Raw genomic sequence first — 57671 nt, 5'->3', positions numbered from 1 at the left:
GCCATACTCAGACGTGCATCTCAACAAAATACACCTCAGATAAAACAAATTTTAGAGTTTGGCGGACTCAGGTTAGATCTTGAACAACATATTGCGAGTTTTGAAAATCAGACGGTTGAGTTTTCAAACCGTGAGTGGGCTTTATTAATTCCACTCTTAACTTATCCAAATAAGATTTTTTCGAAGTCTAATCTTGAAGAAAAACTGTATGATATTGAAAATGAAATCAGCAGTAATACCATTGAAGTCTATATTCATCGCATACGCTCAAAATTAGGTAAAAACTTTATTCGTAATGTGCGAGGATTAGGTTATCGGCTAGGTCAGCCTACACCATAAAACAAGAATTGATACATGACGCAACCCTACTCTTTACAAAAGCAACTTGTTGTATTTACCTCAATTTTTAGTGTGGTGATGGGATGTATATTGGTTTTTTCAGCCTATAGAACAGCTTTAGAGGAAACAAATGAAATACTTGATGCTCAGCTGAAAAATCTGGCAGAGCGCGTTGCAAAATTTAATCCAGATCCTGTAAAGAGCAAATTTTCACATTTCAAACAGTACCATGAAGAAGATTTATTTGTAGATGTTTGGGCCTATGACCAACAATCACATTTACATGAAAAGTTTAAACAGTTGGTTGAGCCAGTCGCTAAGTCAGGTTTTTATCATCACACTAATCATTATGGTAAATGGCACACCTATGTGATTCCATTGAAAACTGTTCAAGTTCAAGTGAGCCAACAAGACTCTGTTCGACAAGCTTTAGCCATAGAGCTCGCAATCAACATGTTTTTACCTTATTTAATCATTATGCCCTTCGCGATTTATGGCTTAGGTTTTATAATTAGAAGAAATTTTGCTCCATTTGAGCAATTTAAATCCGAATTAAGTACACGTAAACCAAATGAGCTGACCGTAATCGACCCTCAACAGTACCCTATTGAGCTAGTACCCAGCATTCAAGCGATCAATCAATTATTTCAAAGGATCTCTGATGCCCAACAAGAACAAAAACAATTTATTGCAGACGCCGCTCACGAATTAAGAACACCAATTACAGCATTAAATCTTCAAACTAAAATTTTACTCAAAGAGCTCCCCCATCACGAATCGTTAATCAAAATGAATAATGGTTTACACCGAACTCAGCATTTGGTCGGTCAGCTTTTAAATCTCGCTCAACAAGATTCATTAAATGCCAGTAACGAGAAAAAAGTGAGTATTCGGTTAGATGAACGCGCTTATCAATCTATTGAACAATTGATTCATTTAGCTTTAGCCAAAGAAATCGATTTAGGTATGGAACGTTATGAATACGTTCAAATTATAAATTACTCATCTGCTATAGATTCAATATTAACCAATTTAATAGAGAATGCGATTAAATACACACCCCCCAATGGCATCATTAACGTTTCTACATTTCAAGAGAATGATATAGCTATCATTCAAGTCGAGGACAGTGGCCCAGGAATTTCAGCAGATCTGTATGAACGTATTAAAAAAAGATTTTATCGAGTCGAGCAACATCAAGAAATTGGTAGTGGCTTAGGTTTATCAATTGTTGAAAAAGCGGTAGAACGTATGGGGGGTAATCTTATCTTTGATCGCAGCCCTCAATTAGGTGGTTTATTGGTGAGAGTGGAAATTAAACTACATTAATTGCTTAGGCTAATTTAACCTTATCTTTTAGACTAAATATTACAACATTGAACATCCAAATCAACCAACCTGTCCAAAGATTATGACTAAAAAAATGTGCACCTCTAAGCATTTGCGTCCATCCCATAAGCATTCCCAAGAGAATTGAACTCAATAAGTAAAATTGAGCTAATTTTGTTTTTTTGTTCCTGAACACAAAATACCCACTCAATAATGCAAAACCTGCAGAAGCATGACCTCCAGGAAAACAATGCCCAACTTTACTACTGAGACTCCAGACAATTGTCATTCCCTGAGGTTGAGCTGCATCCCATGGACACATCAAGTTCGACTGTGATTTGAACAACGCTATTAAAATAATTGAAATCAAAGCAATTGCAAAAATTGTGATGTAATTTTTAGAGGTTTCCAAACTTTGATTTCTCGATTTGGGATGAGCAACCATGACTGCATATATCAGCATACTGCAGTACATCGCGATTAGCACATATTTAACCCATTCATGCCCGACTACACTTGGCCAAAATGCATCTTTTAAATAGAACACTCCTTTTGAATTTAAGCCTAATTGAATCAATTTCATGTCGACTGCACCATGTACTGGAAATAGATTGACCAAAATGAAATAGCTCAAGATTAAGGCGATACATTGCTTGCGATAGAAAAAACTCATACGAATACATCGAATAAAAATGTATTTAAATCAATCAGGCTTAAAATTTTCTGAACGATTTGACATCAAATAGACTTTTATACTGCATAACGATATGCTTAAACCAACCTGAGTTGGGTTTTAAAAATAAAAAAGTGTTAAGGATAACCACGATGCAAACTCAAGAATTACTTATTCCGAATGGCAACTATCAAATCCAAGCGGATTTTTATATGCCAGTGCCGATCACAAAAGATTCTAGTATCATCATTATGGCTCATGGCTTGGGTGGAGAAAAAAGCTGTGGCTTAAACTCTTTCGCTGAAGCTTATGCAGAATTGGGATATAACGTATGCATATTTGATCATTCTGGTTTTGGATTAAGCAGTGGTCCTGTTCAGCATCTTGTTGATAAAAATAGTCAACTTCAGGATTGGAAAGTCGTTATCGACTATATTCAAACCCGATTCTACATCTCGAAAAAAAATATCATTTTATGGGGGTATTCGTTCAGTGGTGCGCATGTTCTAACATTAGCAAGTGAACACACCTTTAAAGCAGTGATCTCTAATTTTCCACACGTTGATGGTTTAGCGAGCTTGACACTGTATCCGAAAAAATATTTATTGCCTGCAACCATGATTGCATTACAAGATTTAGCCCTAGCAAAAATAGGTAGAGTCAAAACCATGCCTGTAGTTGCAAAAGATCGGTTTGCCATTTTGGCGGGTGAAGATTGCTACGATGCATATTATCGACTGATTCCAGACGGGATGCATTGGAAAAATGCTGTACCAGCTCGAATCGTTGCAACCATTGGTTTATACCGACCAACAATGATCGTTCATAAAATTCAATGCCCTGTTTTTGTGTCAGGTGCGGAACTAGATTCACTTATTCCTGTCAAAGCAACACGTAAACTCGCACAAAAACTAAAACAAGGTGAATATCGTGAGTTCGTCTGCGGTCACTTCGATCTATTTCATTCGCCCGTTTTTGATCAACTCATCGCAGCGCATCAACATTTTTTGGAAAAACTAAAAATAAACTTTTAAAGTTGGTAGTTATATCCCTTACTGCTTAAGTAAAATTCACTGATGAAATGGCATTCTTTTAGAATGTCATCAGTGACTTGTTGATGCTGATAGTAGCTGTGTTTCATTAATGCAAAAACCATTTCAACCAGATACACCGCTTCCTCTTTTCTATTCAATTTCAGCGGATGTACTTTCTGCTCAAATACCGCTTGTAAATCATGAGCAATCTTCTCAATCACGATTTCCTGTAAATTAAAACCATCAACATGTACTGGCCCACCCAGAATCAAAATACTTGCAGCAGGATTTGAATTGTAGAACTCTGCCACCTTAGAAATTAGATCAAAACAAATATCACGTGTTGACCAAGTTTGATAGCACTCATTTTTAAACAAAACATAGGCCTGAAGTTCATCTAAATAACGTTTCACCAATATGCTGAACAAATGATTAACTGTTGGAAAGTATTGATAAATCGTAATCTTAGGAAGATCGGACTGTGCTGCAATTTCGGGAATAGTACAGTGATTGATGCCTTGTTTTTCTAATATTTTCTTTGTTGTTTCTAGTACAAGTTCTAACCTTGCTTTACTTCTTTTTTGTACAGGAAGCTTAATTTCATCAAAAAGCATTTAAACAAATCCCCTGTCTTGCTGTTTAAAAATAAATCGATTATAGTCATAAAACCAACTATAGTTGGTTATGAATAAAAAGAACATCATTCAAGGATATGAATATGAACACAGTCTGTATCATTGGTGCAGGTCCGTCAGGAATTACGGCTGCTAAAAATTGTCAACAAAATGGTATTGCATACGATATCTTCGAGAAGAATGACAAAGTCGGTGGGAATTGGGTGTTTAATTCTAAAACTGGTCATTCTTCAGTCTATGAGAATACACACATTATTAGCTCGCGTACAATGTCTGAATATGAAGATTATCCAATGCCAGACAGTTACCCTGATTATCCACGACATGATCATTTGCAGCAGTATTTTGAAAATTATGCCAAACATTTTGGTGTATATGACAAGATTAAATTTCATCACACTATTAACCATATTCATAAAAATGAAAATAAAAAATGGGTGGTGGATTACACCGATGATCAAGGTAAAGAACAACAGAAAATATATGACTATTTAATGGTTGCAAATGGTCATCACTGGAAACCGAAATACCCTGAGTATGAAGGTGAATTTACTGGCAAGTGGATGCATTCACATGATTTTAAAGGTGTAAATGACGACTGGCGTGGAAAGAAAATTTTAGTCATTGGTGCAGGTAATTCAGGCTGTGATGTCGCCGTAGAATCAGCACGTGTCTCAAAAGATGTGTATATATCGATGCGCAGTCCACAATGGTTTGTTCCAAAATTTATGTTTGGACATCCCGCAGACATACTCGTCAAGTCAATGGAAAAACTTCCGCCCAAAATGCGCCAAAAAATTCTGACCAAATTGGTAAAAGCATTCAGCGGAAATTACGCAGATTTTGGCTTGCCTGTAAATGACAAACCGATGCTGACACAACATCCAACGGCGAACTCTGACTTCATTGACTATGTGCGTCACGGTAAAATCAAACCAAAACCAGCGATCAAGCGTCTCAATGGTAAAATTGTAGAATTCGTCGATGGTACTCAACAAGAGTTTGATATTATTTGTTGTTGTACTGGTTTCTGGACCGTCTTCCCTTTCTTCGATAAAGATTTCATAGATTTCCAACATGCTGAAAAATTACCGCTTTACCGTAAAATGATGCATGCAGAACATGACAATCTTTATTTCATTGGTTTATTCCAGCCACTAGGTTGTATTTGGCCAATTTCAGATCATCAAGCCAATTTGGCATGTCAGGAAATCTTAGGAAAATATAAACGTCCTGCTGATATGAAAAAAGCGATTCAGCATGAGTTAGATCATCCACATTACAACTTTGAAGGCGGTCAACGTCATGCAGCAGAGGTTGACTATAATGACTTCCGCGCTGAACTCGTGTCAGACCTTAAAACTGCTGGTGTCATCATTCCAGAGCGTAAACCTTTGGTTTCAATCCGTAAATTAGTTGGTTCTTTACTGACTGCATAATTTAGTGTATTTCTAGATCATCAGTGAGTGTTACGTTAATCGTGAGCACTCACCTTACATAAATATAATCAACTCAAAATAAAAACTTAAATGATCAATAGCAGGAGCTTTGCATGCACGGACGTATGATGTTTCAACCTTTATTAATCAGCAGTTTACTAGAACATGCTGCTGAATTTCATAAAGACACCCTGATCGTTTCAAAAAACACCGATGGCTCACTTTACGAAACCAATTGGGGCGATGTATCAGATAATGCTAAACGTGGTGCAAAGGCATTAAATGAACTTAAACTCATTCACGGCGATTGTATTGCAACATTAGCTTGGAACAATCATCGTCATTTAGAGGCTTGGTATGCTATTTCTGGTAGTGGCTTAATCTGTCACACCATTAACCCAAGATTATTTCCAGAACAACTGATTTTCATTATTAATGATGCACAAGATAAAGCGATTATTTTTGATAAAACATTCCTACCTTTGATTACAGGAATAAAAGCACATATTCCACTGGTGCAACATTTCATCTGCTTAGATGCACCTGATGAAAAGATTCGTCAAGCCTTACCCGAAGTCTTGTTCTACGATGATTTAATTGCGGGTCAAACTGCAGAATATACATGGCCTGAATTTGATGAAACCACTGCTAGTTCACTATGTTATACCTCTGGAACAACAGGCAATCCTAAAGGTGCTCTCTATTCTCATCGCTCAACTGTTCTTCACAGTTTAGCGGCCAGCTTACCTGACTCACTCAATCTGTCAGCCAAAGACATTATTTTACCTGTAGTTCCGATGTTTCACGTTCATGCATGGGGAACACCTTATGCCGCAGCGATGGTAGGTGCTTCAATTATATTACCAGGGCCGGGTCTTGATGGTGAGAGTCTAGTTAAACTCATTGATCAATATGAAGTGACTGTTGCACTTGGTGTTCCTACCATTTGGCAAAGCTTGTTGGTCGCTGCAAAAGCAATGAACAGTTCACTGACCTCTTTAAAACGTAATGTGATTGGTGGCTCGGCTTGCCCACCTAGCATGTTAGCCACATTCCGTGATGTATATGATTGTGAAACCATTCATGCATGGGGGATGACTGAAGCTAGTCCACTTGGCACTGCCAATCAATTCAAAGCTAAACATAAACAACTTTCTCAGGATCAACAAGCAAAACTACGTCTTTCCCAAGGTCGCCCGCCGTTTGGAGTCAGGATTCGTTTAGTGTCTGAAGAAAGAGGAACCGATCTTGTTCCACATGATGGTGAGACTATTGGTAATTTACAAATCAAAGGACATTGGATTGTTGACAAATACTTTGGTCAGTCCGACTCACCATTGACCAGTGATGGATGGTTTGATACTGGAGATATTGCGTCTATAGATGCTGATGGCTATCTGCATATTAGTGATCGTGCCAAAGACTTGATTAAATCTGGTGGAGAATGGATCTCTTCTGTAGAGCTTGAAAATATCGCAATGGGTCACCCAGAAATTGCGATGGCTGCGGTCATCGCAGCACAACATCCAAAGTGGGATGAAAGACCTGTCTTAATCGCCGTTAAACATCCTAATAGCCAAATCACTGAACAACAACTCATTGATTACTATGCTGATAAAATTGCTAAATGGCAAACTCCAGATAAAGTGATTTATGTCGATGCCATACCGCTTAGCGGCACTGGAAAAATGCTAAAAAGAAAACTTCGCGAAGAATATGGACATGTATTAATATGAGTTCAGGTTAATTTCTCAACTCACTCATACTAACTAAATAAAGCTGTAACTCTACATCAGTTACAGCTTTATATTTGAGCCATTACGAATAATTAAATTAGCAGTATCACGACCTGACAGATATGCACCATGCACAGTGCCTGCATAATCGGTATGACAATGTTCACCTGCAAAATATACTTGCGCTGGATGCTCTTTTTTAAAGATCTCTACATCATCTTTAGTATGTTCAACTTTTGGAAAACTAAATGAACCTAAACTAAACGGATCACTCCCCCAGCGGGTAATTATGATGTTCTGAATTTCATTGGAGTGCATGCAAATCTTCAATATTTTCTTGATATATTCATGCACCTGTTGATCCGTTGCTTGATCAACCCATTCTGACTTTGTACCTCCCACGAGAAGGAGATAAGTCGGTTTATTATATAAACGACTAAAATCTAAAATACTATACAGCTCACGCTCATCCCAAAAAAATGCCGTATTGTGTTTAAGTGCATTCCCATTAAATTCTAGAGCTTTTGAAAATTGTATAAATATTTTATTGAAAGATCCAAAACCCAGCTTTTGAATCGATCGGACTAATCCACTAGGCAAAGGCGGCTCAAACTTAATTTTATCTTGCTTTAAAATACCGAGTGGAACTGTCACCACAACTTGAGAACCTATGTAAAGCTGTCCACATGCTGTTTTTATCTGCACTTGATGAGAGTCATGATCGATTTCAACAATATCTGCATTCGTATGAATCTCTAAATCAGTAGCCAGAACTTTAACAATCTGTTCATAACCTTTTGAAAATATCACTTCATCGCCTGAGAAGTAGCCTTCAAAATCCATAAAATTATGGGCTAATTGCTCTAAATCAGTCGCAAAAGGATCATTGGCAAGCCTTGAGTAATACTGCTTAATTTTTTGTGTGATGACGTCTCGATCAAAATAATGAAGTTGAAAATGTATCGTTCCTAAAACATTCTCAAGTTGCTCAAAAGCGGAGATATCCTGCTCTTTTGATTTATTTTGAAAAACCTTCTGAACATCACGAAGGCATTTTTCAAATTCTAAGCTCTCTTGTTCGGTAAATGGCTGACCATTGGCATGAAAATAATCCACTTGATCATAATAAAAAACTTGAGTATTGATCCGATTGGACTCTGCAATTTTCCATATCGGATTATTATCAATACCATGTATCCATGATGCACCAAGGTCAAAACAATGACCATCAATGTTTTGTGTATGTATTCTCCCACCTATACGATCACGTGCTTCTAAAACAACAACATTAAATCCTGCTGATTTTAAATGCTGAGCACAACTTAATCCTGCAACACCAGCGCCGATAATATAAATAGGATGATTAAAGTCGTTCATTCATTTTTTTATTAGAAAAAATTCGCTTAAAGATATCGCGTTCAAAACTGTGAAAATAGTCGTGTGATGTAATAAATTTAAAATGATTGGTAACTTAAGAAGAGTTTAAAATTGTTTGAATCGAATAAATCACAAAAAAACGGCCATGAAGACCGTTTTTTTAGAATGCTTTGACTTTCTCATTAATCTGCTGATATATCTTCGAATAAAACTGAAGATAAATAGCGCTCTCCAGCATCAGGTAAAATCACCACTATGGTTTTACCTGCATTTTCAGGTCGTTGAGCAAGTTCATGAGCGGCCGCTAATGCTGCACCACTTGAAATACCCACAAAAATCCCTTCTTTGATTGCAGATTGACGAGCAAAATCAATTGCTGTTTGATTTTCAACCGCGATAACTTCATCCACCAAATCTAAATCTAGGTTTTTAGGAATAAAGTTTGCACCAATGCCTTGGATTTTATGTGGTCCCGGAGTGAGTGTTTCGCCACGCTTCGCTTGTCCAATAATTGGTGAGTCTGCTGGTTCAACTGCAACTGAGTAAAGGGCTTGATTTTTAACTTTCTCAAAATAACGCGAAATACCAGAGATCGTACCTCCCGTACCTACACCAGCCACTAAAATATCAACCTTACCACCCGTTGCTTCAAAAATTTCAGGTCCAGTTGTAGTTTCATGAATGGCAGGATTTGCTGGGTTTTCAAATTGCTGAGGTAAATAATAAAGCTCTGGGTTCTCAGCAACTAAACGTTCTGCTTCTTGAACAGCACCATTCATCCCTTTAGCTGGATCGGTTAATACTAAATGAGCACCCAATGCTTTGAGTACTTTACGGCGCTCGATACTCATACTTGCAGGCATAGTCAGTGTGATGTCATAACCTTTAGCAGCAGCAACAAAAGCTAGCGCAATCCCTGTATTACCACTCGTCGGTTCAACAATATGCATGCCTGCTTTAAGCACACCACGTTGTTCTGCATCTGCAATCAAAGCAGCACCAACACGGCATTTTACTGAAAATGCTGGGTTACGTGCTTCGACTTTGGCAAGAACTGTAGCCCCACCCTGTATTACACGATTAATGCGAATGAGCGGTGTATTACCAATCGCTTCAGCGTTATTACTGTATACCGCGATTCCACGATTAGAAGTTTGTGGAAATTGAGTCTCTGTGGTCATGAACAATCCTTATATTCATAAAACAATACTTTTATCATAATCCTTTTTCATTTTAGATATATAACCATTTGTACGATTTTCATATAAGATAAAATGAATAGGTTATTCTAAATATGAAATTATCACTTTACTGCTTTTAATCCATAAAAATTAGACATTTGACAGAAAGTTCTTAAATTTTGATAACCAGCCTGAAGGTATAGATTCTTCATCTCTTTCACTGTCATTAAATTAAAGTCATCATGTATTCTTTCCAACATGACCTGACTTTGTTTTTCACTTAATCCTATTTTTGTCACCAAATTTTTTAATACTAACTGATCATTTGGTTCTTCGAATTGCATCAGATCGAAACTCAGAACCACGCCATCTTGTTTCAAAGCATGGTAAATATCACCTAAAAAACTCTTTTTGTATGCATGTGAAACAAAATGAAAAACCAAAATACTCAATACTGCATCAAAATTTTCAGGATATTTCTGGAGCACCGTCGTGTCACCTTGCAGAATTATGACTCGGTGCATTTGCTGCTTAAACTGAACGATCTGTTTTGTTTTTTCAAGCATCGCTGACGATGGATCAAACACAACAAACTCCGCCTTAGGAAAATGATCTAATAAATAATTCAGTTCAAACCCTGTTCCGCACCCGACAATGGCAATTTTAGCTTCTTCTTTGAGATGAGTTTCAAGTAGCGCCAGTATATGTAGATGCATCAGTTCATATCCTGGTATCAGCTGTCTGATATGCACATCGTAGTTTTCTACGATTTTTGGGTGATCAAAATTCTTTGCCATCTCACTCTTCGACTATTTTTAAAATTAAGCCGAACTTAGTGAACTAAGTTCGGCTTTGTTATTTTCTGCTTAAAGTTAAAAATATCACTCAATGACGATTAAGCACTCTCATCAAAAATATTGAGTTGCTCACGCATATATTCTTGGAGTTTAAACTTCTGAGCCTTACCAGAAGCAGTCATTGGGAACTCTTTAAGAAAATGTACATATCGTGGCACTTTATTATGTGAGATATTGGCTTTGCAGTAATCTTTGATCACTTGTTCAGAACATTCATGTCCTTCATGCAAAATAATACAAGCACATAACTCTTCGCCATATTTCGGGTCAGGAAGCCCAATGACTTGAACATCGCTAACAGCCGGATGTTTATATAAGAAGTCTTCAATCTCTTTAGGGAATAAATTCTCACCTCCCCGAATCACAACATCTTTAATGCGACCTTTGATTTTGATAAAGCCTTCATCATCCATTTCAGCGATATCACCGGTATGCATCCATTTTGCGACATCTACGACTTCTCGTGTTTTTTCTTCTTCATCCCAATAGCCCAGCATGACTGAGTATCCTCGTACACACAACTCTCCGAGTTTGCCACGAGGCACTACTTTACCGTGTTCATCGACTATTTTAATTTCGATATGTGGATGAACTCGACCAACAGTGCTCACTCGTTGTTCTAGCGAATCTTTGATCGAACTTTGTGCACTTACTGGCGCTGTTTCAGTCATGCCATAACAAATCGTGATATCTCGCATATGCATACGCTCAATGACGCGCTTCATGATTTCTTTTGGACATGGACTGCCAGCCATAATGCCAGTACGCAATGTAGTCAAATCAAATTCGTCGAATTGCTCATGATCAAGCATGGCAATAAACATGGTAGGCACACCATATGCCGCGGTACATTTCTCTTGTTCAATCGCTTTAAGACTATCAAGAGGATTAAATACAGCTGATGGATAGATCATGGTTGATCCATGTGTAATACAGGCGAGATTACCCATCACCATACCAAAGCAATGAAATAACGGTACAGAAATACAAACTCGATCTTGAGAAGTCAGTTTGATTGCCTCTCCCACAAAATACCCGTTATTCAGAATATTATTGTGTGTCAGCATGGTCCCTTTGGGGCTACCTGTCGTTCCGGAGGTAAACTGGATATTGATGGTTTCATCGAATTGAAGACCAGATGCTATCTCATTAAGTTGATCTAACTGCTCTGAAGTCGGTTCAGCCAATAAATCACTAAAGCGATAAAACCCAGTATGTTGTTGATCATCTATTTTGATCAAATACTTTAAATGCGGCAATTTTTCAGCATTTAAAACGCCATTGGTCGTATGCAAAATTTCTGGTGCAATTTGCGTCAAAATTTCTTGATAATTGGTCGTCTTAAAGGTCGATGCAATGATCAATCCTTTGCAAGATACTCGATTGAGTACGTATTCTAGCTCGTAGCTTTTATACGCAGGATTTAAGTTGACCAAAATAATTCCAGCCTTGAAGGCTGCAAATTGTGCGATCGTCCATTCCACACAATTAGGGGACCAAATCGCTAGACGATCTCCCTTTTCTAAACCGATTTTTAATAAACTACATGCAAAAGCATTTACTTTCTCTTGTAACTGCTGATAGGTCAAACGTACATTTTGATGCACACTGACCACAGCATCCTGATCGGCATATTCTAGGCATGCTTGATCAAATTTATGGCCTATGGTCATACCCAATAAGGGTTGCTCACTGGTGCCATAGGCATAACTGAGTCGTAATTGCGTCATTGAATCATACTCCTTGATTCTATTTTCTTATATCAATCCAATATTTCGTTATTAATTACGCGATTACTCGTTTAAACATGACATCCTTTTGTGTGAATTAAATTAATTTTCCTCCTTTGCCTTAACTGCATTGACACAAAAGTCTGCAATTTGCTTAACGAAATAACCTTTATAACCGTCATCAAACATCACATTACGCGATGGATTTAAAGGTTCAATCACAACGAATGTCATCGCACCAACCACGCATAATGCAGCTGTATTTAAATCTTCAAATTCGAACTCACCATTGACCTTTCCTTCGGCAAGAATCTCCTTAATGGATTGTTTTATCAGTTGCTTACTTCTAAAACGTTCATGCTCAATCGTTGGGTCTACGGGCTCAAACATGAGTGAATATGCAAGTTGAGGGCTATTCAGAGCACGTTTTACGAAAGCAGTGACGGCCTTTGTCAACTTCTCAGTCGAAGTCCAATCATTTTTTGCAATCTGATTCAGAATATCGACCTCACCTTTGATGGCCTGTGAAAGCACTTCAATCAAAATCTGATTTTTGTTCTCAAAATAGCGATAGACCAAACCACTCGAGACACCAGATTTATCTGCAATCGCTTGCACTTGTGCATCTTTAAAACCACCACCCGCAATCAGTTCGCGCGCGGATTGCAGTATCGATTGACGATTTTGCTCCATACGCTCTTGCATCAAAGTGGATCTTTTATAACTCATAATTGTTCACCCAATCAACTAAAATGAATTATAAATCATTTTCTGAATCTATATTCACTTTTTTAAAAAATAACTGTATTGTATTTCTCAAGCAAGGACAAAATGCTTCACTGGAAATAAAAATTAAATTTTAGGATGAATGAAAATGAATTTACAGAGTATCGACTTTGGACTAGACGAAACACTAATCGCTTTACGTGATTCTGTAGCTGCATTCTGTGCAAAGGAAATCGCACCTATTGCTCAACAAGTTGATCAAGACAACTTATTTCCAGCTCACTTATGGAAAAAATTTGGTGATATGGGGTTACTTGGACTTACCGTGAGTGAAGAATACGGTGGTGTCAATCTGGGTTATTTGGCTCATATCATTGTCATGCAGGAAATTTCACGAGCATCTGCTTCCATTGGACTTTCATACGGGGCACATTCAAATCTTTGTGTGAATCAAATTAACCGTAATGGTAGCGAAGAACAAAAACAAAAATATCTTCCTAAATTAATTTCTGGCGAATATGTCGGTGCTTTGGCAATGTCTGAACCAAATGCGGGTTCAGATGTCGTGAGTATGAAATTACGTGCTGAAGAGCATGGTGATCACTTTGTACTTAATGGCTCAAAAATGTGGATTACCAATGGTGGAGATGCTGACGTGCTGGTGGTTTACGCCAAAACTGACATCAATGCTGGTGCCAAAGGCATGACTGCTTTCATTATTGAAAAAGGCATGGAAGGCTTTAGTCATGGGAGTCACTTAGACAAACTCGGAATGCGTGGTTCAAATACTTATCCCCTGTTCTTTGACAATGTCAAAGTGCCTAAAGAAAACGTCATGGGTGGTGTGGGTAACGGTACAAAAGTGCTCATGAGTGGATTGGATTACGAGCGTGCAGTTCTCAGTGGTGGACCACTAGGCATTATGGATGCATGTTTAGATGTGGTCATCCCATACATTCATGAACGTAAGCAATTCGGTCAATGTTTAGGTGAATTCCAACTCATGCAAGGCAAAATTGCGGATATGTATTCTACATGGTTGGCGAGCAAGGCTTTGGTTTATGCCGTGGGTGCAGCATGTGATAAAGCTGATCATGATCGTGGTTTACGTAAAGATGCAGCAAGTGCCATTCTCTACTCAGCTGAAAAAGCAACCTGGATGGCTGGTGAAGCTATTCAAACCCTTGGGGGCAATGGTTATATCAATGATTACAGCACAGGTCGATTGTGGCGTGATGCCAAACTCTATGAAATCGGTGCAGGAACTTCTGAAATTCGACGCATGTTAATTGGTCGTGAGTTATTCAACGAAACCAAATAATTCAAGTTAATACAAGGAAGTCATTGATGAACGAAATTAAAAGTAAAATCAATCCACGTAGTGAAGAGTTTAAAATCAATCAAGCTGCAATGCTTGAATTGGTCGCAGACTTAAAAAAACAAGCTCAAACCATTGCCTTAGGTGGTGGAGAAAAAGCACGTCAGAAGCATTTAGCACGTGGAAAACTATTACCGCGTGAGCGCATTGATCAACTCATTGATGCAGGAACTGCCTTTCTTGAAATTGGTCAACTCGCTGCTTATCAAGTTTATGCTGACGATGTACCAGCCGCAGGTGTGGTTGCAGGTATTGGTCAAGTGCATGGTGTGACATGCATGATCGTTGCCAATGATGCAACAGTTAAAGGAGGTACATATTATCCTTTAACTGTAAAAAAACATTTACGTGCGCAAGAAATTGCTGAACAAAATCATCTTCCTTGTATTTATATGGTCGACTCAGGCGGTGCATTTCTGCCAATGCAGGATGAAGTATTCCCTGATCGCGATCATTTTGGACGAATTTTTTACAACCAAGCACGCATGTCGAGTAATGGTATTGCACAAATAGCCGTGGTTATGGGGAGTTGTACTGCGGGTGGCGCATATGTCCCTGCCATGTCCGATGAAACGATTATTGTCCGCAATCAAGGCACGATTTTCCTCGGTGGTCCACCTTTGGTAAAAGCTGCAACAGGTGAAGTGGTGACTGCTGAAGACCTTGGTGGTGGCGATGTTCATACCCGTTTATCTGGTGTCGCAGATCATCTTGCAGAAAGTGATGAACATGCGATTCAAATTGCACGCAATATTGTTCAAAACCTAAATATCGAACCGAAAGCATTTAAGACCGAAATTGAAGAACCACTTTATAGTGCTGAAGAACTCTATGGTGTCATTCCGAGTGACTCACGCAAACCCTTTGACATCCGTGAAGTGATTGCACGTATCGTAGATGGTTCAAGACTTGATGAATTTAAGGCTCGTTTTGGTACAACCTTAATTACAGGTTTTGCATCTATCTACGGCATGAAGGTCGGAATCATTGCCAATAACGGAATTTTATTTTCAGAGTCTGCTCAGAAAGGTGCGCATTTCATTGAACTGTGTACGCAACGCAATATTCCATTGCTCTTTATCCAAAATATCACCGGTTTCATGGTCGGTCGCCAATATGAAAATGAAGGTATTGCCAAAAATGGAGCCAAATTGGTCATGGCAGTAGCGACCGCAAATGTTCCTAAAATCACCTTGGTGGTCGGTGGTTCTTTTGGTGCAGGCAACTATGGAATGTGCGGTCGAGCATATTCTCCTCGCTTCTTATGGACTTGGCCGAATTCACGTATTTCCGTGATGGGCGGTGAACAAGCTGCTAGTGTTCTCTCCACGATTAAGCGTGATCAAATTGAGCAACGTGGTGAAACTTGGTCAGCTGAAGAAGAAGATCAATTCAAACAACCTTATCGTGATCAATTTGAAAAGCAAGGACACCCTTATTATGCATCTGCACGGTTGTGGGATGACGGTGTGATTGATCCAGCAGAATCACGTCATGTCTTAGGTCTGAGTTTGGCTGCTGCATTGAATGCACCAATTGAACCAACTCAGTTCGGCGTGTTCCGCATGTAAGGAGATAATGACATGAGTTATGAATTTTTACAGCTTGAAATTGAACGCCAAGTTGCGACCGTTTGGATTAATCGTGCTGAATTACACAATGTATTCAATACACAAGTGATAGAAGAGCTGAATCACTGTTTCACAACTTTAAATGCTAATGATGACGTTCGTGTTGTCGTTTTGGCAGGTCGTGGTAAAAGCTTTTCTGCAGGTGCGGACCTTAATTGGATGAAGCAAGCAGGTCAAGCATCAAAAGTGGAAAATGAAGAGGATGCTTTGAAACTTGCCAAAATGTTACAAAGTTTAGCCTCGCTGAAACAACCGACTATTGCACGTGTCCATGGTATTGCATTTGGCGGCGGCATGGGGCTTGCTTCAGCATGCGATATTTGTGTGGCTTCCGCTGATGCTAAGTTTGCCACTTCAGAAGTGAGATTAGGTTTAGCACCTTCAACGATTAGTCCATATGTGATCCGTGCCATCGGTGCTCGTCAAGCATCTCGATATTTTCTCACTGCTGAACGTATTTCTGCAGAAGAAGCAAAGCATATTGGTCTCGTCCATGAAGTTTGTCAGCCAGAACAGTTGGATGCCACCGTATCGGAAATCATTGATGCAATTTTGCTTGGTGGCCCTGAAGCTCAAGCTGCATCAAAGTCTTTGATTCGTTTAGTTGATCATCAAGAAGTCACAGAAGATTTACTGATTCAAACCGCTCAACACATTGCGCACGTACGTCAAGGTGATGAAGCCAAAAATGGCTTAACTGCTTTTTTAAATAAACAAAGCCCAGCATGGATTCAAGCAACGGCAGAACAATAAAAAGGAATTCAATATGTTTAAAAAAATTCTCATTGCAAACCGTGGCGAAATTGCATGTCGTGTGATTCGTAGTGCACAAAAATTAGGTATCGCAACCGTTGCAGTCTACTCAGATGCAGATGCCCAAGCGCAGCATGTCAAATTAGCGGATGAAGCTATTTATATTGGTGAATCCCCTGCTGCACAAAGTTATTTACAAGCAGATCGTATTATTCAAGCTGCACTAAAAACTGGAGCGGAAGCCATCCATCCAGGTTATGGTTTCCTATCTGAAAATGATCAATTTGCTGAAGCCTGTGAAAAAAACAACATTACTTTTATAGGGCCTCCAGTGGCTGCCATCTTAGCCATGGGTTTAAAGGCAACGTCTAAAGCATTGATGGAAAAAGCAGGTGTACCACTCACACCTGGGTATCATGGCAGCAATCAAGATGCAGATTTTCTTAAACAACAAGCTGATCAGATTGGCTATCCTGTACTGATTAAAGCCAGTGCAGGTGGTGGTGGTAAAGGCATGCGCTTAGTTGAGCGTGCTGAAGATTTTCTTCCTGCACTCAACTCATGCAAAAGTGAAGCGAAATCAAGCTTTGGCAATGATGACGTTCTAATTGAACGTTATGTTGTCAATCCTCGTCATATTGAAGTGCAAGTTTTTGGTGACAAACATGGCAATTATGTTCACCTCTTTGAACGTGATTGCTCTGTGCAGCGCCGTCACCAAAAAGTCCTAGAGGAAGCCCCAGCCCCTAAAATGGCCGAAGTTAAACTCGAAGCGATGCGTGAAGCTGCGATTAATGCTGCCCGAGCAGTAGACTATGTCGGTGCTGGAACGGTTGAGTTCATTGTTGAGCAAGATGGTACAGCTTACTTCATGGAAATGAACACTCGCCTTCAAGTTGAACACCCTGTGACGGAAATGATCACAGGACAAGATTTGGTTGAATGGCAATTACGTGTTGCTTATGGTGAACCTTTGCCAAAACAACAGTCTGAATTAAAAATTCATGGCCATGCACTTGAAGCTCGTGTTTATGCAGAAGAGCCAGATAAAGGATTTCTCCCAGCAATTGGAAAAATTAATTATCTTCATTATCCGACTCAAAATGAATGTGTCCGTGTTGATAGTGGCATTGTGCAAGGTGATGAGATCACAACGTTCTATGATCCAATGATTGCTAAACTCATCGTATGGGGAGAAAATCGTGAAGCAGCACTCGTCCAGATGCATCATGCTTTGAGCCACTTTCATGTCGAAGGCTTAGGCAACAATATTGCATTTTTAGATCGCTTAGTGGCATGTGACTCTTTCAAAAATGCCAATCTTGATACTAATTTAATTCAGCGCGAAGATGAGTTCCTATTTAAAACCACTACTCCTTCTTCGTCTGAAACAATTGTCACAGCAGCATTTATTGAACTGCATTCTCAGTTAAATGAATCCAAGCGTACAAGCCATCCAGTTTGGAAAGCAAAACCCCTGTGGAGAAGTAATGTTGATGCGCGTACACCGATAAAACTTGAACATCTCGGACAAACGTATCAAGTTGAATTTATCTCAACTTCACAAGGGTTCGAAGCACAGCTTGATGGCGAAAGCTACGCTATCTCAGGTCAGTTGCTCAATGAAAATCTCATGGCGATCTATACCTCTTTCGGTCAAGAGAAAATCAGTTTTAAAAAAACCAATGATGCGGTCACCCTATTTAAAAATGGGCAGACTTTTAAATTTGAACTCATCAAACCTAATTTTAATACAAATGATCAATCTTCATCTGACTCAAATCTAAAAGCACCAATGCCGGGTGCAGTGACACAAGTATTTGTTTCAGCAAATCAACGTGTAAAAAAAGATGAAGTGTTATTAACGTTAGAGGCAATGAAAATGGAATACGCTATACGTGCACCATTTGATGGTGTCGTTGTCGCAGCTTATTTCCAACAAGGTGATCAAGTGAAAGCTGGTGATGAGCTGGTTGAGTTTCAAGCTGCTGAGGAGAATGCGGCATGATGAAAACAACCAATCAAACCACACCAAATCACGATAATTTTGTGAAAATCGTTGAAGTTGGACCTCGTGACGGTCTTCAGAATGAAAAAACACCCTTAACATTCGAAGACAGACGCAATCTTATTCTTGATTTGATGAAAACTGGTTTGAAGAATATCGAAGTCGGTTCTTGTGTATCTGCAAAGTGGGTACCTCAAATGGCAGAAAGTGATCAACTCTATGCTAGCCTACCACATGATGAAGATATCCAGTTCAGCTTACTGACACCAAACCTTAAGGGATTCGAGTCAGCTTTAGCTGTAGGCTGTAAAGAAGTTGCGGTTTTCACCGCTGCTTCTGAAAGCTTCACTCAAAAGAATATAAATTGTTCAATTGAGGAAAGTTTTGAGAAGTTTGCTGATGTATTACAGTTTGCTCAACAACATGATATTAAAGTACGCGGATACGTTTCATGTATCGTCGACTGCCCCTATGAAGGTCCAATTGATCCATCTAAGGTTGCTGAAGTCAGTGCAAAGTTAATTGATCTAGGTTGCTACGAAGTATCCTTGGGTGAAACCATCGGCACAGCTACACCTGATCGTGTTTCCAAAGTTTGGAATGCATGTTTGGAACGAATTGAACCACAACTTTTAGCTGGTCATTTTCACAATACCTACGGCATGGCAATTGCCAATATCTATCAATCACTGACACAAGGCATCCGCATATTTGACTCATCGATTGCAGGACTTGGCGGTTGTCCTTATGCCAAAGGTGCTTCGGGTAATGTATCCACTGAAGACTTATTTTATCTCTTGTCCAATATGGGCTATGAAACTGGCATTAACCTAGATGCCCTGATGCTTGCGAGTCGTAACATTAGTCAAGTTTTGCAACGAAACAATCCATCTAACTATGCCAATGCGTATTGGCAAAAAAATGTGCTTAGTACGTATCAGCATTATGAAATGATGAAGATCGGAAGCTGATTCAGGATGAACAAAATAAAAATACAATGAGGTGTTCAATGACGAACAAAGTGTATGAAAGTGCTGAAAGTGCACTGAACGATATCATTCAAGATGGTCAAACCTTAGCTGTTGGTGGTTTTGGCTTATGTGGTATTCCTGAGGCTTTGATTGCTGCCCTGAAACAAACAGGAGCTAAAGAGCTGACTTGTATTTCAAACAATGCAGGTGTAGATGGTTTTGGTTTGGGATTACTACTCGAAACAAAACAAATTAAAAAAATGATCTCGTCCTATGTCGGAGAAAATAAAGAATTTGAGCGACAATACTTAAATGGTGAACTTGAAGTCGAGCTAACCCCTCAAGGCACTTTGGCTGAAAAACTCCGTGCTGGTGGAGCTGGGATTCCTGCATTTTTTACCCAAACAGGCGTAGGTACGTTGATTGCAGAAGGTAAAGAAGTACGTGAGTTCAATGGTAAAGAATATATTTTAGAACCCTCTTTAACTGCAGATGTCGCTTTGGTCAAAGCGTATAAAGCAGATAAGGCAGGTAACCTAATCTTTAGGAAAACAGCTCAAAATTTTAATCCCGTTTGTGCGATGGCTGGGAAAATCACAGTCGCTGAAGTTGAGGAAATTGTAGAGATCGGTGAGCTCGATCCCGATTCGATACATTTGCCCGGCATTTATGTAAATCGTATCGTTCTTAACACTACACCAGAAAAAAGAATCGAACAAATGACCTTAAAGGCGGAGGCATAAGTTATGGCATGGACGCGTAATGAAATGGCACAACGAGCTGCCTTGGAACTCGAAGATGGATTTTATGTCAATTTAGGGATTGGATTGCCTACATTGGTTGCGAACTATATTCCTGAAAATATCAATGTTTGGCTCCAATCTGAAAATGGTTTGCTGGGAATTGGCGAATTTCCAACAAAAGAAACCGTAGATGCTGACCTGATTAATGCGGGTAAGCAAACTGTTACGGCGCGAGCAGGCGCTGCATTTTTTTCCAGTGCTGATTCATTTGCCATGATCCGTGGTGGGCACGTGAATATAGCTATACTTGGCGCTATGGAAGTCTCTGAGCAAGGTGATCTTGCGAATTGGATGATTCCAGGGAAAAAAGTCAAAGGTATGGGTGGAGCAATGGATTTGGTGGCTGGCGTACAAAAAGTCGTCGTGCTAATGGAACATTGTGCCAAAGATGGCACCCCAAAAATTGTTCCGCAATGTTCACTGCCCCTTACAGGTAAAGCAGTCGTTCATCGCGTGATTACAGATCTAGGGGTTTTGGATATCACGCCTCAAGGGGTAAAACTGATAGAACTGGCTCATGACGTCAACTTTGATGAGATACAGAAAGTGACTGGAGTTCCCCTAATTCAATCGCAATAAGATCGCTAAAAAAACCACGCCTAAGCGTGGTTTTTTTATTTAGAAAGCATTCATTAAAGAAACGCCAATACCCGCATAGGTAGCACGATGATTATAATCAATCAAACTCTCACCATACCCATCGAATAATTGAAAATGACCTCTAAGTTTGCCACTGATTGGAAATGCCCAATCAAATTGAACAGCTCCTCGAGAATCATCCCCACCCTTAAGTGAATGTCTTAACATCAAACTAAAATCATGATCATTCCAACGGTAAAAAGTCGTTAAATCACCACGACCAATATAGTTTTTAATGTCAGGATTGTTATCATCATTGAAATCTTCTTCGATTCGATACCAAGGTCGAATCATCATAGCGAAATTATCACGCTCAAATCCTAAGTTCAGCATCACACGGTTCCAACTACGTGATAAAGGATCCGAACGTCCATTTGATTGATGATTCAGCGTTAAACCGAGTAAGCGACCATTTAAACCTAAAAATTCATAGTTGGTTCTAAACACAATACTTGCTTCAGGTTCATAATTCGTTTCACGAAATGGTCGTGATTCTTCAGAGTTGTAAACCTGCCAACGAGAGGACTGGGTATAACCCAACCAAATATCGCCATTATTCCCGATTAAGTTTTCAACAGCTTTAGTTTTGAGTGAAATTTGAAACTTGGACTCTAAAGACTTTAAATTTTGATCATCTTCTACGGTATTTTGAGGATTTGGGCTCGATGGAAATTCGTTCTTATCAGACGTCCAAAATGCAGGAAGTAAATATACAGGTTGATGTGCGCGTATATTCCATGTACCTAATTTACTGTCTTCAGCCAATTCCCATCGTTTATCAAGCAACGATGAATTCGGTGTAATTACAGGACCTTCCACCGAAAACAAGTTTTCAACTTTTTGTTCGATTTTAGACTTTAAATCCTGTGGTTCAACCTGCGGTGCTGGTATTTCACGCGCAGCCTGACGCTCAGAAACATAAGCAGGTTGCTCAAGTTCAGGGGCTTTGAACAATGCATCATAACAGGCTAAACGCTCTGCATTTGAATCAAGTGCAACGCACGCTTGTGGTGACGCTGGATTCGCTGGTACCACATCTGTTGCCCAAACTGTCTGTATAGGCAAACACATAAACGACGACACACCCAACCATATTGGTGAACGTTTTATTCTATTTCGCATTGGCTAAGCCCCATTTTTAATTTTAATTCACTTGTTTTATTGAAAACCCAAGTTCTGCAAGTTGCTCTTTTTTAGCCATTGGTGCTACAACAGCCTTCGTTGGTTTTTGATTCACTAAATACGTTTCTGCTACACGCTTTAGATCATCTAACGTTACATTGAGCAAACGCTCTCGTAAAGTTTTTCTGAATTGAGGCGTGCGTCCATGCAATAATGCATAACATGCAGTAATTGCTTCACCTGCTGGAGAACCTGGCTTATCCATGCTCGATACAAGACCCAGAATCGCCTCTTCAAGTTGGTGTGGTTTTTGTTCAGTATTCAATAACCAATCAATACTTGCTTCAAAATCTTGGAAAGTTTCTGCTAAACGTGGATCACGATAACTATAGAATCTAAATGCACAAGCATTGCCATCATAGCTTGCACCACCACCATAAGCGCCTCCTTTTTCACGGATTGCACTGTGTAGGAAACCATTCCGTAGATAAGCCGCAAGCACCATTAACGGTGCTGCATCCGGATGAGAAACTTCAACTGCTGGATAAGCAGAAGCACAGAATTGGACATTGGATTGAATCAGCCATGCTTCATCATTTTGTGTTTGTTCAAAATTAACTTCAGCAAGACGCACTGGTTCACGATTCACTTCAAGTTTATCCCAAACATTTTGAATTTCTTCAATTAAACGTTCAGACTGCTGCTCTTCACAGACCAGTAGAAACTGTTTAGGCGCGAGTAACAACAAACGGTGAATATTTTGCAACTCTTGAATGAGGTGCGCATAAGCTTGCTCATCTGTTTCGATGCTTTGAACAAGCTCGCTCAACCAATTAAGCGCACCTAAGCCAGTATTATTATAATCACGTAATGCCAATGCACTCAGATTACGAGAAGCGATCTGCATGGCATAGCTATGTCCAGAACCAGACAAACGGGATGCCCAACGCGTCTTACGTTGTTGTAAGAGTTCAATAATACGATCCTTTTCATCAAAACGTAGTTTTTCAAATGCCAATTTTAACAATTGAATCGTATCTAGTTTGTGGGCAAGCGATTTGGTTGTCAGCGTTAAAAATGCGCTAATTTTACCTTTATCATCAACTTTACTACGTAGAGATGCCCCCATACCAAGGCCACCACTTACCGCTGTTTGTAATTGCTGTAATTCTAAATAATTATATTGACCTGCACCGACCTCGCCCATGAGCACGGAGAGTAAGTTAAAATATGGTGATTTCACGACTTGATCAGGAATTTGAATAATCACTTGTTGGTAATAAATTCCATTAGTACCAGCATGGTATAAGTTCAAAGGTGTATCTAAGTTATTAGAAATGATTTCTCGCAATTGACCTTGAACGACTGGAAGCTCAGCGGGTATATCTTCTAGACCAACTTTCGGCAATAAATCTAAGTTGTCAGGAGTCGCCTGTCTTTCATTTAATGCCTCAGTTTGGCGTACAATTTCCGCTTTTTCGGCATCTGTTAAGCGTGCGCCTATATCAGCTAAACGCTGTTTTTCTGCTTCAGCCTCTAATTTCGACTTATTCGCATCTGGTACAAGCGTCATCTGTACACGATGCGGATTATCAATCAAATGGGTCTTAATCAGATTAGGCAACCACATCGGGTCTTTCAACTGCTCTTTCACTTGCTCAATGGTCGAATCTACGTCCCAAACATGTATTGGATCATTATGATGAATTGCACTGCTTAAACCATTGAGGATGAGGCTTAGACCATAAGGCGTGCCATCTCCACCAATTTCTCGTTGGTGTAATTCAATTTGATGCAAAATCGCATCAACCAATGACTGATCTACAGGCTTCGAGGCAACCTCGTTCAGCACATTCAACACACCGTTTTTGAATGTTTCTGCATGTTCAGGATTTGAACCTTGAATACCGCAGTAGAAAGTCATTTCATAGTTAGAATCATCAAGACCTAAAATTGGTCCTGTAGATTGAGCATAACCACACGTTTCTAAATAGTGACGTAATGGTGAAGCAGAATCTTCCAATAAGATCCCTTCAGCCAAACGTAAGCCTAAACGAAGTTGAATATCACTAGATTCAGGAAGTAACCATGCCAGTACATGGTAGGTTTTATCTTTCAAATCTTCAGCATCTACCGCGTAAGTCTCTGTCACCTCAATAGGTGCTTCTAGACGCTGTTCTGGTGTCGAATATAAGGTTTGACCTTTCTTAAACTTAGATAACGCTAAAGTTTCAAACTGCTCTTGTAACTCATAGGCAGATTGATTACCAAAAGTCATGAAAATAGCATTACTTGGATGGTAATGTGACTTATAGAAACTGACTAACTCTTCGTAAGTTAAATCAGGAATATCCTTCGGATCACCTCCTGAATTATAGTGGTAAGTCGTTTTAGGGAATAAATGATGAGCAAGTTGGTGATATAACTGATCTGAAGGTGAACTCATTGCACCTTTCATTTCATTAAAAACCACACCCTTGTAAACAGGCTCACCATTCTCCAACTCAATTCGGATACCTTCTTGAGCGAAATCCAAAGGGTTTAAATTGGCTGCAAATGCTGCATCCAAATAGACGGAAAGTAAGTTTTGGAAATCTTTTTTATTCTGTGTCGCAAATGGATAAGCTGTCCAATCGGCAGCTGTAAATGCGTTCATAAACGTATTTAGAGAACGACGGATCATTAAAAAGAATGGATCACGTACAGGAAATTTTTCAGAACCACATAATGCAGTATGCTCAAGAATGTGTGCTTCGCCTTTTGAATCCATCGGTTGTGTACGGAAAGCAACTAAAAAAACATTTTCATCATGTTCAGTTGCTAGATGAAAATGCACAGCGTCAGTTTCTTTATGACGGTATTCTGAAACTAATATATCGAGTGCGGCTACATGATGTTGACGTACCAACTGAAACGCGGGATGAACGGTGTTTTGAATGGTTTCAGTAACATCTACGGTCATGTGTGCTCCTTAATTTACATAAATTTTAACAAAGATCATTATACTGATAGTTCAATACAATTCATCATTTATACAACAAACTCTAACTATTTTCCGAGTAAAATAGTCAGATTAAAACTAAATCAATAGAACTATATCGGAATTAAATAATTCATTTCGATTAAATGCGGGTTAAAGCTTGAAAATCAAGCAATACGCTACTGAATTCAATCGCATTGGTGTAAAATCGTTTTCTTTTTTCGTGATGTGAATTTAGACATGGCTAAAGTTGACCTTTTTGCGATTGGCAATGCCCTCATTGACCAAGAATTCAAAGTATCTGATGAATTTCTTTTAGAGCAAAATTTGCAAAAAGGTACTATGCAGCTTACAGATGGGGAAACTCAAGCCCGTCTATTTCAAAACTTAAAAAATTCTCAAGAATATAAAGGTCAAGCCTCTGGGGGATCTGCAGCTAACTCAACAGTGGCTTTTAGTGCCTTAGGTGGTCAAGCGTTTTATGGATGCCGTGTCGGCAATGATGATCTTGGAGCGTTGTACTTAAAAGGTCTAAATGATGCAGGAATACAAACCTCTGAACGTTCGATCAGTGAAGGCGTAACTGGGACTTGCATGGTTTTGGTCAGTCCTGATTCAGAACGTACCATGCATACTTTCTTAGGTATTACAGCTGAACTCAGTAATGAACAAATTGATTTTGAAACGCTAAAAACCGCTAAATGGTTATATATAGAGGGTTACCTTTCTACGAGTGATACGGCACGAGCTGCCGTGAAGCAAGCGCGTGCAATTGCGAAAGCAAATAATGTTAAAATTGCGTTAACGCTCTCTGATCCTGCTATGGTGCAGTATGCGCGTACAGGCTTGGACGAATTATTAGATGATGGTGTAGATGTTCTATTCTGTAATGAACAAGAAGCATTGATGTATACACAAACTGATGACTTACAAAATGCTCTTGCTGCACTTAAAAAATTAAGCTCTACCGTCATTATTACGCTTGGAGCAGACGGCGCTCTTGTAGCAACGGAATCAACTGAACTTCAAGTGAAAGGACGTAAAGTTGTTGCTTTAGACACGAACGGTGCTGGTGATGCTTTCTCTGGTGCATTTTTATATGCATTAAATGCTGGTAAAGATTTACAAACAGCGACTGAATTGGCTATTTTAATCTCAAGCCAAGTGGTTGCTCAATTTGGTCCACGTTTAGACGTAGCTGATTACGCTAAACTTCTTAAAGAATTTCAAATAGAAGTCGCATAACATGAATAAAATTTGCATGACTGAAGACATTCCTGAAAGAGAATCTCGATCTTTTGAAACTGAAAATGGTGACAACATTTTCATTACGCAACGAGATGGTTGCTTCTATGCGTATCAAAATGTATGCCCACATTTGCAAGTTGAGCTCGAGTTTCTTGAAAATCAATTCTTAGATCGTGATCAAGAGTTCATTGAATGCTCTACTCATGGTGCTTTATTTGATGTAGAAACTGGTGTGTGCATTTCAGGCCCATGCCAAGGTGAATCTTTAGAAAAAGTCGAGATTAAAGTTCATTCTGATGGTGGAATTTACTTAGAATCTTAAGTCATGAGGTGAATGACATGCTGGCATTTTTAATGGAAATTGATTTAATGCCATTTCATATGTGCGTGTTTGCATTGCTAATGCTCAGCATGGCTGAAACCTTAGGCTATTTTGTTGGCTTAAGACCTAGTCAATTTATAAAAAAATTAACACCTTATTGGCTTATTCGCCTTCCTTTGCTTCAAGTTAAATTTTCCAAAGTTCTCATTCTTGTTTTTTTTCTGATCAATTTTAGTTTTGCTGGATATTTTCTTCAGCTCATTGTATTTGCAAGCCAGAAAACCTTTCTAGCTTGGTACTATGTTTTATTACCCGCTTTAATTATCGCAATCTTCTTTACGGTATTTATGATTCATTGTTTGGATCAAGTAATCAAACCCAAATACAAATCAGAGCACTCAAATTTGCTTGGTCGACTAGCAACTGTTTCTAGTGGTAATGCACGACCTGGTTTCTCTGCTCAAGCACGCGTTCGCGATGAATTCGGTCAATTACATTATGTACAAGTTGAACCAGAGTTTGGGGAACTTGAATTTCAATCTCAAATCCTCCTGATCCGTGCAAAAAGATCTCATTTTATTGCTAAAAAAATTGCAAAAACAAATCAACTTTTCAATGTTGATCAGCATTAATTAGCTATTACCCCCACTTCAATTATATGCATTTGATTTGAAAATAGTTCATTCAAGGTATTTTTGACGCCTATTAAATTTAAATCCAACCAACTCACCGATTATATAAAATTAATAAAATCTTTATAACCAACTATTTTAATTAGATTTAAAACCAACCAATTTAATAAGCTTTAAAACAACAATCCTATTATTTTAGTTGGAATTAAAATATTAATACCAAGTAATTTAGTCTATTTTATTTTTAAATATAACCATTTTAGTCGGATTTAATATCATTAAAAATTAAAACCACAAGCTATTGTTTTTATTATATTTTTTATATTAAAAATATTTATGACTACAAAGTATTTATTTTAAATAAAAAAAAGATAATAATAATTAAAATAGATTCAAATAATGCATTTAAATATGATGATTAAACCTTCAAGTTTAAATAAAAATTTAATCAAAGAGATTACTTTGATTCTTATTATCAAAGTAATCATTCTTATCGTGATTAAAAATATCTGGTTTGATGCACCTACCATTCCCAAAAACTTTGACCATCAAGTCGCTGAACGAATTACGGGCAGCGAACTTAAAATGAAGGAGACACGTTGATGATTTCTGAAAGCGTGGTCGATCTATCGCGGTTTCAATTTGCAATGACCGCAATGTATCACTTTATATTTGTACCCCTCACTCTAGGTTTGGCATTTATCCTTGCCATCATGGAAACCACCTATGTCATTACAGGCAAAGAGATTTACCGAGACATGACCAAGTTTTGGGGTAAGTTATTCGGGATCAACTTTGCTTTAGGGGTAACCACTGGACTAACGATGGAATTCCAGTTTGGTACAAACTGGGCTTACTACTCACATTATGTAGGTGACATTTTCGGAGCGCCATTAGCAATCGAAGGATTAATGGCCTTCTTTTTAGAATCTACTTTTATTGGTTTATTCTTTTTCGGCTGGGAACGTCTTTCTAAAGTCCAACATTTATGTGTGACATGGTTAGTGGCTTTAGGCTCTAATATGTCAGCACTTTGGATCTTGGTTGCAAATGGTTGGATGCAAAACCCTGTCGGGGCCGCATTTAACTATGAAACCATGCGAATGGAGCTGGTAGATTTTGCCGCACTAATCTTTAACCCAGTGGCACAAGTTAAATTTGTCCATACTGTTTCTGCCGGTTATGTGACTGGTGCAATTTTTGTATTGGCAATTTCAAGTTATTACCTACTTAAAAAACGTGATTTGGCCTTTGCCCGTCGTTCATTTGCCATTGCTGCTATTTTCGGTCTTGCTTCGACATTATCCGTAATTTTACTGGGTGATGAATCAGGATATGAATTAGGTGATGTTCAAAAAACTAAACTCGCTGCAATTGAAGCAGAATGGGATACACATCCAGCTCCAGCTGCATTCACATTATTTGGTATCCCCAATCCCGAGACGCAAACAACAGACTATGCTGTGAAAATTCCATATGTGATGGGTTTAATTGCGACTCGCTCTACAACTGAACAAGTCACAGGGATCAAAGATTTAATCGCACAACATGAGCAACGTATCCGTAATGGTATGGTCGCTTATGCACAGCTTGAACAACTTCGCGCTGGAGATCAATCACCAGAACTCAAAGCCGCATTTGACGAGACTCAAAAAGATTTGGGTTATGGTCTATTGTTGAAGAAATACACACCAACTGTGGTTGATGCTACTGAACAACAAATTAAGTCTGCAGCTTTAGATACTATCCCTCATGTTCCAAGTTTATTTTGGGCATTTAGAGCGATGGTGGCGTCAGGTTTCTTAATGCTCTTGTTGTTCATTCTTGCAACGTATGCCGTCATGAAACGTAATGCTGAAAATAAAACTTGGTTGCTCAAGTTTGCACTGATCGCCCTTCCACTTCCATGGATTGCAGCTCAAACAGGTTGGTACGTTGCTGAAGTTGGTCGTCAACCATGGACTATTGGTGAAGTTTTACCAACACACCTATCTGCATCAAGTATTAGTTCAGCGGATGTATGGGGTTCAATTTTAGCACTCGCTGCTTTCTATACAGTGCTGCTCATCATAGAAATGTATTTAATGATCAAGTTCTCAAGACTAGGACCAAGCTCTTTACATACTGGAAAGTATCATTTCGAAAAACTAGCAGCAGCCAATAAGTCAACTGAGGAGATTTAACATGATTGAATATGAACTTCTCAAAATCATTTGGTGGGTATTGGTCGGCGTCCTCCTTATTGGGTTTGCTTTGACTGATGGATTTGATATGGGCTCTATGGCACTGATGCCGTTCGTCGGTAAAGACGATGAAGAGCGTCGTGCTGCTATCAACACCATTGCACCACATTGGGATGGAAACCAAGTTTGGTTTATTACTGCGGGTGGTGCACTTTTCGCAGCTTGGCCAATGGTATATGCAACAGCTTTCTCGGGTATGTACTGGGCGCTGTTACTCGTATTATTTGCTTTATTCCTTAGACCTGTTGGTTTTGACTATCGCTCTAAGCTCGAAAATACTAAATGGCGTAATGCTTGGGATTGGGGCTTATGTATTGGCGGCGCAGTACCAGCACTCGTTTTTGGTGTTGCTTTTGGCAATATGTTCCTTGGCGTCCCCTTTACACTTGATGAAACTGTTCGTTCAACTTACACAGGAAGCTTCTTTGCACTTTTAAATCCATTTGCCTTGGTCTGTGGATTGGTGAGTTTGACCATGCTTGCTGCGCATGGTGGTGCATGGTTAATGCTACGCACTGAAGGTGCATTAAGAACACGCTCTGCTCAAGCTACACGATATATGGGTATTCTTTTTCTCATCTGTTTTATCGGTGCTGGTGCTTGGTTATATTTCGGCAATATCGAAGGCTACACACTTGTAACCCCTTATGATACGAATGGTGTAGCTAATCCACTCGCTAAAGAAGTACTTACTGATGCCAATCATGGTTGGATGAACAATTATTCTATTTATCCAATCACAATATTGGCACCGGTGATGGCAATTATCGGAGGAATAATTGTGGTTTTAGCATCGTCTAAAAATAAAGCGGGACTTAGCTTTGTGGGTACATCGTTCGCTGTGATTGGCTCAATTCTCACTGCTGGTTTTGCCCTATTCCCATTCCTGATGCCATCTAGTATTCATCCAAACATTAGCTTGACGATGTGGGATGCAGTATCTAGCCAAATGACGCTTTCAGTAATGACTGTTGCTGCATGTATTTTTGTTCCACTGATCTTGGCATACACCACTTGGTGTTACTACAAAATGTGGGGTGTGATTACCAAGAAACATATTCAAGACCACACGCATAGTCTGTATTAAAACCGAATCACTGTTAGGAGAAAATTATGTGGTACTTCGCATGGATACTAGGTGTGTTAATGGCATGTTTCGCGAGTGTACTTGCAGCCATTTACATGGAACAACATCAAGACTTAGATGGTGAATGAAATGAGTGAGCTTGCGATGTCAAATTCTGAAAAACGTAAATACTCATTTGCAATGATCATTTCATTTCTGATGGCATTGCCTCTCGCAACCATATTACTCATCCACCCAAGTCTAATGTTGGATGCAAGTGGTCATTACAGTCACCGTGCCATGATGCTGATTATGATTGGAATATCTGGAGGTTTTATCCATGGCATAGGGTTTATACCACGTTATTGGATATGGAAGTATTTATTTAGCCCATTTGTAGCATGGCCATTAATGATTTATGGTTACTATACTTGGCTGTTCACTTAATTTATAAAAAGCCCTCTATGAGGGCTTTTTTATATCTGTTTATGAAATATTAAATGTTTTATTGCGTTGCAAGCCAAGTCATAAATTTTTGACGTTCCTGCTTTGAAGAATTTTTCCATGCTTCAATCAACGTCTGACCATCATGAGTATTTGAATTTGTATTTTTAATGTCAGCTTGTTCCACTGTTTGAGTATTTATTGATGGTGAACTTGACTTGGTCATTAGGCTAACTTGTGGATCATTATGCAATATCTGATTGATCGTACCGCCTAGCAAACTTTGCGAGGTCATTTGAACAATCAGATTATTTGAAATGAGTTGATTATTTTGATTATAAATTGCCAATTGAGGATTTTTGGCGAATGTTTTTGCTTGGTCCAAATCTCGTGGTGGATGAATTAAATCCAATTTGTATGACCTATTATCCTCTAGGGTTGGCAATTTCAAAGTAAGAATATCAGACTTTACGATCTCATGATTATTTAAAGGTAGTTCAAAGTATTGATTATATCGAACATTCACCAAAGGTTGATTCGCATCAATTTGGTATTGTTTTTTTGATTTAAATAGTCCTGATTTAACCTCTTGATTATTCACTGAAATTACGACCAGTTCCTCTGGAACCTCCAAGGTCGCCGCTGCAAAAATTTGACTGCTTAAACCCGTAAATATCAATGCAGACGCAATTTTTAATTTCATAAATAACTCAATATTAGATTGTTAGATATGACTACTATGCTACCAAGCGATGACAATTTAATGACAGAACTCGTCATAAAAAAAAGGCACTGAAGTGCCTTTATATGATTTGGATTAATTAAAAGTTTTAAAACGAATTTCGTCATCAACAAACGTTTTATCTCCTGCAGGCGCTTCGATTGAACCGAGCACAAGCTGAGCACGAAGTTTCCAAGAAGATGGAATTTCAAATGTTGAAGCCACTTCTTCATCCACAATTGGATTGTAATGTTGTAATGATGCTCCAATATTTTTTTCTGACAATGCAGTCCAAACCGCAAATTGAGCAATAGCTGTTGAATGTTCAGACCAGATTGGAAAGTTCTCAGCATAAAGTGGGAATTGCTCTTGTAAACCTTTCACCGTATCTTGATCTTCATAAAACAATACAGTTGCATGACCCGCTTTAAAGCTATTGATCTTATTTTGAGTCCCCTCAAATGCTTCTGCAGGAACAATTTTACGTAACGTTTCTAAAACGATATTCCAGAATTTGTCATGTGACTCACCAAAAAGTGTTACAACACGTGATGTCTGTGAGTTAAATGACGATGGACTTTGACGTACCGCTTCTTTAATGGTTTCTTCAATCTGAGTATTGTCTAAAGAAACATTCTTACCAATTGCATAGATGGTACGGCGATTTTTAATTTGATTTAGAAAAGACATAACTTATTCCTTATTTTTAACATTCATTGTGTGCTAACGATGATGCTATCTTATTCATATTACGAAACCTTTTCAGCCTTATCTTTATAACAAAGTGTTCTATTTTTGGAACAAATTGCGTATTTAATGTATTGAGTCAAAAGATTCGGCTTTCTCATATTTGATTAACTTTATGAATTTTAAGTATTTATAAAAAAAGCTCCGTATAAGGAGCTTTTTAAATTAACCCAAGAATAATTATTTTTCGTTATCGAATAATGCAGCGACAAATGATTTTGCTGAGAACGGTCTCAAATCATCAATCTTTTCACCTACACCAATAAATCGGATTGGCACATGTGTACGGCTCGCAATGTTAAATAGCACACCGCCCTTTGCAGTACCATCCAATTTGGTAATAGTAAGACCCGTTAAACCTACAGCTTCATCAAACATTTCAACTTGGTTAATCGCGTTCTGCCCTGTGCCAGCATCCACAACAAGCATCACTTCGTGCGGTGCAGTCGCATCAATTTTCTGCATAACACGTTTTACTTTTTTGAGCTCTTCCATCAAGTGACCTTTGTTATGCAAACGCCCTGCGGTATCTGCAATCAATACATCGATCCCTTTCGCTCGTGCACTTTCAAAAGCATCAAAAATTACAGAAGCACTGTCTGCACCATGACCTTGTGCAACGACATGAATATCGTTACGTTCACCCCAAATTTGTAGCTGTTCAGTCGCCGCAGCACGGAAAGTATCGCCTGCCGCGAGCATGACTTTTTTACCTTCACCTTGCAATCGTTTTGCGAGTTTACCAATCGTGGTTGTCTTACCTACACCATTTACACCCACAACCAAAATCACATAGGGATTTTTATTCGGATCGATATGTAACGGTTTGACACGTGGTGCTAATAAAGCAACTAATTCTTCTTGAAGAGCTTTATAGAGAGAATGAGAGTAGATCAAATCGCCACGCGCAGTTCTTTCAGTCAAATTGGCAATAATTGTTTTCGTCGCCTCTACCCCAATATCTGCGACCAATAATTGCTCTTCAACTTCTTCGAGCAGCTCATCATCAATCTCTTTACCACCGACTAGAATATTCATCATTCCATCAGCTAAATTTTTACGAGATTTTGATAAGCCTTCTTTCATACGACTGAAGAAACCACCTTTCGGTTTTGTTTCTTCAACGGCCGGCACCGTTTCCAGCTTTTCTACTTCATTGTTTTCGATAATAGGCACATTAACGGCCGGGAGGCTCGGTAAGGTGACATCGTCATCACCAATATCCGCATCAATCAAGAATTTATTTTGCTGTTCTTGCATGCCGATTCCTTGAAAAGCATTGCGATTAAAAGAATGGAGTTTAGCATAGATTGCTTTAAATTCACGATCTGCAATTACTTTTAAAACGATCAACCAAATTGCAACAGTTCAATCTTGAATAAATATACGACATCATCAAGAATAATTTTAAAGTCATTATTCGGATTAATTGTGTCTCTCAGCCGGCTCAAATTCTCTCTGCAACTCATTTTCAAACAGACAATCATCATTGCTGCGATTACATCAGCACCGATGATGGCATTTGCAAATCAGCAAACTACTCAACTCTCTCGAAACACCGTCGAAACAACACTGGATAATGGTTTAAGAGTCATTATTAGAGAAGATCACCGCGCACCTGTAGTAATTAGCCAAATTTGGTATGCCGTCGGCAGTAGTGACGAGTCAGGGAATTTACTCGGCATTTCACACGTACTAGAACATATGATGTTCAAAGGCACTAAAAAAGTACCGAATGATGAATTTACACGCCTTAGTCGAATTTATGGTGGTAGTGTCAATGCATTCACATCCACAAATTACACCAATTACTATCAATTCTATCCTAAAAAATATCTTCCACTGGCATTAGAGTTAGAAGCAGATCGAATGCAAAATTTAGTTCTGCGCCAAGAAGATTTCGAACCCGAAATTAAAGTTGTAATGGCTGAACGACGGCAACGAACAGAGGACAATCCTCGAAACCTTGCTTATGAAAGATTTAAATGGATAGCATACCCGACCAGTCACTATCGCCAACCAGTGATTGGCTTAATGAAAAATCTGAATAACATTCAATTGAATGATTTAAAGCAATGGTACGAAACTTGGTACGCGCCGAATAATGCAACATTGGTCATTATTGGGGATGTTGATCCTGAACAAACCATTCGAGATGTAAAAAAATATTTTAATAAGATTCCCAAAAAATCAGTTCCTGAACGAAATGATGTGCTTGAATTTTCAAGAATTGGATATCGCTTTATGGAGCAATATCAGGCTGTACACGTACCCAACTTATTTATGTCTTGGAATGTCAATTCCATTAAAACAGCAAAAAATCCACAAGACGCCTACGCTTTAACCATTATTCAAAATCTATTGGACGGCGGAATTTCAGCACGTCTACAAGAGAGACTGATCCGAGATAAGCGAATTCTAACCTCAATTAATGTGAGTTATGATCCATATAATCGTGGGGATAGCCTATTTTTAATCTCTGCCATACCTGCTGAGGGTATCAGTCTTGAGCAAGCGCAAAAACGCATACAGCGGGAACTAGATTTATTCAAATCAGAATTGGTCAATGAAAAAGAACTCAATCGGGTCAAGGCGAATTTCATTTCAAATTTAGTGTTCAGCCAAGATGATATTATTGGGCAAGCTCGACTCATTGGTTTGCTCAGCATCAATGATCTAGACTATCGCATGATTGATCAACTCCCTGATTACTTTGATAAAGTCACACCGCACGATTTACAACGCATTGCCAATATTTATTTTAATCGTGACAATTTGAGCGTTTTACATCTTTATCCTGAACACAAAAACAATAACTAGGCGTTTTATGAATTATTTATCTTCTCTATTTTTAACGAGTGTATTGTGTGGTGCCATTTTGAGTTCAATGTCGCATGCGGAGGAACTTATAGAAGCTGAACCAATTGAACAAATCATCGAAGAAGATCCCAGTGGTCTAAACTCAATCAAAAACTTGTTAAGCTTAAAAGAGATCAAAAAAAATTCGTACAATTATCAAGCGCCTTTTGTTCAAGAACTTAAAAACTCTTTAAATGTACGAGCCTTATTTGTCGAAACGAATGATCTGCCAATGGTCGACATTCAAATTACATTTAATGCTGGATCTGCACGAGATGAAGTCATTGGTCAAGGACTTTACGGTATATCTAATATGGCAGCTCGCCTTATGCTTGAAGGAACAGATCAGCTCAGTGCCAAACAGATTACCACCACATTTGAGAGATTAGGCGCCAAATATTCTTTCAATGCCTATCGCGATATGTTTGTTGTCCGACTAAGAGTGTTAAATGATCCTGAAAAATTTGACGCTGCATTGAACTTACTACTGCATTTAATCAAACATGCCACCTTCAAACAATCAGGCATTAATCTCGCGCTCAGTAATACTCAAATTGGGCAAAAACAACTTCAAGAGAATCCATCCAGACTAATGTCAATACAACTGTACCGTATGCTGTATGGGGATCATCCATATGCTCAACCAACAGCTGGGACAGTAGGTAGTTTAAAAAAAATTACGCCCGAATTACTCAAAGAATTTAGAGATCGATTGCTTGTCGCTCAAAATTCCAATATAGCAATTACAGGACAACTCACTCAAGATCAAGCTCAACAGATCTCGGAACTGATCAGTATCAATTTACCGCAAGGGCAAAGACAACCTGACCTTCCAACTCCCGTTAGTGAATCAGGTTTTAAAATTTCAATACTAAAACGCGAAAGCCTACAAGCACATGCATTATTGGGTCATTTATCTTTAGAACGAGCACATCCAGATCGTGCCGCTTTGGAAGTTGCCAACAGAATGTTTGGTGGTGGGAGTTTTAATTCAATCTTATCAAAAGAGTTACGAGTTAAACGAGGACTCACCTATAGCGCATCGAGTACGCTGACTACACCACAGGTACCTGGCGTTTTTAGTTTTGGATATGCGACACAACAAGACCAATTGCTCGAAAGCTTAAAGCTCGCACATCAAGTATTCATTGACTTCAAAAAACAGCCTATTACTGACTCTTTGCTTAAAGAAAATAAAGAAAGTATTCTTCGGTATTTTCCAATGACCTTAAATAGTAATGCAAATATTAATGCCCAAATCGCATCAATTGGTTTTTACGGACTTAATTCCAATTATCTGAATGAGTATCAGGAGCAGATTCGAAAATTAACTCGCCAAGATATTCAAAATGCAATACAAAAACATTTACACCCCGATCAAATGACTGTTATTGCTGTCTCTGACCGTGTCACTGCCAAGGAGATCGAAGAAATACTGAATCAAAATCTTGGGCTCAATCTGAATAAGATTGAAAACTAATCCAACTTTTCAATCGGTGGATAAATTTTTATATGAGCATTCTCGATATGATAAGCATTCAGCAAACGATAAAATTCAATATTTTTAATCTTAGGTTTTGCAAGTAACAAATTTGCCATTTCATGCGTTCGCTCTAAACGATTTTGAGCCGCGAGCGCTTGAACTTGTTCAAAGTGGGCTGAATTAATTGGACGATTCAGTGCAATACTAGAGACAATAAGAATAAAAAGTACAATGCCTATGATGAAAGCATTTTGAATCTGCTCAATATTTAATTGTGAGAAAAGATCAGACGAAATTTTTTTTAAATGGAGCATGTACAACCTCGGATTAGCTTAAGTGTAATCCGAGATGCTTTAAAAATATAGTGTTAACGTTGATTTAAAGAAGAACCATTATGCAAAAAATGGCGCTTATTCACCTTTAAGAGACTACATTCTGCACAACACCAAAATATAAGATAGCAGCGATCACCGCGAGTACAATAAAAATAGTGAAAACACTCAAACCACCTTCAGCATCATCAGGGTGTTCTTCGTCAATGACGGCGATACGTTTTAATTCGCCGTCATAGTAGCGATAAAATTCAGCTTTCGCTGCAGGATCAAGCGTCTGCGTGTAATCATGCACACGTTTACGCTGCTCTAAACAGTAGTGACCTAAATGGATTTCTTGATGAAAAATTGCTTCATCAAGTTGTTTTTTATGATGATGTGCAAGCGCAATAATATCGGATGGCTCTGGTGGATTGCCAAATGTGAAACCATCAATGGTATTAGTCATAAGTCATTCTCCTTTATAGTTATTTACAGTTTTATCATAAACCCAATATAAAATGATTAAAGTTTAATCATGTAAGTATTTTTTAAAAGATTTATCTTGAAAATTTATTTGACAATTAACGCAAATTGTAATATTAGTTTAATATTACTTTGTTATATTCCATTTTGACCTAATTTAGGTCTTTATAACTGTAGTACTAATCATAATTAGAATAAGGAGTTTTATATGATTAAACAATTCTCTCAACAAGACCTCGAACATATGTATTCAAATGCTGTAAATACCATTCAATTTGAAATGAATTTTACAGACGCAGTTTCAGAACTTGAGAATGCAGCACGTGCGGGTCATGGTAAAGCAGCGATGTTTCTAGCTGAACTCTATCTTCAAGGTTTCCGTGTAGAACGTGATTCTTTGAAAGCACAGTATTGGCAAAACATGGCCACAATGCAAGCATAAATAAACGTCACATTAGTGGCGTTTTTTTAGCTCTTTTATTTACATATTTGCTTACCAAACTTTAAATTAATGCAACTAAACTTTAAGAAAAAATCATTAGACTGAACTTATCATCATTGGTAATGAATCATCGAACGATCATGAACACCTTTGTACAGTTGCAACCAAATTCAAAGCATTTTTTACTCAAAGTTAATATCCTTAAAACCATGATGTATTGTGGAGTACTGTGGGGACTGTACAATCCAGAACATCAAGGTTGGGCCATTCGATCAATCAATCAAGAATACATATTCCCCTTCTGGCTCAACTCAGTCCAGGCTTTACATTATGCAAAAATTCACTGGCCGCACTATCAGCCTCGAAAAATAACGTCTGATGATTTTAAAAATTCACTACTCCCAACCCTAACGCGACTAAAAGTCACACCTGCCCTGTGCAATCATCGAGATCGCCACTTTAAGCTCACTATTCCACACATGCAGATGCTATTTTTTCAAAATCATTTGAGCCCATCTATTTAGCAGAAAATTCCACTAAAACAATTGTAAAGATTTAAGATTTCAGTTATTAACTTATACATGGACGAATAACCAACAAGAGGAACCTTTATGACAACAGTAGCTCAAGTCCTACAAAATAAAAACAATTCAGAAATCTCTACCATCACACCTGATGCTACGGTTTTAGAAGCAATCACATTAATGGCAACAAAAGGTATTGGTGCCGTTGTTGTCGTACAAGATGAAAGACTTGTTGGAATTTTATCTGAACGGGATTACACGCGTAAAATTGCACTTATGCAACGTACATCCGACTTAACTACAGTCTCAGAAATTATGACTGGTACGGTTTTATCTGTAAGCAAAAGCAACACCGTAGATGAGTGTTTAGATTTAATGACAGAACGTCATATTCGCCATCTGCCAGTATTAGAAGACGATAGACTCGTCGGAATTGTATCTATTGGTGACTTAGTTAAAGCCGCGATGGAAGACCAAAAAGTGTTGATTGAACAACTTCAACAGTATATTTCAGGATAAAGCTAAGCTCCCATCTCGGGGGCTTTTTTGATAATTCAATCATGATCTCAATTTTGAACAATAGATTGAAATTGGTCATCTTTTACAATGATTTTCTTTTATTGAGTCATTGAACTATTTAAACAGCATTAGTAAAGTCATCACATTATGGAATTTTTTTGCCTAAGGACTAATGATGTATAAAAAGTTATTTTGTTACACCGCTTTATTTGTAACTGCTTCCACTTATGCATCTGAACTTGAACCAACGATAAAGAATCAAATAGAGCTGCTAAAAAAAGCAAAAACATATCAAAAAAAGACGCTCATCACGCCTGCATGTAATACCTATGAAAAAGCCTACAAAATGGGATATTTAGGGGCTGATCAAGATATGAAAAATCCAAGAAAAAACAAAGAATTTGTTGAAGCCGCCCTGCAAACTTCTGCCTGTTATACAAATTTGAATTATACAGAACAACCCCAAAAATGGCTCGAAGGCACTGTAACGCTATTTAAGTTAAAAAATTATTTTGCAGTCCCAAACTTAGATGGCCGACTCAAAGAAATTCAAGATGAAATGATGTCGATCGCAGAAGTGCTATATTTCAAAAAAAATGCTGACTATCGCAATCCTTCTTCTGAAGTAACCAATGCCTGTGCTGCATCTGAAATTGGCTTCAAAATTGGTTATTTAGGTGATCCTGATAAAGCTAAAGATCCTGCATTCAATGCAACATACGTACAACATGGTTTATTTCATGCCGCTTGCGTTTCTCTACTTCCATCCAAGGTTAAATCTGAGAATCCAGCATTTACGAGTTATTTGTCTTACGCAATTTTAAAAGAACTTGCCACCAAATATGACAGCAAAAAAGCACACGAACTAAGTGCACCAGCTGATGAAATTATGAAAACCATGGTTCAAGCTCAACAAGCTCAACAAGCTCAACAAGCTCAACAAGCTCAACAAGCTCAACAAGCGACTGAAACACTTGCTCAAGATCTTTCAATTGAAACTCCGCTCATTCCAATTGAAATTTCCTCCTTTGAAAATATTCTTACGCCTTTGAATGAAGAACCACCAGAAATGTAATTAAAAAAACCAGCCTAAGCTGGTTTTTTTATGTGTTAATTTAAACCTAATTTTTCTGCCACATAGTCCGAGTCTTTATCACCTCGACCTGATAAATTCACCACAACAATGGTATCTTTGGACAATTGTGGAGCTTCGCGTATCGCCCAAGCAACAGCATGTGAACTTTCTAATGCAGGCACAATCCCTTCAACTCGAGATAGAGTCATGAATGCATTCAGACATTCTTCATCAGTTGCTGTTGAGTACTCAACACGACCAATATCTTTTAAGAAACTGTGTTGAGGCCCCACACCAGGATAATCTAATCCAGAAGCAATTGAATGCACAGGTAATGGCTCGCCATTTTCATCTTCCAGTACATAACACGCCATACCATGAAGTTGACTTGGTTTACCTAAAGTTAGTGTTGCCGAATGTTGATCAGTATCTAAACCATGTCCTGCTGGTTCAACACCAATCAATTTCACACTACCATCATTAAGGAATGCACTGAATGCTCCCATTGCATTTGAGCCACCGCCAACACAAGCAACAATATAATCAGGATATTTATTAAATCTGTCTTGTGATTGAACTTTAATTTCATCACCGATTATTGCTTGGAAATCACGCACTATTTTAGGAAATGGATGTGGACCAACGACTGATCCGATGGCATAAATAAAGCTATCAGGGTCTTTCAAATACTCTTCGAAAGCACTATCAACAGCATCTTTTAATGTTGCTGTTCCACGAGTGACTGAAATTAGATTCGCACCCAAAATTTTCATTTTAACGACATTTGGATGTTCTTTTTCAATATCAACTTGACCCATATGAATTTCACATGGGATACCAACCAAGGCACAAGCGGTGGCTAATGCGACACCATGTTGACCTGCCCCAGTTTCAGCAATGACTTTTTTCTTGCCCATGTATTTAGCAAGTAAAGCTTCACCCAAACAATGGTTAATTTTATGTGCACCTGTATGGTTCAAATCTTCACGCTTCAGATAAATTTGAGCACCGCCCAATTGTTCTGAAAGTCGTTTGGCATGAAATAGAGGACTTGGACGACCTACATAATGCGCAAACAGCTCTGAAAGCTCATTTTGAAATTCAGGTGTTTTACGAATTTCTTCATAAGCAACATTGATTTCATCCATTGCTGCTTTTAAATGAGGTGGAATGAATTGACCACCATATTCACCAAAAAAACCTTCTTCATTTGGCAATGCCACACCATTGATTTGATAGCTCATATCAAGATCCTTTAGATGAATATAATTTAAAAAAGTTAGCGCGAGAGGAATTTAGTCATATCTTCAATGCCTTTTAAAGTCATTGGATACATATGATCTTCAAATATTTCTTTGATCAATCCTATCGTTTGAGTGTAATGCCAGTAATTCTCAGTTTCAGGATTCAACCAAGCCGTCTTTTCATAATGCTGGCGCAAACGACGCAACCAAATTTCACCCGACTCTTCATTCATGTATTCGACAGAACCACCAGCAGATTTTAATTCGTATGGCGCCATACTTGCATCACCAACAACAATCACTCGATAATCTTTACCATAGGTATTAAATAAATCTAAGGTATTCATTTTTGTCGAAGTACGGCGATGATTGTCTTTCCAAACGTAATCATAAAGACAGTTATGGAAATAGAAATATTCTAAAGTCTTAAATTCTGTTTTGGCTGCACTAAACAGTTTTTCACATTGTGCAATATAGGCATCCATAGAACCGCCTACATCGAACAACATCAAAACTTTAATTCGATTACGACGCTCTGGCACCATCTGTACATCAAGAATTCCCTGCTTAGCCGTTTCGCGAATCGTTTGATCTATATCAAGCTCTTCTTCAGCACCTTGACGCGCAAATTTTCTCAGACGACGCAACGCCATTTGCATATGACGTGTTCCCAGAATTTGATCATCATCAAGATTTTGGTATTTACGTTGTTCCCACACTTTCACCGCAGATTTTTTACGTCCCGGCCCTCCAATTCTCACCCCCTCTGGGTGATCACCAAAAGCTCCAAACGGTGAAGTGCCACCAGTGCCAATCATACGATTACCACCTTGGTGTTTTTTATGTTGCTCACGCAAACGCTCTTCCAGCATTTTCATGAGCTCTTCTAAAGAACCTGCTCTTTGTAGTGCTTCACGTTGCTCTGGCGTTAAGTGTTTTTCAAGGAGTTCTAAATCAAACCATTCTTTAGGAAGTTGATTAACTTTACTGAGTAAATCATCTACATCAAAGGTTTGAATGCCCTGAAAATAATCCTTCATAGCACGATCATACTTATCGAAGTAACGCTCATCCTTGACCATGACTGTCTTCACAAGCTGATAAAAATCATCTTGATCTGCAAAAACCAAACCTAGACTAATTGCTTGATTTAAATCAATCAGCTCGCGCGTCGTTACGGGGATTCCGTATTTTCGCAAGGTGTAAAACAGTCTTACGAACATAGTATCACCTATCGACGAGTCATAAATGCGAGGCGCTCAAGTAGCTGCACATCTTGCTCATTTTTGATGAGCGCACCATACAGCGGTGGAATTGCTTTTGACTTATCATGGTTTCTTAAAATATCTTCAGGCATATCATCAGCCATCAATAAGCTTAACCAATCAATTAATTCAGAAGTTGAAGGTGGCTTCTTAAGACCAGGTATTTGGCGAAGCTTAAAGAAGACCTGAAGTGCCTCACTGACCAATGTCGTTGAAATTCTTGGAAAATGAACTGCAATAATTTCACGCATGGTCTGTTCATCTGGGAATTCAATATAATGAAAGAAACAACGCCGTAAAAAAGCATCAGGAAGTTCTTTTTCATTATTTGAAGTGATGATCACAATTGGACGCTGTGTTGCAGTAATTGTTTCACCAGTTTCATAAACAAAGAATGACATTTTGTCTAGTTCATGAAGCAAATCATTTGGGAACTCGATATCTGCTTTATCAATCTCATCAATTAATAAAACGCAACGTTCTTCAGAGGTAAATGCTTCCCACAATTTACCTGGTTTAATATAGTTTTTAATATCATAAACACGCTCATCACCCAATTGACTATCGCGTAATCTTGAAACGGCATCGTATTCATAAAGACCTTGTTGAGCCTTCGTCGTTGATTTGATATGCCAAGTAATCAGTTTTAAACCCAGGCTATCAGCAACTTGTTCAGCCAATAATGTTTTACCTGTACCTGGCTCACCCTTCACTAAAAGAGGCTTTTGCAACGCTCGAGCGGCCTTCACAGCAAGCTTGAGACTATCTGTGGCGATATATTGATCTGTACCCGTAAATTGATGTGCATCAACAGACATAATGAAACCTTATTTTTTTATTTGGATAATTAAAGTGGCGGTGTCTTCACTGACGATGTGTGTCTCGGATTCTTTTGTTTAGAAGCGTACTTAGTCCAGAAATAACCTGCCAATAACCCTAAAGCAATAACAAAGGCAATCAATGAGAAATTAGACCAGATCAAAGGTGAATCTTTTGTTAATACCCCAAAGATCAAACCAAAAGTTGCAGGTGCTAAGGCGGAATTAGGACCTTCAGAAATCGTTGGTGTTGCCAAAATAGCAAACACAAAAATCCAAGTCACTCCACCTAAAGGTGAAGGTAGGCGTTTCGCTATGCCGTACCAACACCACAGAATAATCAAAGTTCCGAGAATATAGACGGTAATTGCAATGTTATATTCTGGAATTGAATCCAACATTGAAACAAACTGATCCCATCCTCCAACTTGATTATCACGCACCGCGTAGTCCCTCTGGCTCTACCGCATTAGGATTGATCAATCCTTCAGGCGGCAATTGTAAAAAGAATCCTTTCGTCTGAATTGAATCCATCACATGTAAAACATTTGCACGCGCTAATTTGCGTTCGGCATGTAATTCCAGTGACATCACAAATGTCGCTCGGCCAAATGCATTTTTCATTGCATCAGATAATACTGATAACGGATCAACAGCTTCTTGGTTTTCCGCTTGTTCAGGACGCGCAACGTAAATATACATTTCGTCTTTCTTACTAGATTTGTAGATTTCACACCACATGATTCAAACAACACCTTTTAAACTCAAAGCAAAGCATACATCAAAAAAAACGGCGAAACATTAGCGTTTGTTAACGCATCAGTCTAGTTTAGGATGACTGGTAATTCTTTAATCAAATTTTGAGAGAAGTCATTCATTGACTTTCATTTGCATACTCAAATATTGTGCATCTTTATGAAGCAACTCAATTAATGGCTTCGTCAGTAAATCATAACGCCAACCGAGTAAATATTGAGGTAAGTCTTGTTCATCGCCATGAAAAACCACATGCTGATATAAAGCCCCGAGCCATTTTTTTCGCATTAACACTTCTTTGGGGATCACTAACTCTTCTGCAAGATTACCAATCATGTTATCAACATCATGTGTAATATCTTTAGATGAATGTTTAATTGGTCGAGCAATTCGTAATGGCCATTCTTCCATTGGGGGCAGCAACGCAATAATATCCAAAATCGTTTTACCGTGCTCACGAACCACATTCGGACGAATATTTTTAACTTGGGATAATTGAAATGTATTTTTTGGATTTTTTTCCACCAAATCAATCATAGTGGCATTTTTCAGAATAAAACTTCGAGGCTGATTTAAAGCCTTCACCATTTCTTCACGCCAAACACTGAGCAATTGTAGCTGCATTAACTGCTTTCGAGAGTGTCTATAATTTCCGACATCTTCGTATAGTTTCTCTTTCGGCGTTTCTGTCGCAATCTCAAGCGTGAGGCTCTTACAGTCCTCTAGTACATACTGATAATGCCCTTTTTTCTTTAACTCATTCTTTAGCTCATCGGCTAAATTCATAATATATAAGACATCATTTGCTGCGTATGCTTTTTGCTCTTCAGTTAAAGGACGTGCAAGCCAATCTGAACGTGTTTGATCTTTATCAATTTCTATATTTAAAATTTCTTTAAGCGCATTTTGATAACTGACCTGTAATCCGTGTCCGAGAAAAGACAAAGCCACCTGAGTATCAAATACATTATTAAGATGATTGCCTTTTGAATAATGGTAAATCAGATCAATATCTTCACCACAAGCATGGAAAATATTTTGCTTTGCAGCAAAAACTTTAGGCCAGAAACTCGAAAAATCTAGACGTGTACCGTCTAATAAAAACACCTGATCTGCGACATTGATTTGCAAGACACCCAATTTTGGCCATAGTGTATCAACTTTGATAAATTCAGTATCTAAACCATAAACATCTTGTTGACTCATTAGTGTCAAAACATGCTCGAGTTCTTTTTGCTCTTGGATAAATTGAAACATCATAAAAAACAATGTGCTAGATTGATATCGAGATGTATTTTAGCTTAAATTATCAATTTTAAATATAAATTTTCAATTAAAGCGTCAAGCAAATCTATGTATACACTGTAAATAGTTATAAAACATGAAAAATTTAATATTTTTTTTGACTAAAAAACAATTCAGAAAAGTAATATTACTCTAATCAAAAAAATAAGCACAATTTGTGCTTATTTCATTTGCATACGATTATGAACTGCTTGGCTTAAGGTGTGACTATCGACATACTCAAGCTCACCCCCTTGTGGTACACCTTGAGCAATACGTGTCATTTTGATATTCAAATGACGTGTAGCTTCTACCAAATAATGTGCCGTAGCCTGTCCTTCAACCGTTGCATTGGTAGCGAGAATAACCTCTGCTACCTGACCTTCAGCTAAGCGTTGAACTAATGCAGGTATGCCAACCTCTTCAGGCCCTATACCATCTAAAGGAGATAAATGCCCCCCCAATACATGATATTTGCCTCTGAAACTTCCACTTTGCTCAATTGCCATCACGTCTGCAGGAGATTCAACCACACAGAGCAAGGTATCATCTCGGTCTTGCGACAGACAAATGTCACACACCTCATTCTCAGTCAATGAGTGGCAAATTGAACATTCATGGATATGATCAGCGGCATCGCTAAGTGCTTCAGATAATGCCAAAGCACCTTGCTTATTCTTCATGATCAAATGCAACGCCATGCGCTGAGCCGACTTAGGCCCAACGCTTGGTAAAATTCGCAGTGCTTGGACGAGTTGGTCAAACCGTTCGCTGAACACTCGGCAATATCCTTAAAATAAACCTGACAAGCCAGGAGGTAATCCCATACCACTATTTGCAGACTTCATTGTTTCTTCTGAAATCGCTTCGGCTTGGCGTGCAGCATCATTCATAGCAGCTGCAATCAAATCCTCAATCATATCTGGATCGTCTTGAAGTAATTCTGGATTGATTTCAATGCGTTTTACCACATTACGGCAAGTCATTGTCACTTTTACCAAACCACCACCAGCTTCAGCATGCACTTCTTTCTGTGCAAGCTCTTCTTTCGCTTTCTTGATATTGGACTCTACTTCCTTTTGCATGCGCTGTGCTTGTTGCATAAGCATGTTAATGTTCATTTGTATACTCCGAACAAATTTAAATTAGACTAAATCAAGACCACGTTGAATGTCTGCAATAATATCATCAACGTCTTCCAAACCTACTGAAAGACGAATTAAACCTTCTGCAATGCCAGCTGCAGCCTTCGCTTCATCAGACAATTTACCATGAGTAGTCGTTGCAGGATGAGTAATCGTTGATTTTGCATCCCCAAGATTCCCAGTAATAGAAATAAATTGAGTGTGATCAATCACTTTCCAAGCAGCTTCTCGCCCACCTTTTACCACGAATGAAACGATACCACCAAAACCTTTTTGTTGCTGTTTAGCCAAATCATGACCTACATGATCCGTTAAGCCAGCAAAGAATACTTTCTCGATTTTATCGTGCTGATGAAGCCACTCAGCAATCTTTTGTGCACTTTCAGAATGAGCCTTCATACGTAGACGAAGCGTTTCCAAACCTTTTAGGAAAACCCAAGCATTGAACGGACTCATAGAAGGCCCAGTTGTACGAACGTAGCCAAAAACTTCTTCAAGTAATTGATGATTACCTACGACAGCACCACCCAACGCACGACCTTGACCATCTAGATATTTTGTCGCTGAATAGACAACTAGATCCGCGCCCAATTTTAATGGTTGTTGTAGCACTGGCGTACAGAAACTATTATCAATTGCGAGTAAAGCATCATTTTCATGCGCGATATCTGCTAATGCGCGAATATCAGCAATTTCCGATAATGGATTTGACGGAGATTCTACAAATAGTAGTTTAGTTTCTGGTTTGATCGCAGCTTTCCAAGCATCTAAATCTGTTAAATCAACAAAATTGACAGTCACACCAAACTTAGAAATGTATTTTTCAAATAAGGCCACGGTTGAACCAAAGACTGCGCGAGAACATACAATATGATCACCAGCCTTTAAGAATGACATCGCCACCGCCATGATCGCAGCCATACCCGTACTTGTTGCCACTGCACGTTCAGCACCTTCCATTGCAGCCAATCTTTTTTCAAACATTGCGACTGTTGGGTTTGTAAAGCGAGAATAAATATTACCGGGCTCTTTCCCAGAGAATTTAGCTGCTGCTTCTGCTGCATTTGCATATACAAATGAAGAAGTTAGAAACATCGGTTCAGCATGCTCACCTTCAAAACTGCGCGTATGACCTGTACGAAGTGCTAATGTATCAAGTTGGTATTCAATGTCGTCTTGCTGGCTCATTGCTCTAAATCAGTCCTAAAAACTGCCTTTGTGAATAATTGCCAACATTTTGAGCGCCCAAAGCATTTAAGGTCAAGGTAAAATATATAAATATCGCTTAGACTTCGTTCAAATCACATGCTTATGAGATCTTCAACCTTCATGGAACATTTAAAAACTAACTGGCGTTCTAAACAAAGCAAGTTAAAAAATTTAGGGACACGCATTTTTTACGGTAAATCTTTGGTTTTATCTCAAGCAACGCCGTATGAAGTGATAGGTACTCATAAATCGAGTAAAATTCGATATTACGCATCTGAAAATAAAAAATATGTTGAGCCATTGGTCTTTGTCGCGCCTTTAGCGATCAAGATGGATATTTATGATCTTTATCCATACCGTTCTCTTATCAAATATTATACAGAGCAAGGTTTTGACGTGTATTTGTTGGATTGGGGACACTTTAGCTATAAAGATCGCGATCTCAACTTTTTAGGTTTTATTGATGATGCAATCCCGAATTGTATCGATCAAATTCGTACACACGCTAAATGTGATCAAATTTCTTTACATGGCTGGAGTATGGCGGGAATATTTGTTCTGTTGTACACAGCGCTCAGACAGCCGAACCATGTAAAAAATCTAATCGTTTTAGGTAGTCCAATTGATAGCTTTGCTTCAGGCAATATCGGAAAGCTATATGCTAAGATGAATCGCTATCTTGAAAGAACTCGTCTACTCAAACATAAAGTTTATAACGGTCGTATTCCTAAGCGCCTCATTCACTCCCCAGGTATTTTAAATGCAATTGGATTTAAAATTTTAGATCCAAAAGGTTGGTATGAAGGTCACAAACAATTATTACTGAATCTTGATGATAAAAAACTTTTGCATGAACATGCCACTTTAGGTTATTTCCTCAATCATATGATTGATTATCCTGCTGGGGTAAACCAAGATATGTTATTCAATGTCTGGTTAAGAAATCCGCTAAAAAATGGTTATATCGAACTTCAAGATAAGAAAATCGAATTAAAAAATATAGACTGCTCTCTTATGATTGGCGCGGGTTCAAGCGATCAAATGGTCACAGCTGATGCTGTTAGACCATTGACTGAATTGACAAATAGTCGTGATGTCACGTTTACTCTTATTCCTGGTGGGCATTTAGGTTTAATGTCGAGTCAAAAAAGTGCCGATCAATTTTGGCCTGAACTTGCTCACTGGTTAGCAGAGCGTTCAACACAAATAGAGTAAAGAAAATGACGACAGTTGCATTTATTGGATTAGGCGCAATGGGTTACCGTATGGCAGCTCATTTACCCAAACACTATGAATCAGTTTTGGTATGGAATCGAAATTTCGAGAAAGCCAAACAACATGCAACTGAATATCAAACACAAGCTGTATCACTTCAAGAAGCTGCCCAAGCTGATATCATTTTTAGTTGCTTACCAACGAGTCAGCAAGTCAATGAGATCATTCATCAAGTCGACATTAAATCTGGATCAATTTGGGTAGACTGTACCAGTGGCGTGCCTGATGCAGCAAAAGCACAACAAGCTTTTTTAAAATCAAAAGGTGTATTTTTTCTAGATGCGCCGGTTAGCGGACAAACTATTGGTGCTGAAAATGCGACTTTAACCTTCATGGTTGGTGGTGAAAAAGCGGCTTTTGAAGCTGCATTACCAGCAATGCAAGCCATGGGTAAACTGATTAAGCATGTAGGAGACTCAGGATCTGGTTTTGCTGTGAAAGCAGTGAACAACATGCTCTTGGCTGTTCACTTATGTGCCGCTGCTGAAGGTTTTACTGCACTTAAAGCACATGGTGTGGATTTAAATGAAGCATTAGAGTGCATCAATGCTTCAAGTGGTAAAAGTGGTGTGACTGAAAATGTATTGCCTCAACGGGTATTAAATCGAAGTTTTCCAAATACTTTTGCCTTACCGTTACTGAGCAAAGACACTGGTATCGCAGTAGACCTCATTCATCAAGCAAAATTATCCGCACCTGTCATTACGCTTACTCAAAGTCTAATTAGTGCTGCTAATGCAATAGCTGAACCTAATAGTGATTTTTCGACAGCAGTTAAAATGTACGAATCATGGAGCAAAATTACCTTAGAATAAATTTTCGCCATTGAATTCACATATAAAGCCCATATAATTGAAATGTGACAATATCAAATGTCCATTTCTAAATGAGGATACTCATGAATAAGTTTTTATTAGGTTTAATTACTGCTGTATCTGTTTCAGCTGGGGTTAATGCTTTTGCCGATACTACAAAAGAGTGTGAAAAACTTAAAGATGATTACAACATCATCTATGCATCAAAAGGCTTCTGTTTTAAAGATCCAGATACTAAGGCAAAGTTCGGCAATGAAAATTGCAATACAACTAAACCTAAGTTCTCAGAAAAAGAGCAACAAAAGCTTGACTCCATTAAGCAACGTCAGAAAGAATTGAACTGTAAATAATTCAATCTAATTACATTCTGGGAATAGTTATGGCTTACGATGATCAAAATATTTTTGCAAGAATTCTACGTGGTGAACTTCCTGCAATTAAAGTGTATGAGGATGAGCAAGTTCTTGCATTTATGGACATTATGCCTCAGGCAGATGGTCATACTTTAGTCATCCCTAAATCACCTGCCGTAACTTTACTCGACTTAGATCCAAACACTGCAGCGTACACGATTCAAATTGTTCAAAAAATTGCAAAAGCGATTGAAACAGCACTAGATGCAAAAGGTATAGTGTTGATGCAGTTATCTGGTGCTGCAGCTGGGCAAACCGTGCCTCACGTTCACTTCCATCTTATTCCAAGTTCAATTCATGAACTGGGTAAACACGCAGCACAAATGGGTGATCAAGAGCGTATCAAGGCTTTGGCTGAGAAGATTAAAGCTGCTTTATAACAGATCCTCATAAAAAAAGGAGCTTTGGCTCCTTTTTTTTGTTTTATGCCTTTTGATTACTATAAATTGTTTCTATCCATTTTCATGATAATGAAATAAATTCTTAATATTACTGACTTATTTGTAATGAATACTTAGCACCAATAGAGAACAGTAGTTACAAAAAAACTACTGATCATGATTATTAGGACAATAAATCAGTCTTTACTGGAGCTAGAAATGAAAAAAACACTTTGTGCATTAGCAGTTGGGGCAACACTAATTACACCATCAATCGCAATGGCAGCCGACGTTAAAATTTATGGTCGTGCGCATGTTTCATTAGATTACCTTGATGATGGTAAAGATTATAATGAAGTGGGTTTATCATCTAATTCATCTCGTCTAGGCTTTAAAGTTGAACAGAAACTAGAAAATGATATGACTGTTTTTGGTCAAATTGAACAAGAAATCAACTTTGCTAGCGGTGGACAAAATTCAGGTGTTGATTTTGCAACACGTGATACATTTGTTGGTTTAAAAGGTAATTTCGGTCAAACTCGTGTCGGTCGTTTTGATAGCCCTTTTAAAATAGCACGTGGTCCAGTTAACTATTTCGGCGATCAAGTAGGTGATTTACGTAATGTAACACGTGCTGGTGACTTACGTTTTGATGAGCGTAATGAAAATACCATCGAATATAAATCACCAAAATTCGGAAATGGGTTCAATGTATTAGCAGCACTTTCATTGCACGAAAGCAATTCTCCAGGCTTCACGGAAACAATTGTAGATAAAGATACTGGTGAAGTTATTCAAAAGAAAGGCGACTCTAAAAAGAATAAAGCTTACGATCTTGCATTGACCTATAAAGAAGGTCCTGTTGATTTCGCAGCTGCTTATGAACACTATGAAGAAGATGCGACTCGCGGCGAACGTGATGGCTTCCGTTTAGCTGGTGCTTATAAAATCACACCTGAGCTAAATATTGGTGGTTTATATCAATATATGACTCATGACAATGACGTAAAAAATCCTGATGCACAAGTCATTGGTGTTGCAGCTGATTATAAATTTGCACCAAAAACATATATCCGTGGTCAAGTGATGCACCGTGATGTAGATGCTAAAGATGCGAACGCAACACTCATTGCTTTAGGACTTGAACATCGTCTTGATAAAGCAGTTCGTGTTTACGGTAACGTCGCAACTGTGCTTAATGACAAAAACTCAAGCCTTACACCATGGGAACAAGCACGTACAAATAATGTGAAGGGTTTCAAAGGTGAGGATGCTTTAGGTTTATCTTTAGGTTTCCGTTACGATTTCTAAGCCCTAATTGATTTAAAAAAAGCACACTTATTGTGTGCTTTTTTGATTAAAATAAAATAAATCCAATTATATATATTTATCGAATATATACCAATCAATGTAATATTACTGTCACACATCAAACGTACCATCGCTGCAAGGTCTTTCCTGACGGCTCAAAAAGCAATAATTGGTACTATGCACTCTTTTGAAAACTTTCAACACAATTCAGACACTTACATTAATCGCGAACTTTCATTATTAGAATTCCATAAACGAGTTTTAGCTCAAGCTAAAGACCCTCACCACCCCTTATTAGAGCGACTAAATTTTTTAATCATCTTTTCTCGGAATTTAGATGAGTTTTTTGAAATACGCGTTGCTGGACTTTTAAAACAGATCGAATTAAATCAAATAACTACTGCGCCTGATGCCTTTCCCAATGAAATTATTTTAGAACAAATATCTAAAACAACGCATCATGCGGTTCAAGAACAATATCAGATACTTAATAACGAGCTCATTCCTCAACTTAAATCTTATGGTATCGAATTTATCCAATATCATGGAATTTTAGATAAATATACTGAATGGATTCAAAACTACTTCAGTAAATTTATTCAACCAGTAATCACGCCCATCAGTTTAGACCCTGCCCATCCTTTTCCCCGTTTAGTCAATAAGAGCCTTAATTTTATTGTCACGCTTGAAGGTAAAGATGCTTTTGGTCGTCAGATTGAGCTCGCGATCGTACCTGCACCGAGAACTTTGCCAAGGGCGGTCAAAATTCCTGATGACTTATGCGAAGGTAAGCAACATTACATCCTGTTGTCGGCTATTCTGCAACAACATATCAATGACTTATTTCCAGGAATGAAGGCGACAGGATGCTACCAATTCCGTGTTACACGCAATGCTGACTTAAATTTAGCTGACGATGTAGACGATCTGGCAGTTGCTCTTAAAGATGAACTTTCTTCGCGAAGATTTGGACGTGAAGTTCGACTTGAAATTGATCACAATTGCCCAGAAACGATTAACCAATATCTACTTGAACAATTTTCTTTAGAACCTTCACAACTCTATCGTGTTCAAGGTCCTGTAAATTTAGCTCGATTATTTTCAGATTTTGATTGTCCAGATTTGAAGTTTAAACCCTATCAACCCGTGATACCGAAGATATTGAGACAATCAAAAAGTATATTTGATGTATTAAAACAACGTGATGTCCTTTTACATCATCCTTTTGACTCATTTTCACCCGTCATCAACCTGTTAAAAGAGGCTGCAAAAGACCCTAATGTCTTGGCAATTAAGCAAACTCTTTATCGCAGCGGACCAGATTCAGAGATCGTTCAGGTCTTAGCAGAAGCAGCACGAAATGGTAAAGAAGTTACTGCGATTATTGAATTACGTGCTAGATTCGATGAAGAATCCAATATCATGGTCGCCAACCTCCTACAAGAAGCTGGAGCTGTTGTTGTGTATGGTATCGTGGGCTATAAAACTCACGCTAAAATGATTCTGGTTGTTCGTAGAGAAGCAGATCATCTGAAACGGTATGTTCATTTGGGAACTGGCAATTATCATGCTGGTAATGCAAAAATGTATACCGATTACGGTCTTCTGACCACTGATGATGACATTTGTGAAGATGTCCATAAAATCTTTCAAGAATTGACAGGTATGGGAAAAATGGCAAAGCCTAAAAAGCTGTTCCATGCACCTTTTACCTTGCATGAACAGCTTTTAAAACTCATTGCCAATGAAATCCACCATGCTAAGACTGGTCATAAAGCGCATATTATTATCAAAGTTAACGCTTTAACTGAACCTAAATTAATCGCGGCACTTTATCAAGCGTCAAATGCAGGTGTTCAAATCGATCTGATCATTCGTTCCATCTGTTCATTAAGACCTCAAGTACCACAGTTATCAGAAAATATCCGCGTCAGATCCATTGTAGGACGTTTTTTAGAACACACACGGGTCTACTATTTTCTAGATCAAGGCAATGAGAAATTATATTGTTCAAGTGCAGACTGGATGGGACGTAATTTATTTTCAAGAGTAGAAACTTGTTTTCCGATTGAAGATAAAAAACTAAAGAAAACGATTATTAAAGATGGTCTACTGAATTATCTGAACGATAATCAACGTGCTTGGGAATTAGATCAAGAACATCAATGGAACAAAGTATGCCCAACTGATGATCAAGAAATTTTTATCGCTCAAGAATATCTAACCAATCTACGTCAAATGTAGTGATCAAACATTAAGTGTGATCCACAATGTCCTTAAATTGAGCATCTAATACTTGGGCCAATGATTGAGGATCTAATCCAATATCTAGCCCTCGTTTTCCACCACTCACGTACACCTTTTTAAGAGAACTTGCCGATTGGTGAATGACTGTATTAAGTCGCTTTTTTTGAGCAATTGGACTAATCCCACCCACTAAGTAACCGGTCAGTCGCTCAGCCACTTTCGGATCAGCCATTTTAAGTTTTTTACAACTGAAAGCATTCGCCGCCTTTTTTAAATTAAGTTGATGGTCCACTGGTAAAATTGTCACAAAATAATTGACATCATCTGTCACTAGAAGTGTCTTAAAAACTTCATGTACAGATAAACCCAATTTTTGAGCTGCTTCTAAACCAAAACTTTCAGCATTAGGATCATGCTCATATTCATGAACAGAATAATCTATCTTTTTGTTTTTTAGAAATTTACAAGCTGGCGTCATGATGATTTCAGGCATTTAATAATGGCATTATTATAAGAAAATATTGAATCAATTTTAAAGTTTTTCTGATCTATTTATCTTACTCATCAATATATTGCAAAACTACAACACTCCAATTTATCTAGGGCTTGACCCCAATCACCAGCTTACTTATGATTTTTGCAAATTGAATTTGTACGGTTACTATTTTGCTTTTTTTACAACGTTTACAATCACCTCCCCCATCCTTTACTTTCCTTAAATATAGTTTAGTTCTATCATCGTGTATCGTGTTTGTCGGTTGCTCATCTTTAGGTGGTGGTTCAGTACAAAAACGCGCCGCAAAACTTTCAACAGGTATTCAAAAGGCATACTCTGTACACCCAGACACCGCAAATAGGGTTTCACCACTAATTGTGCAAAGTGCGCAACAATTTGATGTCGACCCCCTGTTAATGGCCGCTCTTATTCGACAAGAATCGAGTTATCGAAATTATGCAGTATCACCAGCAGGTGCTGTAGGTCTTACCCAAATTATCCCTAGATATTGGCAACAATCTTGTCCAGGTGACCTTTTTCAAGAAAATATTAATATACATTGTGGGACTTTTATCCTATCAAAATATAATCAATCTGCTGGTAGCTGGAAAAAAGCACTGGCCTATTACAACGTTGGACCTACTGGATACAACACAAATCGAAAAATGAAAAAACAAGGTAAACGTTATGCCAAACAGGTTAAAGAGCATCAAAAAATTTTAAAATCACATTTATAAAAAAAGCCTCTTATGAGGCTTTTATTCTATTGTGTAATTGAAGATGCGATTTTTATTTTTTCAGGAACTGTTTCAATCACTTTTGTCCTTTTAATACATAATACGGCTATTGCACCAATTACTGCTGGTATAGCAACGGCAATGAAATTCCATTTGTGCGGCAATTCCATTCCTAAAAGAATACCAATGACAATGGGGCCGACAATTGCACCTATACGCCCTACTGCTGAAGCCCAACCAATCCCAGTTGAACGTACAGCAATTGGATAAGATTGCGCTACATAGCTATATATTAAAATACTTGTACCAATTGATGCTGCACCAGCCAATGCCACAAGTAGATAAATAACCATTGGCGGCGAATTGAAACTTAATCCAAATAAAGCAAAAGCTCCAATTACAAACATCGTAATCACTACAGGTTTGAGATGAAATTTGTCTGCTAGAATTCCACCACCAATAGTACCGATGACAGCGCCAATATTTAATGAAAGTAAAAACGTTAAACTACTTCCTAAAGAATAACCTGCAGCCATCATTAACTTTGGTAACCAACTTCCTAATGCGTATGTCATTAAAAGACACATAAAAAAGCAGCACCAAAATAACAACGTCGTTGTCGCTCTATTATCAGTAAAAAGAGATTTAACCGATGCATCAGGTAGTTTAATTTCGTTTAGAACCAAATGAGTTGACGAATTAACATTTAAATCTGCATTGATCTTATTAATAATTTCTGAGGCAGGTTCATAATTTTTTTGTTTCACTAAAAATGTTAGTGATTCAGGCATATACTTCCATATAAACGGTAATACTAATAATGGAATTCCTGCAATAAAGAACATAATCTGCCAACCAAATTCAGGTGTAAATCTTACACCCAATAAAGCCGCCATAATTCCGCCAACTGCATAGCCACTAAACATAATCGTAACTAAGGTACTTCTCAATTTTTGTGGTGCATATTCAGAAGTTAAAGTTACTAAATTTGGCAAAACACCGCCTATACCAAGTCCAGCAATAAATCTTAAAATTCCAAATTCTGTTGGATTACTTGCGAATCCTCCTAAAAAAGTAAAACCACTGAACAAGGTTACACAAATTAAAATAACTTTTTTTCGACCAATTTTATCTGCCAACATACCAAAAAGCATCGCACCAAACATCATTCCCGCTAGCGCTGTGCTCGCTAATAACCCAGCTTGGACAGAAGTCATACCCCACTCTTGCATAAGAAGTGGCAACGTTACGCCATTAATTGCTAAATCATAACCATCAAAAATTACGATAAATAAACACCATAATACGATTGATAAATGAAAGGGTTTAAATTTTGCATTATCAATTACAGCATTCACATTCATTGTCTGCGCTGTCATTTTTATCTCACCTCCAATTGTGAGTATTTTTAAAATAATGAACCTAGATTCATATTTTATATAAATGCAATAAATTAGGATTTTTGTCTATACAACTTTCTAGTGGACTATTCATTTAATAGATTGATTAATAATTCAATTGGCATAAAAAATCATGAAAATTCAAGTTTTAAGAGTTTTATATTTATTCTTAGTTACTAAGAATAAATTCTTATATAACCTTTCGACTGAAATCTTGATTTTCAATACTCAATCTGCAAATTAGGATTGGCATTTTATTTAATAGTCAACTTTGATGCTATTTGTAAATAAAAATTTCATTGTAAATCATTCATTTTTTGAACCATTCATTATTGTTTATTATTTAGCTTTTCAACTAATTAGTTGGGTTGTTTTTATGATATTAGCCTTATCACTAAGGCATTTATTGTTTA

The 57671-nt window shown here is 38.2% G+C and carries 58 protein-coding genes (1 of these 58 running past the window's edge); 33 read left to right on the top strand and 25 right to left on the bottom strand.

Going from position 1 to position 57671, the window contains the following annotated elements; all coding sequences use genetic code 11:
* Window positions 1-339, top strand: partial view of a response regulator transcription factor gene (locus tag AC1M9N_RS13335; protein ID WP_092768381.1) — the 3' portion only. 342 nt of this gene lie to the left of the window's left edge; only the last 339 of its 681 coding nucleotides appear in the window; the start codon falls outside the window, past its left edge; it ends in the stop codon at window positions 337-339.
* A 15-nt stretch (window positions 340-354) separates the two neighbouring features.
* Window positions 355-1668 carry an ATP-binding protein gene (locus AC1M9N_RS13330; RefSeq protein ID WP_481954900.1) on the top strand — a complete coding sequence of 438 codons (1314 nt, stop codon included), beginning with the start codon at window positions 355-357 and terminating at the stop codon, window positions 1666-1668.
* A 4-nt stretch (window positions 1669-1672) separates the two neighbouring features.
* Here the strand turns inward: AC1M9N_RS13330 and AC1M9N_RS13325 are convergent, their stop codons facing one another.
* Window positions 1673-2341 carry a phosphatase PAP2 family protein gene (locus tag AC1M9N_RS13325; RefSeq protein ID WP_481613571.1) on the bottom strand — a complete coding sequence of 223 codons (669 nt, stop codon included), beginning with the start codon at window positions 2339-2341 and terminating at the stop codon, window positions 1673-1675.
* A 152-nt stretch (window positions 2342-2493) separates the two neighbouring features.
* Here AC1M9N_RS13325 and AC1M9N_RS13320 point away from each other — a divergent pair, with 152 nt between their 5' ends.
* Window positions 2494-3375 carry an alpha/beta hydrolase gene (locus tag AC1M9N_RS13320; RefSeq protein ID WP_481954899.1) on the top strand — a complete coding sequence of 294 codons (882 nt, stop codon included), beginning with the start codon at window positions 2494-2496 and terminating at the stop codon, window positions 3373-3375.
* Here AC1M9N_RS13320 and AC1M9N_RS13315 read toward each other — a convergent pair.
* Entirely contained in the window at window positions 3372-3989 is a 618-nt protein-coding gene (locus AC1M9N_RS13315) for a TetR/AcrR family transcriptional regulator (RefSeq protein WP_481589521.1), read from the bottom strand. The two genes, AC1M9N_RS13320 and AC1M9N_RS13315, sit on opposite strands and share 4 nt — an antisense overlap.
* A 104-nt stretch (window positions 3990-4093) precedes the next feature.
* On the opposite strand from AC1M9N_RS13315, the gene AC1M9N_RS13310 reads away from it, so the two are divergent.
* Window positions 4094-5449 (top strand): flavin-containing monooxygenase, encoded by a 1356-nt coding sequence (locus tag AC1M9N_RS13310; protein WP_218947418.1) that lies wholly within the window; start codon window positions 4094-4096, stop codon window positions 5447-5449.
* Window positions 5450-5562: 113 nt separating this feature from the next.
* Complete coding sequence (locus AC1M9N_RS13305) at window positions 5563-7185, top strand: long-chain-fatty-acid--CoA ligase (protein ID WP_481954898.1); 1623 nt, start codon at window positions 5563-5565, stop codon at window positions 7183-7185.
* A 60-nt stretch (window positions 7186-7245) separates the two neighbouring features.
* Here AC1M9N_RS13305 and AC1M9N_RS13300 read toward each other — a convergent pair whose 3' ends face one another.
* From AC1M9N_RS13300 to AC1M9N_RS13280, 5 genes are all read right to left on the bottom strand, one after another.
* Window positions 7246-8562: a flavin monoamine oxidase family protein gene (locus AC1M9N_RS13300; protein ID WP_481954897.1), complete on the bottom strand. Its 1317-nt coding sequence runs from the start codon at window positions 8560-8562 to the stop codon at window positions 7246-7248.
* A gap of 182 nt (window positions 8563-8744) precedes the next feature.
* Window positions 8745-9743, bottom strand: a complete 999-nt coding sequence (gene cysK, locus AC1M9N_RS13295) for a cysteine synthase A (RefSeq protein WP_092768396.1) — start codon at window positions 9741-9743, stop codon at window positions 8745-8747.
* 122 nt (window positions 9744-9865) lie between these two features.
* Window positions 9866-10540, bottom strand: coding sequence for a class I SAM-dependent methyltransferase (locus AC1M9N_RS13290; protein ID WP_481954896.1), 675 nt, complete (start codon window positions 10538-10540; stop codon window positions 9866-9868).
* A 98-nt stretch (window positions 10541-10638) separates the two neighbouring features.
* The gene (locus tag AC1M9N_RS13285) at window positions 10639-12330 is read right to left on the bottom strand and encodes an AMP-binding protein (RefSeq protein WP_481954895.1); all 1692 of its coding nucleotides are present in this window, start codon (window positions 12328-12330) and stop codon (window positions 10639-10641) included.
* Between the two features lie 102 nt (window positions 12331-12432).
* Window positions 12433-13059, bottom strand: coding sequence for a TetR/AcrR family transcriptional regulator (locus AC1M9N_RS13280; RefSeq protein ID WP_092768402.1), 627 nt, complete (start codon window positions 13057-13059; stop codon window positions 12433-12435).
* A gap of 145 nt (window positions 13060-13204) precedes the next feature.
* Between AC1M9N_RS13280 and AC1M9N_RS13275 the strand changes: the two genes are divergently transcribed.
* Genes AC1M9N_RS13275 through AC1M9N_RS13245 form a run of 7 tightly spaced genes read left to right on the top strand, consistent with a single transcriptional unit; the run spans window position 13205 to window position 21179 of the window.
* Window positions 13205-14377, top strand: a complete 1173-nt coding sequence (locus AC1M9N_RS13275) for an isovaleryl-CoA dehydrogenase (protein ID WP_179999758.1) — start codon at window positions 13205-13207, stop codon at window positions 14375-14377.
* Window positions 14378-14403: 26 nt separating this feature from the next.
* Window positions 14404-16005 carry a carboxyl transferase domain-containing protein gene (locus tag AC1M9N_RS13270; RefSeq protein ID WP_481954894.1) on the top strand — a complete coding sequence of 534 codons (1602 nt, stop codon included), beginning with the start codon at window positions 14404-14406 and terminating at the stop codon, window positions 16003-16005.
* Window positions 16006-16017: 12 nt separating this feature from the next.
* Window positions 16018-16818: an enoyl-CoA hydratase/isomerase family protein gene (locus AC1M9N_RS13265; protein WP_481954893.1), complete on the top strand. Its 801-nt coding sequence runs from the start codon at window positions 16018-16020 to the stop codon at window positions 16816-16818.
* 13 nt (window positions 16819-16831) lie between these two features.
* Complete coding sequence (locus AC1M9N_RS13260; protein WP_481954892.1) at window positions 16832-18826, top strand: acetyl/propionyl/methylcrotonyl-CoA carboxylase subunit alpha; 1995 nt, start codon at window positions 16832-16834, stop codon at window positions 18824-18826.
* Window positions 18826-19797, top strand: coding sequence for a hydroxymethylglutaryl-CoA lyase (locus AC1M9N_RS13255; protein ID WP_481954903.1), 972 nt, complete (start codon window positions 18826-18828; stop codon window positions 19795-19797). The genes AC1M9N_RS13260 and AC1M9N_RS13255 overlap by 1 nt, the downstream gene beginning before the upstream one ends.
* Window positions 19798-19835: 38 nt before the next feature.
* Window positions 19836-20540, top strand: coding sequence for a CoA transferase subunit A (locus AC1M9N_RS13250; protein ID WP_092768413.1), 705 nt, complete (start codon window positions 19836-19838; stop codon window positions 20538-20540).
* 3 nt (window positions 20541-20543) lie between these two features.
* Window positions 20544-21179, top strand: a complete 636-nt coding sequence (locus tag AC1M9N_RS13245; RefSeq protein WP_092768415.1) for a CoA transferase subunit B — start codon at window positions 20544-20546, stop codon at window positions 21177-21179.
* 39 nt (window positions 21180-21218) lie between these two features.
* Here AC1M9N_RS13245 and AC1M9N_RS13240 read toward each other — a convergent pair whose 3' ends face one another.
* The gene (locus AC1M9N_RS13240) at window positions 21219-22310 is read right to left on the bottom strand and encodes a phospholipase A (RefSeq protein WP_228143132.1); all 1092 of its coding nucleotides are present in this window, start codon (window positions 22308-22310) and stop codon (window positions 21219-21221) included.
* Window positions 22311-22383: 73 nt separating this feature from the next.
* On the bottom strand, window positions 22384-25323 hold the full coding sequence (locus AC1M9N_RS13235) for an insulinase family protein (protein ID WP_481954891.1): 2940 nt from the start codon (window positions 25321-25323) through the stop codon (window positions 22384-22386).
* 258 nt (window positions 25324-25581) lie between these two features.
* Here AC1M9N_RS13235 and AC1M9N_RS13230 point away from each other — a divergent pair, with 258 nt between their 5' ends.
* The 8 genes from AC1M9N_RS13230 to AC1M9N_RS13195 all read left to right on the top strand — a co-directional run bounded on the left by AC1M9N_RS13230 (window position 25582) and on the right by AC1M9N_RS13195 (window position 31299).
* Window positions 25582-26586 (top strand): adenosine kinase, encoded by a 1005-nt coding sequence (locus AC1M9N_RS13230; RefSeq protein ID WP_481954890.1) that lies wholly within the window; start codon window positions 25582-25584, stop codon window positions 26584-26586.
* A 16-nt stretch (window positions 26587-26602) separates the two neighbouring features.
* Complete coding sequence (locus AC1M9N_RS13225) at window positions 26603-26911, top strand: Rieske (2Fe-2S) protein (RefSeq protein WP_171076765.1); 309 nt, start codon at window positions 26603-26605, stop codon at window positions 26909-26911.
* A gap of 17 nt (window positions 26912-26928) precedes the next feature.
* On the top strand, window positions 26929-27543 hold the full coding sequence (locus tag AC1M9N_RS13220) for an OB-fold-containig protein (RefSeq protein WP_035266601.1): 615 nt from the start codon (window positions 26929-26931) through the stop codon (window positions 27541-27543).
* 411 nt (window positions 27544-27954) lie between these two features.
* Window positions 27955-28146 carry a cytochrome oxidase putative small subunit CydP gene (gene cydP, locus AC1M9N_RS13215; protein WP_481587955.1) on the top strand — a complete coding sequence of 64 codons (192 nt, stop codon included), beginning with the start codon at window positions 27955-27957 and terminating at the stop codon, window positions 28144-28146.
* On the top strand, window positions 28146-29726 hold the full coding sequence (locus AC1M9N_RS13210) for a cytochrome ubiquinol oxidase subunit I (protein WP_035266593.1): 1581 nt from the start codon (window positions 28146-28148) through the stop codon (window positions 29724-29726). Before cydP ends, AC1M9N_RS13210 begins: the two co-directional genes overlap by 1 nt.
* Before the next feature lies 1 nt (window position 29727).
* Complete coding sequence (cydB, locus tag AC1M9N_RS13205; protein WP_481954889.1) at window positions 29728-30873, top strand: cytochrome d ubiquinol oxidase subunit II; 1146 nt, start codon at window positions 29728-29730, stop codon at window positions 30871-30873.
* A 26-nt stretch (window positions 30874-30899) separates the two neighbouring features.
* Window positions 30900-31001, top strand: coding sequence for a cytochrome bd-I oxidase subunit CydX (gene cydX / locus AC1M9N_RS13200; RefSeq protein ID WP_035266590.1), 102 nt, complete (start codon window positions 30900-30902; stop codon window positions 30999-31001).
* 1 nt (window position 31002) lies between these two features.
* The gene (locus tag AC1M9N_RS13195; RefSeq protein WP_180028897.1) at window positions 31003-31299 is read left to right on the top strand and encodes a cyd operon YbgE family protein; all 297 of its coding nucleotides are present in this window, start codon (window positions 31003-31005) and stop codon (window positions 31297-31299) included.
* 58 nt (window positions 31300-31357) lie between these two features.
* Here the strand turns inward: AC1M9N_RS13195 and AC1M9N_RS13190 are convergent, their stop codons facing one another.
* The 3 genes from AC1M9N_RS13190 to ftsY form a co-directional block, all read right to left on the bottom strand.
* Window positions 31358-31999: a DUF2057 family protein gene (locus tag AC1M9N_RS13190; protein ID WP_481954888.1), complete on the bottom strand. Its 642-nt coding sequence runs from the start codon at window positions 31997-31999 to the stop codon at window positions 31358-31360.
* A gap of 114 nt (window positions 32000-32113) precedes the next feature.
* A complete protein-coding gene (locus AC1M9N_RS13185) occupies window positions 32114-32707 on the bottom strand; it encodes a nitroreductase family protein (RefSeq protein ID WP_481954887.1) in 594 nt (197 codons plus the stop codon).
* A 237-nt stretch (window positions 32708-32944) separates the two neighbouring features.
* Window positions 32945-34024: a signal recognition particle-docking protein FtsY gene (gene ftsY / locus AC1M9N_RS13180; RefSeq protein WP_035266635.1), complete on the bottom strand. Its 1080-nt coding sequence runs from the start codon at window positions 34022-34024 to the stop codon at window positions 32945-32947.
* Window positions 34025-34276: 252 nt separating this feature from the next.
* Here ftsY and AC1M9N_RS13175 point away from each other — a divergent pair, with 252 nt between their 5' ends.
* Together AC1M9N_RS13175 and AC1M9N_RS13170 are read left to right on the top strand one after the other, a co-directional pair.
* Window positions 34277-35584 (top strand): M16 family metallopeptidase, encoded by a 1308-nt coding sequence (locus AC1M9N_RS13175; protein WP_481954902.1) that lies wholly within the window; start codon window positions 34277-34279, stop codon window positions 35582-35584.
* A gap of 7 nt (window positions 35585-35591) precedes the next feature.
* Window positions 35592-37103 (top strand): M16 family metallopeptidase, encoded by a 1512-nt coding sequence (locus AC1M9N_RS13170; protein WP_481954886.1) that lies wholly within the window; start codon window positions 35592-35594, stop codon window positions 37101-37103.
* On the opposite strand, the gene AC1M9N_RS13165 is transcribed toward AC1M9N_RS13170, so the two are convergent.
* Window positions 37100-37420 carry a hypothetical protein gene (locus tag AC1M9N_RS13165; protein WP_481954885.1) on the bottom strand — a complete coding sequence of 107 codons (321 nt, stop codon included), beginning with the start codon at window positions 37418-37420 and terminating at the stop codon, window positions 37100-37102. The genes AC1M9N_RS13170 and AC1M9N_RS13165 overlap by 4 nt on opposite strands.
* A gap of 106 nt (window positions 37421-37526) precedes the next feature.
* Window positions 37527-37886, bottom strand: coding sequence for a hypothetical protein (locus AC1M9N_RS13160; protein ID WP_481587962.1), 360 nt, complete (start codon window positions 37884-37886; stop codon window positions 37527-37529).
* A gap of 225 nt (window positions 37887-38111) precedes the next feature.
* Here AC1M9N_RS13160 and AC1M9N_RS13155 point away from each other — a divergent pair, with 225 nt between their 5' ends.
* The 4 genes from AC1M9N_RS13155 (at window position 38112) to AC1M9N_RS13140 (ending at window position 40463) form a co-directional block, all read left to right on the top strand.
* The gene (locus AC1M9N_RS13155; RefSeq protein WP_035266572.1) at window positions 38112-38345 is read left to right on the top strand and encodes an SEL1-like repeat protein; all 234 of its coding nucleotides are present in this window, start codon (window positions 38112-38114) and stop codon (window positions 38343-38345) included.
* A gap of 140 nt (window positions 38346-38485) precedes the next feature.
* On the top strand, window positions 38486-38869 hold the full coding sequence (locus AC1M9N_RS13150; protein WP_481597989.1) for a DUF2750 domain-containing protein: 384 nt from the start codon (window positions 38486-38488) through the stop codon (window positions 38867-38869).
* An 87-nt stretch (window positions 38870-38956) separates the two neighbouring features.
* Window positions 38957-39388 carry a CBS domain-containing protein gene (locus tag AC1M9N_RS13145; RefSeq protein ID WP_035266567.1) on the top strand — a complete coding sequence of 144 codons (432 nt, stop codon included), beginning with the start codon at window positions 38957-38959 and terminating at the stop codon, window positions 39386-39388.
* 175 nt (window positions 39389-39563) lie between these two features.
* Window positions 39564-40463, top strand: coding sequence for a hypothetical protein (locus AC1M9N_RS13140; protein WP_481954884.1), 900 nt, complete (start codon window positions 39564-39566; stop codon window positions 40461-40463).
* 35 nt (window positions 40464-40498) lie between these two features.
* On the opposite strand, the gene trpB is transcribed toward AC1M9N_RS13140, so the two are convergent.
* The 9 genes from trpB to AC1M9N_RS13095 form a co-directional block, all read right to left on the bottom strand.
* Window positions 40499-41707 carry a tryptophan synthase subunit beta gene (gene trpB, locus AC1M9N_RS13135; protein WP_481954883.1) on the bottom strand — a complete coding sequence of 403 codons (1209 nt, stop codon included), beginning with the start codon at window positions 41705-41707 and terminating at the stop codon, window positions 40499-40501.
* 35 nt (window positions 41708-41742) lie between these two features.
* Complete coding sequence (locus AC1M9N_RS13130; protein ID WP_481589503.1) at window positions 41743-42930, bottom strand: vWA domain-containing protein; 1188 nt, start codon at window positions 42928-42930, stop codon at window positions 41743-41745.
* A gap of 8 nt (window positions 42931-42938) precedes the next feature.
* Window positions 42939-43790 carry an AAA family ATPase gene (locus AC1M9N_RS13125; RefSeq protein WP_092768445.1) on the bottom strand — a complete coding sequence of 284 codons (852 nt, stop codon included), beginning with the start codon at window positions 43788-43790 and terminating at the stop codon, window positions 42939-42941.
* Between the two features lie 29 nt (window positions 43791-43819).
* Window positions 43820-44191, bottom strand: coding sequence for a hypothetical protein (locus AC1M9N_RS13120; RefSeq protein ID WP_092768473.1), 372 nt, complete (start codon window positions 44189-44191; stop codon window positions 43820-43822).
* A gap of 34 nt (window positions 44192-44225) precedes the next feature.
* On the bottom strand, window positions 44226-44531 hold the full coding sequence (locus AC1M9N_RS13115; protein WP_035266558.1) for a YcgL domain-containing protein: 306 nt from the start codon (window positions 44529-44531) through the stop codon (window positions 44226-44228).
* A 129-nt stretch (window positions 44532-44660) separates the two neighbouring features.
* Window positions 44661-45803 carry a ribonuclease D gene (locus tag AC1M9N_RS13110; RefSeq protein WP_180028958.1) on the bottom strand — a complete coding sequence of 381 codons (1143 nt, stop codon included), beginning with the start codon at window positions 45801-45803 and terminating at the stop codon, window positions 44661-44663.
* A gap of 209 nt (window positions 45804-46012) precedes the next feature.
* A complete protein-coding gene (gene recR / locus AC1M9N_RS13105; protein WP_092768447.1) occupies window positions 46013-46609 on the bottom strand; it encodes a recombination mediator RecR in 597 nt (198 codons plus the stop codon).
* A 12-nt stretch (window positions 46610-46621) separates the two neighbouring features.
* Entirely contained in the window at window positions 46622-46951 is a 330-nt protein-coding gene (locus tag AC1M9N_RS13100) for a YbaB/EbfC family nucleoid-associated protein (RefSeq protein WP_035266548.1), read from the bottom strand.
* A gap of 24 nt (window positions 46952-46975) precedes the next feature.
* Window positions 46976-48163, bottom strand: coding sequence for an O-succinylhomoserine sulfhydrylase (locus tag AC1M9N_RS13095; protein ID WP_481614308.1), 1188 nt, complete (start codon window positions 48161-48163; stop codon window positions 46976-46978).
* Between the two features lie 141 nt (window positions 48164-48304).
* Between AC1M9N_RS13095 and AC1M9N_RS13090 the strand changes: the two genes are divergently transcribed.
* The 6 genes from AC1M9N_RS13090 to ppk1 all read left to right on the top strand — a co-directional run bounded on the left by AC1M9N_RS13090 (window position 48305) and on the right by ppk1 (window position 54622).
* A complete protein-coding gene (locus AC1M9N_RS13090; protein ID WP_481954882.1) occupies window positions 48305-49399 on the top strand; it encodes an alpha/beta fold hydrolase in 1095 nt (364 codons plus the stop codon).
* 5 nt (window positions 49400-49404) lie between these two features.
* Complete coding sequence (locus tag AC1M9N_RS13085) at window positions 49405-50274, top strand: NAD(P)-dependent oxidoreductase (RefSeq protein ID WP_481954881.1); 870 nt, start codon at window positions 49405-49407, stop codon at window positions 50272-50274.
* 83 nt (window positions 50275-50357) lie between these two features.
* Window positions 50358-50624: a YARHG domain-containing protein gene (locus tag AC1M9N_RS13080; protein WP_035266544.1), complete on the top strand. Its 267-nt coding sequence runs from the start codon at window positions 50358-50360 to the stop codon at window positions 50622-50624.
* Window positions 50625-50653: 29 nt separating this feature from the next.
* The gene (locus AC1M9N_RS13075; protein ID WP_092768455.1) at window positions 50654-51067 is read left to right on the top strand and encodes an HIT family protein; all 414 of its coding nucleotides are present in this window, start codon (window positions 50654-50656) and stop codon (window positions 51065-51067) included.
* Window positions 51068-51286: 219 nt separating this feature from the next.
* Window positions 51287-52378 (top strand): porin, encoded by a 1092-nt coding sequence (locus AC1M9N_RS13070; RefSeq protein WP_092768457.1) that lies wholly within the window; start codon window positions 51287-51289, stop codon window positions 52376-52378.
* A 177-nt stretch (window positions 52379-52555) separates the two neighbouring features.
* The gene (gene ppk1 / locus AC1M9N_RS13065) at window positions 52556-54622 is read left to right on the top strand and encodes a polyphosphate kinase 1 (RefSeq protein ID WP_481954880.1); all 2067 of its coding nucleotides are present in this window, start codon (window positions 52556-52558) and stop codon (window positions 54620-54622) included.
* Window positions 54623-54632: 10 nt separating this feature from the next.
* On the opposite strand, the gene ybaK is transcribed toward ppk1, so the two are convergent.
* Window positions 54633-55103 carry a Cys-tRNA(Pro) deacylase gene (gene ybaK, locus AC1M9N_RS13060; RefSeq protein ID WP_180028959.1) on the bottom strand — a complete coding sequence of 157 codons (471 nt, stop codon included), beginning with the start codon at window positions 55101-55103 and terminating at the stop codon, window positions 54633-54635.
* A 266-nt stretch (window positions 55104-55369) separates the two neighbouring features.
* On the opposite strand from ybaK, the gene AC1M9N_RS13055 reads away from it, so the two are divergent.
* Window positions 55370-55858 carry a lytic transglycosylase domain-containing protein gene (locus AC1M9N_RS13055; RefSeq protein ID WP_481596600.1) on the top strand — a complete coding sequence of 163 codons (489 nt, stop codon included), beginning with the start codon at window positions 55370-55372 and terminating at the stop codon, window positions 55856-55858.
* Window positions 55859-55884: 26 nt separating this feature from the next.
* On the opposite strand, the gene AC1M9N_RS13050 is transcribed toward AC1M9N_RS13055, so the two are convergent.
* Window positions 55885-57237: an MFS transporter gene (locus AC1M9N_RS13050; protein ID WP_481587971.1), complete on the bottom strand. Its 1353-nt coding sequence runs from the start codon at window positions 57235-57237 to the stop codon at window positions 55885-55887.
* Window positions 57238-57671 lie beyond the last annotated feature (434 nt).

It is taken from the genome of Acinetobacter sp. ANC_7655 (assembly GCF_056784015.1).
The sequence above is the reverse complement of the archived record's forward strand: the minus strand, read 5'-3'. Positions and strand labels throughout refer to the sequence as shown.

What these genes read in the sequence shown, in the direction of transcription:
- AC1M9N_RS13085 (WP_481954881.1), top strand. Translation starts at nt 49,405, where the DNA reads ATGACGACAGTTGCATTTATTGGATTAGGCGCAATGGGTTACCGTATG.
- AC1M9N_RS13270 (WP_481954894.1), top strand. Translation starts at nt 14,404, where the DNA reads ATGAACGAAATTAAAAGTAAAATCAATCCACGTAGTGAAGAGTTTAAA.
- AC1M9N_RS13265 (WP_481954893.1), top strand. Translation starts at nt 16,018, where the DNA reads ATGAGTTATGAATTTTTACAGCTTGAAATTGAACGCCAAGTTGCGACC.
- AC1M9N_RS13160 (WP_481587962.1), bottom strand. Translation starts at nt 37,886, where the DNA reads ATGACTAATACCATTGATGGTTTCACATTTGGCAATCCACCAGAGCCA.
- AC1M9N_RS13145 (WP_035266567.1), top strand. Translation starts at nt 38,957, where the DNA reads ATGACAACAGTAGCTCAAGTCCTACAAAATAAAAACAATTCAGAAATC.
- cydB (WP_481954889.1), top strand. Translation starts at nt 29,728, where the DNA reads ATGATTGAATATGAACTTCTCAAAATCATTTGGTGGGTATTGGTCGGC.
- AC1M9N_RS13100 (WP_035266548.1), bottom strand. Translation starts at nt 46,951, where the DNA reads ATGAACATTAACATGCTTATGCAACAAGCACAGCGCATGCAAAAGGAA.
- cydP (WP_481587955.1), top strand. Translation starts at nt 27,955, where the DNA reads ATGATGATTAAACCTTCAAGTTTAAATAAAAATTTAATCAAAGAGATT.
- AC1M9N_RS13165 (WP_481954885.1), bottom strand. Translation starts at nt 37,420, where the DNA reads ATGCTCCATTTAAAAAAAATTTCGTCTGATCTTTTCTCACAATTAAAT.
- AC1M9N_RS13190 (WP_481954888.1), bottom strand. Translation starts at nt 31,999, where the DNA reads ATGAAATTAAAAATTGCGTCTGCATTGATATTTACGGGTTTAAGCAGT.
- AC1M9N_RS13250 (WP_092768413.1), top strand. Translation starts at nt 19,836, where the DNA reads ATGACGAACAAAGTGTATGAAAGTGCTGAAAGTGCACTGAACGATATC.
- AC1M9N_RS13320 (WP_481954899.1), top strand. Translation starts at nt 2,494, where the DNA reads ATGCAAACTCAAGAATTACTTATTCCGAATGGCAACTATCAAATCCAA.
- AC1M9N_RS13235 (WP_481954891.1), bottom strand. Translation starts at nt 25,323, where the DNA reads ATGACCGTAGATGTTACTGAAACCATTCAAAACACCGTTCATCCCGCG.
- AC1M9N_RS13080 (WP_035266544.1), top strand. Translation starts at nt 50,358, where the DNA reads ATGAATAAGTTTTTATTAGGTTTAATTACTGCTGTATCTGTTTCAGCT.
- cydX (WP_035266590.1), top strand. Translation starts at nt 30,900, where the DNA reads ATGTGGTACTTCGCATGGATACTAGGTGTGTTAATGGCATGTTTCGCG.
- AC1M9N_RS13095 (WP_481614308.1), bottom strand. Translation starts at nt 48,163, where the DNA reads ATGAGCCAGCAAGACGACATTGAATACCAACTTGATACATTAGCACTT.
- AC1M9N_RS13090 (WP_481954882.1), top strand. Translation starts at nt 48,305, where the DNA reads ATGGAACATTTAAAAACTAACTGGCGTTCTAAACAAAGCAAGTTAAAA.
- AC1M9N_RS13075 (WP_092768455.1), top strand. Translation starts at nt 50,654, where the DNA reads ATGGCTTACGATGATCAAAATATTTTTGCAAGAATTCTACGTGGTGAA.
- AC1M9N_RS13290 (WP_481954896.1), bottom strand. Translation starts at nt 10,540, where the DNA reads ATGGCAAAGAATTTTGATCACCCAAAAATCGTAGAAAACTACGATGTG.
- AC1M9N_RS13210 (WP_035266593.1), top strand. Translation starts at nt 28,146, where the DNA reads ATGATTTCTGAAAGCGTGGTCGATCTATCGCGGTTTCAATTTGCAATG.
- AC1M9N_RS13300 (WP_481954897.1), bottom strand. Translation starts at nt 8,562, where the DNA reads ATGAACGACTTTAATCATCCTATTTATATTATCGGCGCTGGTGTTGCA.
- ftsY (WP_035266635.1), bottom strand. Translation starts at nt 34,024, where the DNA reads ATGCAAGAACAGCAAAATAAATTCTTGATTGATGCGGATATTGGTGAT.
- ybaK (WP_180028959.1), bottom strand. Translation starts at nt 55,103, where the DNA reads ATGACGCCAGCTTGTAAATTTCTAAAAAACAAAAAGATAGATTATTCT.
- AC1M9N_RS13120 (WP_092768473.1), bottom strand. Translation starts at nt 44,191, where the DNA reads ATGTTGGATTCAATTCCAGAATATAACATTGCAATTACCGTCTATATT.
- AC1M9N_RS13140 (WP_481954884.1), top strand. Translation starts at nt 39,564, where the DNA reads ATGTATAAAAAGTTATTTTGTTACACCGCTTTATTTGTAACTGCTTCC.
- AC1M9N_RS13225 (WP_171076765.1), top strand. Translation starts at nt 26,603, where the DNA reads ATGACTGAAGACATTCCTGAAAGAGAATCTCGATCTTTTGAAACTGAA.
- AC1M9N_RS13280 (WP_092768402.1), bottom strand. Translation starts at nt 13,059, where the DNA reads ATGAGTTATAAAAGATCCACTTTGATGCAAGAGCGTATGGAGCAAAAT.
- AC1M9N_RS13155 (WP_035266572.1), top strand. Translation starts at nt 38,112, where the DNA reads ATGATTAAACAATTCTCTCAACAAGACCTCGAACATATGTATTCAAAT.
- AC1M9N_RS13195 (WP_180028897.1), top strand. Translation starts at nt 31,003, where the DNA reads ATGAGTGAGCTTGCGATGTCAAATTCTGAAAAACGTAAATACTCATTT.
- AC1M9N_RS13310 (WP_218947418.1), top strand. Translation starts at nt 4,094, where the DNA reads ATGAACACAGTCTGTATCATTGGTGCAGGTCCGTCAGGAATTACGGCT.
- trpB (WP_481954883.1), bottom strand. Translation starts at nt 41,707, where the DNA reads ATGAGCTATCAAATCAATGGTGTGGCATTGCCAAATGAAGAAGGTTTT.
- AC1M9N_RS13125 (WP_092768445.1), bottom strand. Translation starts at nt 43,790, where the DNA reads ATGTCTGTTGATGCACATCAATTTACGGGTACAGATCAATATATCGCC.
- AC1M9N_RS13170 (WP_481954886.1), top strand. Translation starts at nt 35,592, where the DNA reads ATGAATTATTTATCTTCTCTATTTTTAACGAGTGTATTGTGTGGTGCC.
- ppk1 (WP_481954880.1), top strand. Translation starts at nt 52,556, where the DNA reads ATGCACTCTTTTGAAAACTTTCAACACAATTCAGACACTTACATTAAT.
- AC1M9N_RS13070 (WP_092768457.1), top strand. Translation starts at nt 51,287, where the DNA reads ATGAAAAAAACACTTTGTGCATTAGCAGTTGGGGCAACACTAATTACA.
- AC1M9N_RS13050 (WP_481587971.1), bottom strand. Translation starts at nt 57,237, where the DNA reads ATGACAGCGCAGACAATGAATGTGAATGCTGTAATTGATAATGCAAAA.
- AC1M9N_RS13330 (WP_481954900.1), top strand. Translation starts at nt 355, where the DNA reads ATGACGCAACCCTACTCTTTACAAAAGCAACTTGTTGTATTTACCTCA.
- AC1M9N_RS13220 (WP_035266601.1), top strand. Translation starts at nt 26,929, where the DNA reads ATGCTGGCATTTTTAATGGAAATTGATTTAATGCCATTTCATATGTGC.
- AC1M9N_RS13255 (WP_481954903.1), top strand. Translation starts at nt 18,826, where the DNA reads ATGAAAACAACCAATCAAACCACACCAAATCACGATAATTTTGTGAAA.
- AC1M9N_RS13175 (WP_481954902.1), top strand. Translation starts at nt 34,277, where the DNA reads ATGATGGCATTTGCAAATCAGCAAACTACTCAACTCTCTCGAAACACC.
- AC1M9N_RS13315 (WP_481589521.1), bottom strand. Translation starts at nt 3,989, where the DNA reads ATGCTTTTTGATGAAATTAAGCTTCCTGTACAAAAAAGAAGTAAAGCA.
- AC1M9N_RS13130 (WP_481589503.1), bottom strand. Translation starts at nt 42,930, where the DNA reads ATGTTCGTAAGACTGTTTTACACCTTGCGAAAATACGGAATCCCCGTA.
- AC1M9N_RS13230 (WP_481954890.1), top strand. Translation starts at nt 25,582, where the DNA reads ATGGCTAAAGTTGACCTTTTTGCGATTGGCAATGCCCTCATTGACCAA.
- AC1M9N_RS13305 (WP_481954898.1), top strand. Translation starts at nt 5,563, where the DNA reads ATGCACGGACGTATGATGTTTCAACCTTTATTAATCAGCAGTTTACTA.
- AC1M9N_RS13245 (WP_092768415.1), top strand. Translation starts at nt 20,544, where the DNA reads ATGGCATGGACGCGTAATGAAATGGCACAACGAGCTGCCTTGGAACTC.
- cysK (WP_092768396.1), bottom strand. Translation starts at nt 9,743, where the DNA reads ATGACCACAGAGACTCAATTTCCACAAACTTCTAATCGTGGAATCGCG.
- AC1M9N_RS13150 (WP_481597989.1), top strand. Translation starts at nt 38,486, where the DNA reads ATGAACACCTTTGTACAGTTGCAACCAAATTCAAAGCATTTTTTACTC.
- AC1M9N_RS13185 (WP_481954887.1), bottom strand. Translation starts at nt 32,707, where the DNA reads ATGTCTTTTCTAAATCAAATTAAAAATCGCCGTACCATCTATGCAATT.
- AC1M9N_RS13115 (WP_035266558.1), bottom strand. Translation starts at nt 44,531, where the DNA reads ATGTGGTGTGAAATCTACAAATCTAGTAAGAAAGACGAAATGTATATT.
- AC1M9N_RS13275 (WP_179999758.1), top strand. Translation starts at nt 13,205, where the DNA reads ATGAATTTACAGAGTATCGACTTTGGACTAGACGAAACACTAATCGCT.
- AC1M9N_RS13325 (WP_481613571.1), bottom strand. Translation starts at nt 2,341, where the DNA reads ATGAGTTTTTTCTATCGCAAGCAATGTATCGCCTTAATCTTGAGCTAT.
- AC1M9N_RS13260 (WP_481954892.1), top strand. Translation starts at nt 16,832, where the DNA reads ATGTTTAAAAAAATTCTCATTGCAAACCGTGGCGAAATTGCATGTCGT.
- AC1M9N_RS13285 (WP_481954895.1), bottom strand. Translation starts at nt 12,330, where the DNA reads ATGACGCAATTACGACTCAGTTATGCCTATGGCACCAGTGAGCAACCC.
- AC1M9N_RS13240 (WP_228143132.1), bottom strand. Translation starts at nt 22,310, where the DNA reads ATGTGTTTGCCTATACAGACAGTTTGGGCAACAGATGTGGTACCAGCG.
- AC1M9N_RS13110 (WP_180028958.1), bottom strand. Translation starts at nt 45,803, where the DNA reads ATGTTTCAATTTATCCAAGAGCAAAAAGAACTCGAGCATGTTTTGACA.